Source organism: Megalodesulfovibrio paquesii (assembly GCF_054653055.1).
The window spans coordinates 1-55,765 of record NZ_BAAIGQ010000004.1; the positions used below are offsets into that span (position 1 = coordinate 1).

58 protein-coding genes, 1 other RNA gene and 5 pseudogenes (1 of these 64 cut by a window edge) are annotated in these 55,765 nt (G+C 57.7%); 9 read left to right on the top strand and 55 right to left on the bottom strand.

The genetic code is table 11. The features are described from left to right. The 12 genes and pseudogenes from ACYQ00_RS02640 to ACYQ00_RS02695 form a co-directional block, all read right to left on the bottom strand. Window positions 1-287 (bottom strand): phage portal protein family protein (locus ACYQ00_RS02640; protein ID WP_460030665.1); only part of this gene is annotated, 287 nt, incomplete at its 3' end. A 426-nt stretch (window positions 288-713) separates the two neighbouring features. Next, window positions 714-1,139: a phage terminase large subunit family protein gene (locus ACYQ00_RS02645; protein WP_460031311.1), complete on the bottom strand. Its 426-nt coding sequence runs from the start codon at window positions 1,137-1,139 to the stop codon at window positions 714-716. Between the two features lie 191 nt (window positions 1,140-1,330). After that, window positions 1,331-2,020: pseudogene (locus ACYQ00_RS02650) on the bottom strand (terminase large subunit domain-containing protein); the annotation flags it as partial. A 12-nt stretch (window positions 2,021-2,032) separates the two neighbouring features. Further along, window positions 2,033-2,584: a DUF3486 family protein gene (locus ACYQ00_RS02655; RefSeq protein WP_460030666.1), complete on the bottom strand. Its 552-nt coding sequence runs from the start codon at window positions 2,582-2,584 to the stop codon at window positions 2,033-2,035. 10 nt (window positions 2,585-2,594) lie between these two features. Then, a complete protein-coding gene (locus ACYQ00_RS02660) occupies window positions 2,595-2,903 on the bottom strand; it encodes a VpaChn25_0724 family phage protein (RefSeq protein ID WP_460030667.1) in 309 nt (102 codons plus the stop codon). Continuing rightward, window positions 2,900-3,250: a DUF2730 family protein gene (locus ACYQ00_RS02665; protein WP_460030180.1), complete on the bottom strand. Its 351-nt coding sequence runs from the start codon at window positions 3,248-3,250 to the stop codon at window positions 2,900-2,902. The genes ACYQ00_RS02660 and ACYQ00_RS02665 overlap by 4 nt, the downstream gene beginning before the upstream one ends. An 84-nt stretch (window positions 3,251-3,334) precedes the next feature. Continuing rightward, window positions 3,335-3,556: a TraR/DksA C4-type zinc finger protein gene (locus ACYQ00_RS02670; RefSeq protein ID WP_460030181.1), complete on the bottom strand. Its 222-nt coding sequence runs from the start codon at window positions 3,554-3,556 to the stop codon at window positions 3,335-3,337. 20 nt (window positions 3,557-3,576) lie between these two features. Next, window positions 3,577-3,795 (bottom strand): hypothetical protein, encoded by a 219-nt coding sequence (locus ACYQ00_RS02675; RefSeq protein ID WP_460030182.1) that lies wholly within the window; start codon window positions 3,793-3,795, stop codon window positions 3,577-3,579. A gap of 38 nt (window positions 3,796-3,833) precedes the next feature. Then, complete coding sequence (locus ACYQ00_RS02680; protein WP_460030668.1) at window positions 3,834-4,424, bottom strand: N-acetylmuramidase family protein; 591 nt, start codon at window positions 4,422-4,424, stop codon at window positions 3,834-3,836. Between the two features lie 126 nt (window positions 4,425-4,550). Then, complete coding sequence (locus ACYQ00_RS02685) at window positions 4,551-4,838, bottom strand: hypothetical protein (protein WP_460030185.1); 288 nt, start codon at window positions 4,836-4,838, stop codon at window positions 4,551-4,553. A gap of 76 nt (window positions 4,839-4,914) precedes the next feature. Beyond that, on the bottom strand, window positions 4,915-5,133 hold the full coding sequence (locus tag ACYQ00_RS02690) for a hypothetical protein (protein ID WP_460030186.1): 219 nt from the start codon (window positions 5,131-5,133) through the stop codon (window positions 4,915-4,917). Beyond that, window positions 5,130-5,780 carry a Rha family transcriptional regulator gene (locus ACYQ00_RS02695; RefSeq protein ID WP_460030187.1) on the bottom strand — a complete coding sequence of 217 codons (651 nt, stop codon included), beginning with the start codon at window positions 5,778-5,780 and terminating at the stop codon, window positions 5,130-5,132. Before ACYQ00_RS02695 ends, ACYQ00_RS02690 begins: the two co-directional genes overlap by 4 nt. Before the next feature lie 310 nt (window positions 5,781-6,090). Between ACYQ00_RS02695 and ACYQ00_RS02700 the strand changes: the two genes are divergently transcribed. Both ACYQ00_RS02700 and ACYQ00_RS02705 read left to right on the top strand, forming a co-directional pair. Then, window positions 6,091-6,324, top strand: coding sequence for an Ada metal-binding domain-containing protein (locus tag ACYQ00_RS02700; RefSeq protein ID WP_460030188.1), 234 nt, complete (start codon window positions 6,091-6,093; stop codon window positions 6,322-6,324). Next, on the top strand, window positions 6,303-6,788 hold the full coding sequence (locus ACYQ00_RS02705) for a thermonuclease family protein (protein WP_460030189.1): 486 nt from the start codon (window positions 6,303-6,305) through the stop codon (window positions 6,786-6,788). The genes ACYQ00_RS02700 and ACYQ00_RS02705 overlap by 22 nt, the downstream gene beginning before the upstream one ends. A 25-nt stretch (window positions 6,789-6,813) precedes the next feature. Here ACYQ00_RS02705 and ACYQ00_RS02710 read toward each other — a convergent pair whose 3' ends face one another. The 17 genes from ACYQ00_RS02710 to ACYQ00_RS02790 all read right to left on the bottom strand — a co-directional run bounded on the left by ACYQ00_RS02710 (window position 6,814) and on the right by ACYQ00_RS02790 (window position 14,645). Then, window positions 6,814-6,951, bottom strand: coding sequence for a hypothetical protein (locus ACYQ00_RS02710; protein WP_460030190.1), 138 nt, complete (start codon window positions 6,949-6,951; stop codon window positions 6,814-6,816). 95 nt (window positions 6,952-7,046) lie between these two features. Then, window positions 7,047-7,460 (bottom strand): hypothetical protein, encoded by a 414-nt coding sequence (locus ACYQ00_RS02715; protein WP_460030191.1) that lies wholly within the window; start codon window positions 7,458-7,460, stop codon window positions 7,047-7,049. Then, a complete protein-coding gene (locus ACYQ00_RS02720; RefSeq protein ID WP_460030192.1) occupies window positions 7,411-7,764 on the bottom strand; it encodes a hypothetical protein in 354 nt (117 codons plus the stop codon). Before ACYQ00_RS02720 ends, ACYQ00_RS02715 begins: the two co-directional genes overlap by 50 nt. Continuing rightward, on the bottom strand, window positions 7,754-8,194 hold the full coding sequence (locus tag ACYQ00_RS02725; RefSeq protein ID WP_460030193.1) for a helix-turn-helix domain-containing protein: 441 nt from the start codon (window positions 8,192-8,194) through the stop codon (window positions 7,754-7,756). Before ACYQ00_RS02725 ends, ACYQ00_RS02720 begins: the two co-directional genes overlap by 11 nt. Next, window positions 8,194-8,652: a gp16 family protein gene (locus ACYQ00_RS02730; protein WP_460030194.1), complete on the bottom strand. Its 459-nt coding sequence runs from the start codon at window positions 8,650-8,652 to the stop codon at window positions 8,194-8,196. Before ACYQ00_RS02730 ends, ACYQ00_RS02725 begins: the two co-directional genes overlap by 1 nt. Window positions 8,653-8,663: 11 nt before the next feature. Next, an RNA gene (locus ACYQ00_RS02735) (hammerhead ribozyme type II) lies at window positions 8,664-8,729 on the bottom strand. Next, entirely contained in the window at window positions 8,728-9,009 is a 282-nt protein-coding gene (locus tag ACYQ00_RS02740) for an HU family DNA-binding protein (RefSeq protein WP_460030195.1), read from the bottom strand. Before ACYQ00_RS02740 ends, ACYQ00_RS02735 begins: the two co-directional genes overlap by 2 nt. Before the next feature lie 26 nt (window positions 9,010-9,035). Next, window positions 9,036-9,677, bottom strand: a complete 642-nt coding sequence (locus ACYQ00_RS02745) for a DUF3164 family protein (protein WP_460030196.1) — start codon at window positions 9,675-9,677, stop codon at window positions 9,036-9,038. After that, the gene (locus tag ACYQ00_RS02750) at window positions 9,674-9,862 is read right to left on the bottom strand and encodes a hypothetical protein (RefSeq protein ID WP_460030197.1); all 189 of its coding nucleotides are present in this window, start codon (window positions 9,860-9,862) and stop codon (window positions 9,674-9,676) included. Before ACYQ00_RS02750 ends, ACYQ00_RS02745 begins: the two co-directional genes overlap by 4 nt. A gap of 12 nt (window positions 9,863-9,874) precedes the next feature. Continuing rightward, window positions 9,875-10,231, bottom strand: coding sequence for a hypothetical protein (locus ACYQ00_RS02755; protein ID WP_460030198.1), 357 nt, complete (start codon window positions 10,229-10,231; stop codon window positions 9,875-9,877). After that, window positions 10,228-10,791: a hypothetical protein gene (locus ACYQ00_RS02760; RefSeq protein WP_460030199.1), complete on the bottom strand. Its 564-nt coding sequence runs from the start codon at window positions 10,789-10,791 to the stop codon at window positions 10,228-10,230. Before ACYQ00_RS02760 ends, ACYQ00_RS02755 begins: the two co-directional genes overlap by 4 nt. Next, a complete protein-coding gene (locus ACYQ00_RS02765; protein ID WP_460030200.1) occupies window positions 10,791-11,522 on the bottom strand; it encodes an AAA family ATPase in 732 nt (243 codons plus the stop codon). Before ACYQ00_RS02765 ends, ACYQ00_RS02760 begins: the two co-directional genes overlap by 1 nt. 1 nt (window position 11,523) lies before the next feature. After that, entirely contained in the window at window positions 11,524-11,736 is a 213-nt protein-coding gene (locus ACYQ00_RS02770; protein ID WP_460030201.1) for a Mu transposase C-terminal domain-containing protein, read from the bottom strand. Between the two features lie 12 nt (window positions 11,737-11,748). Then, entirely contained in the window at window positions 11,749-13,776 is a 2,028-nt protein-coding gene (locus ACYQ00_RS02775) for a Mu transposase C-terminal domain-containing protein (protein ID WP_460030202.1), read from the bottom strand. Continuing rightward, entirely contained in the window at window positions 13,773-14,012 is a 240-nt protein-coding gene (locus ACYQ00_RS02780) for a helix-turn-helix domain-containing protein (RefSeq protein WP_460030203.1), read from the bottom strand. Before ACYQ00_RS02780 ends, ACYQ00_RS02775 begins: the two co-directional genes overlap by 4 nt. Before the next feature lie 29 nt (window positions 14,013-14,041). Further along, window positions 14,042-14,368, bottom strand: coding sequence for a hypothetical protein (locus ACYQ00_RS02785; protein ID WP_460030204.1), 327 nt, complete (start codon window positions 14,366-14,368; stop codon window positions 14,042-14,044). Window positions 14,369-14,420: 52 nt separating this feature from the next. Then, window positions 14,421-14,645, bottom strand: a complete 225-nt coding sequence (locus tag ACYQ00_RS02790; RefSeq protein ID WP_460030205.1) for a hypothetical protein — start codon at window positions 14,643-14,645, stop codon at window positions 14,421-14,423. Between ACYQ00_RS02790 and ACYQ00_RS02795 the strand changes: the two genes are divergently transcribed. Continuing rightward, window positions 14,639-15,355, top strand: a complete 717-nt coding sequence (locus ACYQ00_RS02795) for an XRE family transcriptional regulator (RefSeq protein WP_460030206.1) — start codon at window positions 14,639-14,641, stop codon at window positions 15,353-15,355. The genes ACYQ00_RS02790 and ACYQ00_RS02795 overlap by 7 nt on opposite strands. Before the next feature lie 343 nt (window positions 15,356-15,698). Here the strand turns inward: ACYQ00_RS02795 and ACYQ00_RS02800 are convergent, their stop codons facing one another. The 18 genes and pseudogenes from ACYQ00_RS02800 to ACYQ00_RS02885 form a co-directional block, all read right to left on the bottom strand. Beyond that, entirely contained in the window at window positions 15,699-17,255 is a 1,557-nt protein-coding gene (locus ACYQ00_RS02800; protein ID WP_460030669.1) for a tyrosine-type recombinase/integrase, read from the bottom strand. Window positions 17,256-17,281: 26 nt separating this feature from the next. Then, window positions 17,282-17,461: a helix-turn-helix domain-containing protein gene (locus ACYQ00_RS02805; protein ID WP_460030670.1), complete on the bottom strand. Its 180-nt coding sequence runs from the start codon at window positions 17,459-17,461 to the stop codon at window positions 17,282-17,284. Beyond that, on the bottom strand, window positions 17,458-18,519 hold the full coding sequence (locus ACYQ00_RS02810) for a hypothetical protein (protein ID WP_460030671.1): 1,062 nt from the start codon (window positions 18,517-18,519) through the stop codon (window positions 17,458-17,460). The genes ACYQ00_RS02805 and ACYQ00_RS02810 overlap by 4 nt, the downstream gene beginning before the upstream one ends. Before the next feature lie 304 nt (window positions 18,520-18,823). Beyond that, a complete protein-coding gene (locus ACYQ00_RS02815) occupies window positions 18,824-19,825 on the bottom strand; it encodes a hypothetical protein (protein ID WP_460030672.1) in 1,002 nt (333 codons plus the stop codon). A gap of 510 nt (window positions 19,826-20,335) precedes the next feature. After that, a complete protein-coding gene (locus tag ACYQ00_RS02820; protein ID WP_460030673.1) occupies window positions 20,336-21,565 on the bottom strand; it encodes a hypothetical protein in 1,230 nt (409 codons plus the stop codon). 739 nt (window positions 21,566-22,304) lie between these two features. Continuing rightward, window positions 22,305-22,535, bottom strand: a pseudogene (locus tag ACYQ00_RS02825) (integrase core domain-containing protein); the annotation flags it as partial. Window positions 22,536-22,825: 290 nt separating this feature from the next. Next, window positions 22,826-23,878: an IS5 family transposase gene (locus ACYQ00_RS02830; RefSeq protein WP_460030289.1), complete on the bottom strand. Its 1,053-nt coding sequence runs from the start codon at window positions 23,876-23,878 to the stop codon at window positions 22,826-22,828. Between the two features lie 1,144 nt (window positions 23,879-25,022). Then, a complete protein-coding gene (locus ACYQ00_RS02835; RefSeq protein ID WP_460030674.1) occupies window positions 25,023-25,703 on the bottom strand; it encodes a hypothetical protein in 681 nt (226 codons plus the stop codon). Between the two features lie 2 nt (window positions 25,704-25,705). Next, window positions 25,706-27,271 (bottom strand): RHS repeat domain-containing protein, encoded by a 1,566-nt coding sequence (locus ACYQ00_RS02840; protein WP_460030675.1) that lies wholly within the window; start codon window positions 27,269-27,271, stop codon window positions 25,706-25,708. Window positions 27,272-27,316: 45 nt separating this feature from the next. Continuing rightward, the gene (locus ACYQ00_RS02845) at window positions 27,317-27,787 is read right to left on the bottom strand and encodes a hypothetical protein (protein ID WP_460030676.1); all 471 of its coding nucleotides are present in this window, start codon (window positions 27,785-27,787) and stop codon (window positions 27,317-27,319) included. Between the two features lie 145 nt (window positions 27,788-27,932). After that, window positions 27,933-28,997 (bottom strand): RHS repeat domain-containing protein, encoded by a 1,065-nt coding sequence (locus tag ACYQ00_RS02850; RefSeq protein WP_460030677.1) that lies wholly within the window; start codon window positions 28,995-28,997, stop codon window positions 27,933-27,935. Between the two features lie 478 nt (window positions 28,998-29,475). Next, window positions 29,476-31,557 carry an RHS repeat domain-containing protein gene (locus ACYQ00_RS02855; RefSeq protein ID WP_460030678.1) on the bottom strand — a complete coding sequence of 694 codons (2,082 nt, stop codon included), beginning with the start codon at window positions 31,555-31,557 and terminating at the stop codon, window positions 29,476-29,478. Between the two features lie 853 nt (window positions 31,558-32,410). Beyond that, complete coding sequence (locus ACYQ00_RS02860; RefSeq protein WP_460030679.1) at window positions 32,411-33,463, bottom strand: IS5 family transposase; 1,053 nt, start codon at window positions 33,461-33,463, stop codon at window positions 32,411-32,413. Between the two features lie 82 nt (window positions 33,464-33,545). Next, window positions 33,546-33,911 carry an RHS repeat domain-containing protein gene (locus ACYQ00_RS02865; RefSeq protein ID WP_487247449.1) on the bottom strand — a complete coding sequence of 122 codons (366 nt, stop codon included), beginning with the start codon at window positions 33,909-33,911 and terminating at the stop codon, window positions 33,546-33,548. Between the two features lie 221 nt (window positions 33,912-34,132). Then, entirely contained in the window at window positions 34,133-34,990 is an 858-nt protein-coding gene (locus ACYQ00_RS02870) for an RHS repeat domain-containing protein (RefSeq protein WP_460030680.1), read from the bottom strand. Between the two features lie 151 nt (window positions 34,991-35,141). Then, entirely contained in the window at window positions 35,142-35,690 is a 549-nt protein-coding gene (locus ACYQ00_RS02875; protein WP_460030681.1) for a hypothetical protein, read from the bottom strand. A 49-nt stretch (window positions 35,691-35,739) separates the two neighbouring features. Further along, entirely contained in the window at window positions 35,740-36,540 is an 801-nt protein-coding gene (locus ACYQ00_RS02880) for an RHS repeat domain-containing protein (protein ID WP_487247451.1), read from the bottom strand. A 348-nt stretch (window positions 36,541-36,888) separates the two neighbouring features. Next, a complete protein-coding gene (locus tag ACYQ00_RS02885; protein ID WP_460031313.1) occupies window positions 36,889-37,356 on the bottom strand; it encodes an RHS repeat-associated core domain-containing protein in 468 nt (155 codons plus the stop codon). 141 nt (window positions 37,357-37,497) lie between these two features. On the opposite strand from ACYQ00_RS02885, the gene ACYQ00_RS02890 reads away from it, so the two are divergent. After that, the gene (locus tag ACYQ00_RS02890) at window positions 37,498-38,550 is read left to right on the top strand and encodes an IS5 family transposase (protein WP_460030289.1); all 1,053 of its coding nucleotides are present in this window, start codon (window positions 37,498-37,500) and stop codon (window positions 38,548-38,550) included. A gap of 553 nt (window positions 38,551-39,103) precedes the next feature. Here ACYQ00_RS02890 and ACYQ00_RS02895 read toward each other — a convergent pair. From ACYQ00_RS02895 to ACYQ00_RS02910, 4 genes are all read right to left on the bottom strand, one after another. After that, a complete protein-coding gene (locus ACYQ00_RS02895) occupies window positions 39,104-39,850 on the bottom strand; it encodes an RHS repeat domain-containing protein (RefSeq protein ID WP_460030683.1) in 747 nt (248 codons plus the stop codon). A gap of 305 nt (window positions 39,851-40,155) precedes the next feature. Then, a complete protein-coding gene (locus tag ACYQ00_RS02900) occupies window positions 40,156-40,893 on the bottom strand; it encodes an RHS repeat domain-containing protein (protein ID WP_487247450.1) in 738 nt (245 codons plus the stop codon). 11 nt (window positions 40,894-40,904) lie between these two features. Further along, window positions 40,905-41,165 (bottom strand): hypothetical protein, encoded by a 261-nt coding sequence (locus ACYQ00_RS02905; protein ID WP_460030685.1) that lies wholly within the window; start codon window positions 41,163-41,165, stop codon window positions 40,905-40,907. Window positions 41,166-41,183: 18 nt separating this feature from the next. Continuing rightward, window positions 41,184-45,431: an RHS repeat-associated core domain-containing protein gene (locus ACYQ00_RS02910; RefSeq protein ID WP_460030686.1), complete on the bottom strand. Its 4,248-nt coding sequence runs from the start codon at window positions 45,429-45,431 to the stop codon at window positions 41,184-41,186. 295 nt (window positions 45,432-45,726) lie between these two features. Here ACYQ00_RS02910 and ACYQ00_RS02915 point away from each other — a divergent pair, with 295 nt between their 5' ends. Beyond that, a complete protein-coding gene (locus ACYQ00_RS02915) occupies window positions 45,727-46,779 on the top strand; it encodes an IS5 family transposase (RefSeq protein ID WP_460030289.1) in 1,053 nt (350 codons plus the stop codon). On the opposite strand, the gene ACYQ00_RS02920 is transcribed toward ACYQ00_RS02915, so the two are convergent. After that, window positions 46,742-48,859: a carboxypeptidase-like regulatory domain-containing protein gene (locus ACYQ00_RS02920; RefSeq protein WP_460030687.1), complete on the bottom strand. Its 2,118-nt coding sequence runs from the start codon at window positions 48,857-48,859 to the stop codon at window positions 46,742-46,744. The two genes, ACYQ00_RS02915 and ACYQ00_RS02920, sit on opposite strands and share 38 nt — an antisense overlap. A gap of 698 nt (window positions 48,860-49,557) precedes the next feature. Then, window positions 49,558-50,019, bottom strand: a complete 462-nt coding sequence (gene gspG, locus ACYQ00_RS02925) for a type II secretion system major pseudopilin GspG (RefSeq protein WP_460031314.1) — start codon at window positions 50,017-50,019, stop codon at window positions 49,558-49,560. A 145-nt stretch (window positions 50,020-50,164) separates the two neighbouring features. Here gspG and ACYQ00_RS02930 point away from each other — a divergent pair, with 145 nt between their 5' ends. The 3 genes and pseudogenes from ACYQ00_RS02930 (at window position 50,165) to ACYQ00_RS02940 (ending at window position 53,573) form a co-directional block, all read left to right on the top strand. Continuing rightward, a complete protein-coding gene (locus ACYQ00_RS02930) occupies window positions 50,165-51,754 on the top strand; it encodes a GspE/PulE family protein (RefSeq protein ID WP_460030688.1) in 1,590 nt (529 codons plus the stop codon). Window positions 51,755-51,761: 7 nt separating this feature from the next. Beyond that, window positions 51,762-52,316: pseudogene (locus ACYQ00_RS02935) on the top strand (type II secretion system F family protein); the annotation flags it as partial. 171 nt (window positions 52,317-52,487) lie between these two features. Next, window positions 52,488-53,573 (top strand): annotated as a pseudogene (locus ACYQ00_RS02940) (IS3 family transposase). Window positions 53,574-53,592: 19 nt separating this feature from the next. On the opposite strand, the gene ACYQ00_RS02945 reads toward ACYQ00_RS02940, so the two are convergent. After that, window positions 53,593-54,519: a nucleotidyl transferase AbiEii/AbiGii toxin family protein gene (locus ACYQ00_RS02945; protein WP_460030689.1), complete on the bottom strand. Its 927-nt coding sequence runs from the start codon at window positions 54,517-54,519 to the stop codon at window positions 53,593-53,595. After that, window positions 54,519-55,367 (bottom strand): type IV toxin-antitoxin system AbiEi family antitoxin domain-containing protein, encoded by an 849-nt coding sequence (locus tag ACYQ00_RS02950; RefSeq protein WP_460030690.1) that lies wholly within the window; start codon window positions 55,365-55,367, stop codon window positions 54,519-54,521. Before ACYQ00_RS02950 ends, ACYQ00_RS02945 begins: the two co-directional genes overlap by 1 nt. A gap of 202 nt (window positions 55,368-55,569) precedes the next feature. On the opposite strand from ACYQ00_RS02950, the pseudogene ACYQ00_RS02955 reads away from it, so the two are divergent. Beyond that, window positions 55,570-55,765: pseudogene (locus ACYQ00_RS02955) on the top strand (IS6 family transposase); it runs 570 nt beyond the window's last position.

Below are 55,765 nucleotides of genomic sequence, written 5' to 3' on the forward strand. Positions count from 1 at the left end.
TCCAGCAGCCGCAGCTCCTCGCCGCTGTCCCGGTCAAAGATGAACCACCTGGGGTCGCGTCGTTTATACTCCCGCGGCGTCCAGCGCGGCCCGCGCTCCCAGCAGATTTCCACGGCGGCGAAGCCCTTGCCCAGGGCGTCCAGCAGGTCCATGACCAGCCAGGTCATCTGCGGCGTGGCCACCAATGCCCGCACGGCGTCGGCCAGCTCCTGATCCCGCGGCGCGTCCGAGGCCGCCTCCACCATGCGCGCCAGGCCGGCCACGGCCAGCTTGCGCGTGCCCAGCACGCCGGCATAGTGCCAGATCCCGCTCTTCCATCTCTTCGGCCAGGCCCAAAAACTCCCGGCAATCCCCCTGGCCGGCGTCCATGAGGATGCGCGCCACCCGGTCCGGAGTCAGGCGCGAGGCGATGAGGGCGTCCGGCCAGGGATTGCGCAGGCCCGTGAGCCTGGGCGCGGCCACTTCCCGCGTCAGTTCCGCCGGCCGCACCGGCCGGCCCAGATGATCGTACAGCATAGAGGCTCCTTGCGTGGGGCGCTGCCCCACACCCCGCCGGGGGAAAATGATTTCCCCCCTGTCCTACTGGCCCCCTCAGCGGGGTCCAGGGGGATCATCCCCCTGGCAGGGGGCTTGGGGACGGCGTCCCCCATTCTCCTTGTCAAAATCTACCGCGGCACCAGCCGGCGCCGGCCTTGACCAGGCGGCGCACGGCGTCAAGTGCTTGGTCGCTGGAGGCATGCGCCCCCTGGCGCACGGCTTGGTAGGCGAAGCGTTCGGCTGCGGTGCCGCCGGCATAAAGGGCCAGGGAAGAGCGCCCAGGCCCGGTCGGCGTGGGAATCGGCATCCCCCTGGGAGAGAAACCGCGGCGCGCCCAGGGGCGCCTGGATTTTCTTGAGGGAATGCAAGTCCCGCCGAAGGCCCGTGTCGCCCTGGGGGATGCGCAGCCGGCGGTCCTGAAAGGCTTCCTTGCCCAGGGTGGCCAGGTGCTGCTTGGCCGGCCCGGTAAAGAGCACGCCTTCCACGCGGTACTGGCCGTGGGCGTCCTTGGCGTCTTCCACGGGCTTTTCGCCCATGCCGGTCTGGTCCATGCAGCACCGGACCACGGTGTACTTGTCGAAGGCACGCGGCCAGCAGGGCATCCTGTTCCTTGAAGGTCGCCCGCTGCCGCGTGATGAGCTCGCGCGCCCAGAAGACGTCGCCCACCAGCTCCAGGACCCAGATGACGAACAGGTCCTTGCGCCCGGCCAATGTCCACGCCGATGTAACAGGGGCCGCCCTGGTAGTGGTCCGGCTCCCCGGCCGCGTCATGCTCCACGGAATTGATCAGGTCATAGGACAACCAGGCCGAGGCTTCGTCCAGCCACTTGAGTTCGTATTCTTGCGCCCAGGCGTCCTCGTCATCCAGACCTTCCCGGAGCTCGGCTATGTCCCGCGGCAGCCCGTCGGCCACCGCGCGGTGGATGTCCACCACATGGCGGGACCAGACCCGGCTTTCCCCGGTCATCAACTCATAGAATTTGTTGTCCTTGCCGTTGGGGGTGGAGGTGACGCGCAGCTTCAGACCGGGCTTGGAGATGACAGGGAATAGGGCCTTCCAGATAGCCTTGCTGTCTTGATGAAATCCGAATTCATCAAGGAAGACGTTGGCAGAAAAACCGCGGGCCGTGTTCGGGTTTGCCGGCAGAGCCGTGATGCGGCTGCCTCCGGGAAGCACAACCTCCAGGGCCTTGTAGGTGGCCTCGTCCTTCCATTCGTATTCCAGGGACTCGAAGGCCGCGCCATAGGCCTTGGCGTGAGGTTTGACCCCTTCATCAATAGCCTCCTTCGCCTGGCGCTCCCCGCGGGAGAGAATGACCCAGCGCTCCCGCCAGCCCTGGGACGCCGCTTCCAGGCAATCGTCCACGATCTCCAAGGTTGTCGTGAACGTCTTGCCCGTCTGGCGTGCAAGCATCCCGATCTTGAACCGGCTTTTGTCGCCGATCCATTGGCGTTGATAGGGGTAGAGCTCCAGGGCTGGCATGGATTACCCGGACTATCCGGACAGGCCGTAAACCTGTTCGCGGATCATGGCCAGCACCTCCGGCGAAAGGCCAGCCTTGTTCCCGGCCTGCTGCAGGGCCTCGGCCGCCCGCGTCCGTTCGCGTTCCAGGATGCGCGCCGCCCGCTTCTCGTTCTCGCTGGCCGCCCGCTCCAGTTTTTCCACGGCAATGGCCAGCTTCATGAGCAGGGCCGGCGTGGCCCCGCCTTCCTCTTCGGCCAGCCCCAGGGCGCAGTCAAAGGCCAGGGTCCTCAACACTTCATTGAGGAGGTTACCCACCTCGCCGGCCGGCTGGGAGCCCAGCTTGCCGATCCACATGGCCGCCACCTCGCGGCTTTGCTGCAGGCGTTCCCCCACCACGGCCATGCTCCGGGCATAGCGGTTCACCGCGCTCTTGGAGACGCGCTCGGCATGGCCTTCCTCTTCCAGGATGGCGTTGATGCGCGCCGTGGCCTCCAGCTGCGTCACCCGCGGATCCCGCAGCAGGGCCTGGAGCTGTTCCTTGATGTCCGGCGGCAGGCGGTCGATGGTCGAGGGCTGGGGCATGCTCTTTCCCCTATTCCCCGGGCAGGGGTCGGGCCACGCCCGGTACCTCGGCCAACCCGCGGGAAACGTCCAGGCCGCGGGGCGTCAGGGTGGCCACGGTCACTCCGGACACGCCGCCCACGGTCTCGCGATTGACCAGGCCAGTCTCGGCCAGCCAGGCCAGGGAGCCTTCGACCTGGTCCAGGGTGCTGGGCAAGCCGGCCTCGCAGCAGCAGGCCTGCAGCAGCGGGGCGTTCAGCCGGTAGCCGGGCTCCAGGGCCAGCAGGCGCAGCAGGTCCAAGCGGCGGCGCTGCTCCACAGTGGTGGCATAGGTGCTCATGCGTTGCGCTCCAAGAGGAAGGTATGCATGGTGGTGAGCAACTGGCGATTGGCCCGTGATTCGCCGGCCAGATCGTTCAAGGTGCTGTCAATGCGGTTCATGCGCTCATAGACTTTGGCCAGCTCCGTATGCAGCTGGGTCTGACTGGGCGTGGTACAGCACGTGGTCTCGACCTTGGCCAGGCGCGAGGCATGGTCGTTCAAACGCTCTTCAAGGGTGTCTTCCAGCTCCTTGATACGCTGGTTCGTGACCCGTTCGCGGTTGACCATGTAAATGTAGATGCCCAATGCGCCGGTAAAAAACGTCTGGGCCAAATCAATCCAGAATTTTGCGGTGGCGTAGTCCACGCATGCCTCCGGGGGGCCTGGCCCGCAGGCCGGTTGATGGTCGGTGGATGGTCAGGCATTGGCGGCGGCCCCTAATATGGCCTGTTATGGCCGCTCCGATTCATAGAGTTCCTGGCAGTCCCGGCAGCGGCGGCAGCCGGGCATGGCCTGCCGCCGCGCTGCGGGGATGGGGTCGCCACAATCGGTACAGTCGGGGCACAGCCCGTCAGCGTTGGCCAGCTCCGGCGCGCCCGCCCGACCCGCTTGGGCCAGGGCCTGCGCCAGAAAGGCGGCCTCCGCCCGTTGCGCCTGATCTGCTTCATCCATCTGCGCGTCGCCTGCCGGCCTTACTTCTTGATGGCCTTGGTGGCCACCACGCGGCCAACGACGGCCACAGCCCCGCCTACGGTCGCGGCCAGTCCCGCGCCCACTTCCACCAGCTGGGCCTGGTCTTCCGGGCTGATGGCGTAGCCGACCAGGCCCGCCAGGCCGGCCGCCAGGGCCACCAGCCCGCCCCAGACGGTCTTGGAGCCGAAGAACGTTTTGACGGTGTTCAGATCAGCCATGAGAATGCTCCTTTTTTTGGGGGACGTCGTGTTGTTGGTTACTGATCCCGGCGGCAGCGCCCGTAGGCCTCCGCCAGTTTGGTGTCGTACTTGTTTGCCTTGTAGCCCGGCCCGTTGTAGCGCCTGGCGAATTCGGACCAGTCCAGCCGCTGCAGGGGGGCGACCAGACCCGCGGAACGCAGGTAGGCGCAGAAGGCCTCCAGCTGCCTCGCCTCGCTTTCGCAGTGCGCAGCCACGAAGGCCTGCACGTCAGCGAACCCGCACAGCGGGTGATTGAAGCCCATGATCTGGAACAACCCCCAGGACGCCGCACACAGGGCCGCATCCTTGTGTATCAGGGCGGCGCTGTTCAGCCGCTCCCATTCACCAAGGGAGCCCCGGTACTGCGACCGGTCCCACTTGGGGTACACGAGGTTGGGGTACTTGCCGGCCAGGGGCGCGGGGTCGATATTTCGCGAGACCAGCTGACGCCAGAAGATATGGCCCTCAAACAGCACCCTCGGGCGGCCGTCGGGCAAAAATCCCTTGCCCAAGGATTCCACGGCCAGGACGGCCCGCACCGCGCAGGCTTCCACCCCCAGGGCGGCGGCTGCGGCGGCAATGTCGGCATCGGTCAAGGGAGCGCGCATGTGACCTCCAGGCAGATGAGATGCAGCAATGTGCAGACGCTACCCCTGGCGGGCCAAAAAAAACGGCCTGACAGGTGTCAGGCCGAAGCAGGCGGACATAGATGGGGAATGGGCGCGGAGGCGGGATCAGGGCTGCGGGGAGGCTCCGGGCAGCACGGCCGCAGGGTCCACGCGCCGGCCCTGGCGGTCCGTGGCGCGCACATCCCCGCCGGGCGTCTGTTCCATGCGCCCCAGCGTCCGGCCCTGGCGGTCCCGCAGGATCACGCCGTCCCCCTGGCGGGTGTACGTCCCAGTGGTCCGGCCCTGGCCGTCCACCATGTGGCCGGAGTCCGCGGCCTGGGCGGCCTTGGCGACCTGGGCGGCGGCAGGAAGGATGAGGAGCAAGGAGAGGATCAAGGCGAAGGTGGTACGCATGGCGACTATCCTATGTGGAGTTGGGCGGAAAGGGAAGGCCTCGACGCTTGCAGGCCAGGGCCTTCCCCTATATGCGCTATGCAGCCAGGCTGCCGGGCCGCCGGCACGGCGGCAGGCCCTTGGCCAGGGTCAGCGTTTCTTCCAGGGCCATCACCACGCACTGCAGCCCGTAGGCTTCATCCGGACTCAGGGGCTCCAGCGCCACCCGTTCCGCCATGGCCCCCAGAAAGGCCGCCACGCCGGCAGCCCGTTCCAGGGCATCCTGGCACGTGTCCGTCGGGCGCAGGTAGTTCATGCCGTAGCCTCCATGGAAAGCAGGGCCTGCGCCAACTGCGCCCCAAAGGGCTTTTCCTTCTCTGGCGGATAGTCTATCAGCCCCAGGCTGCGGGCGTCGGCAATGGCCCGCTCCAGCGTCCGCTCGGACACGCCCGTCAAGCGGCGGATTTCCCACCGGGCCAGCCCCAAACGCACATACCGCGCCGCGCGCAAGAGCAGCTGCCGCCGCTCGTCCGGCAGGGCCAGGAGCCGCGCCACCTCCTCCCGGTGCGTGGCCTCCAGGATCCGCGTCACGGCTTCCGCCCGCTCCAGGCGCTGCACCAGGGACTCTTTCACGGCCGCTTCAAGGGCATTGAAGGCGGCAATGTAGCCTTCCTTCCAGCGCATGGCCTCGGGGCCGGTGAACCCCATGACCAACATGGAAAATCCGTCGCGGGTCAGGTAGCACATAGGCAGAGTGCGGCCAATGGGATCGGTGTATGTATTGAACTCAAAATTGAGTCCAACAAATGATTCCGAACACTTGGTAGACAATTCGCGGATGTCGCGCAGAACGTTGCCGTGTTGCTTATCGAAACGCTCGGCAATGCGCAGGGAAGAGATCACAGGCGTGTCGCCGTGAAACTCCAGGTCGCGGGTCACATCAAGGGGGATCAGGTCAGACATGGCAGAGCTCCTTTGATTTTCTCATGAACAAAAAAAGCCGGGTGCTGAGAACCGCCAAAGGTAGCGGCAGGCTTATTTACCCCCGAAAGGGCTCTTGTATTAACCTACACCCGGCAAAACAATCTGGGCTCTTGCCTGCCGTCAGGAAGACGCAGGGCGCAAAAAAACCGCAAGTCTAACGGGTGCGGGTCCGACCTTTGAGGAGTTCTCAGGCTCCGTATGGAAAGAGTTGCACCCGATGCGGGAAAATGTCAAGAGCCATGCATGCTGGCTTGTCAATACCATCAACCGTGTAGCTATCGGAGGAGACATGCTTCCACTTCGCAACTTGGCCGTCTCGCTGGCCTTGTCCCTGGCCTTGGCTATGGGCGCTGCGGCCATGCTCCACGCCGCCGGAGCAACGTACCACGGCAATACTGAATCCGGCATCTTCCATATCCAGGGCTGCAAACACTTCAATTGCAAACGCTGCACAGCCGCCTTTGAATCCCGCGATGCAGCCATTGCTGCAGGATACCGCCCATGCAAGGTCTGCAAGCCATGACGCGGCTGCTCGTTTTCCTGCTGTTGCTTGTGCCGGCCTCTGCCTGGGGCTGGTCCGGCGTCGTCTCGTACATCCCCGATGGTGACACCATCCACGTCATCCTGAACAATGCCACGACGATCAAAGTGCGGTTGTACGGGATCGATTGCCCGGAATCTGCCCAGCCTGGAGGCTTCGAGGCGACGCAATTCGTCCGGGCCAAGGCATACAACGCGGTGGTTGAAGGAGAAACGGTTGATGTGGACCGGTATGGTCGGCAGGTTGCTTTGGTCTCCATCGGCGGAAAAAGCCTCAACGGAGAGATTGTAGAGGCCGGGCACGCCTGGGTTTACACGAAATATTGCACCATCACCGTCTGCAAGCAATGGGACGCGAGCGAGGCTGCCGCCAGAGCAGCCGGCCGCGGCCTTTGGGCAGAGGCCGATCCCACCCCGCCGTGGGAGTGGCGCAGGCGGAACAAGTGAACGAAGCCGGGGCAACCCGGCTTTTTTAACGCGGGGCATCGGCAGGGGCCTCGGCAGCGATCTTTTTGACATACCGGAACGGGCCAAGGACAAAGTGCAACTCCACTGTCGGCTCCCCATCCTCCACCGTCCGCACCGTGGAGGCGCGTAGGGATTCAAGCATCCCGTACATCCCTGCAGACACACCCAGAACAACCCCCAGGGCAAAGACAAGGGCGAGCGACACAACGGCAACGAGGCCGGGCAACAGCAGCGATTTCACTCCCGCACCTCCACTTTTTCCACCGGAAACAGCGCCACGCGCATCGGCCCGCCCGTGGCCACCAGCACATGCTGCCGGCCGGCCTGATCCTGCAGGGGGGCGGAACGGACAATGCCCATCTCGGCCCGTGGCACGCCGGCCAGTTCATAGAATACGGTCACACGGTCGCCGGGGGCGAAGGCGGCCGGCGGGGCTTCCTCTTCCGGTTCCGGCAGGATCCAGGTGCCGAAGACCAGCCCACGCAATGTTGCCACCACCCCGTCTGCAGCATGGTAAAAGGGCTGGCCCTTGACGGACACAAAGCGCCCATTCACCCGCAGGCGGTAGCCGGCTTGCCCGAAAAGCGCGCCGTCAAAAATTTCAATTTTGATGCTTATATTGCCCGGTTTTCTGAGCAAGAGCGTCGCCATGGGCTTGCGTTTTTCGGCCATTATCCATCCAACCTTCTGAAAAAAAATACACTTCCCCGCCGCACTCCATTTTCAGCCGGCCATCCTGGCTGATGGTAGCCACCACGGACTTGCGGCCGGAGCGAAGCCGGAAGACCAGGCCGGCGTCTGTCTCGGCCACGTCTTCAATCAGCAGATCCCGGGCTGCAGCGTGGCCGTACATAAAGACGTAGAGCCGGCCCGAGGGATCAAAGCGCAGCACGTCCTTGGAGCCGGGGGCTGCGCCCTGCCACACCCCATGCAGCCGGGCTGCCTCAAAAGTCATCGAACAGGCTCCCCTGCCGGGGACCGGCATCCCGTGCCCGGGCCAGCACCCGGCGCACCGTGCGTTCGGTCAGGCGCAGGTCCAGGGCCACATCCCGCGGCGAGGCTCCGGCGGCCACGCGCTCCACGATTTCGGCGTCTCGGGCCTTGCGCACGGCCTCGGTGCCCAGGGGCACGTTGCACAGGTAGTCGCCGCCATAGATTGCCGCCAGGCGCTTGGCCTCCGGCCAGCCCATGATCCGGGCGATGGGATGCCCCGGCCCGATGTGCCGCGGGATGTACAGCCGGGCCACTCCGCCGTAAGCCTCCATCAACCGCAGGCAGGCCTCGCCGCCGCCGGGGCCGAGCTCCTCGGCCAGCGCCCGCAGGGAGGCCGGCAGCCAGCGCGTACGGTGTGAGGGGTCGCCCAGCAGGGCAGACGGCCGCGGCATCAGGACTGCCTCCCACCGTGCCGCCGATTGTGCACCGAGAGTGCCGCCACCACCTTGCGCAAATCCTCAGGTGTGGCCCATGCCAGCTTCTCCACGCCGGTCATCTTTTTGAGCAGGCCCTCGGCATACGAGAGGGGCACAAAGCGTCCCTCATCCTGACCCTTGGCGGCCAGCAGGGCTTCGATTTTGCGCAGGAGTGGCCCTGTGCCGCGGCCCGTCTTCACATCCGCCGGCTTTTTGGACGGCTTGAATCCGAGCTGGCGGAACTGGTCCAGCAACAAACCCAGCTGCGCCGGGGTCAGGTCTTTGGCAGACCCGACACCGAACCTGTCCTGGAGCAGGTTGCGGTACACGTCGTCATCCAACCGCAGCTTCTGCTTGGCCACATGCACCATGGCCAGGGCCTTCTTGGTGTCCTGCGGCGTATGGGTGGGGGTTGCGTTGCGTGTGGGTTTCATGCGTCTTTCTCCGTTGGCTGCTCATCAGGGCCTGGCCACCGCGCCATGCCGACGGGAGGAGACCTCCCGTTTCGCTTACGGATTCACCGCCCCCTTCAGCGCTTGCGCCAGATTGAGCTTCACCGTGTTGCTGGCGGCAATCTCCAGCGGCGCGCCGGTCTTGGGATTGCGCCCCATGCGAGCGGCGCGCTGCTGCACTTCCAGCTTGCCCAGGCCCGGCAGGGGCACCCTCTCCCCACGGGCCAGGGTTTCAGTGGCCACCGCGGCCAGGGCGTCCAGCACTTGGCCGATGGCGGTCTTGGTGATATCTCCGGCGAACTTGTCCTTGATGGCGTCGATGAGCTGTGCTTCGGTCATGATGATTTCCTTCTTCTTCTCTTGGGTTATGCGTCACTCAACGTCAGGGGGATGTTGCGATAGCTGCCGTCTTCCTGACGTTCGAGGATCTTGAAGTGCGTTTTGCTGTCCACCACACGCAGGCTGTCCTTGATGGCCTCCATGGCCCGATTCCAGCGGTCATCTTCAAAGGTCAGGCGCAACAGGCTCAAGACCTTGGCCCGCGAGAGCATGCCGTTGCCATCGGCCTGGAAGGCCGCGTCAATGATGGTCTTCACCTGCGGGGACACGCCGGAGGTCCATTCCGTCAGGCAGTCCTGGACCAGGGCCTGCGCCGCCTTGATGCGTTCGTCGAACTCCACCCGCTCCTGAATGACGCGTTCGACTTTGTACCGGCCGTCAAAGGTCGGCAGGCTGACATTGCCTTTGCTACCACCGCGTTTGACGCCGTACTCCTCGAATGCCAGATCCACGAAGGCGGCCACATCGCCGGACACCCTGGCCTTGAAGTCCCGCAGGGCCTGGCGCAATGCCAGGGCATCTGGGATGATGGACCGGACCAGGTCATCGCGGGCCATGTCCAGGGGTTTGATGTTCTTCACGTGCACCAGATTGCCGCGGGCATCCTGGCGAAAATCGGCCATGTCGGTCTGGGGTGTCGCTCCGTAGGCCGCCTGTTCCTCGCTCATGCCGTCACCTCCTCTGCTTCCTTGTTGGCTCTGTCCGTCGTTTCCAGGGCATCCACATGCTTGGCCAGCTGCACCAGCCGTTCCGCAATATCCCTGGACTCGCGCATCAGGTTGGGGTCGCTGCTCCAGCCCTGCAGCCGCTGCACGGCAAAGGCCGTCTCCATGATTTCAATAGCGATTGACATTTCACGCCTCCTTCAACTGCCGTTCACGATGCGCTGCGGACAGGCCTGGCAGGCCCGATGCAGCCGCACGCGGAATCCGGATGTCGCGGCCAGGGGCCGCCGTTGATGTTCCAGACACGTGGCCCCTTCGATTTCCCCCAGCACCGGGCAGTTGACCACGTCCCCGCCGAGCACCCGCCAGACCTTCGCTTCCAGCCCGACCAGGTCGCCAGGGTATTTGCTCCGAAGCGCCGTGCTGACCTGGGCCGGGGAGACGCCCAACTGCTTGGCCACCGCCGCCTGGCTCTCCGCGTCGCAGGCCTTGGCCAGGGTCTCCACCCAGGGCGGCAGCGGGCTCCAGTGCTGCCTCGCCACCTGCAACGCACTCATGGCCGCGCCCCCTTCTGCGCCCCTTGCGGCCAGACCACGGCCTGGAGGTTGGGGTCATAGACCTGCTTCACCTTCTGGATCATCGGCGCCAGCGGCCCATGCTGGCGCACCAGGCGGTACTGGTCGCCCGATCTGGTGACATACCCGGCATGCGCCAGCATTTTCAGATAAGTGTAGGCGACGCTTTCCTTCACGGAGACGGCGGTGGCCAGGTCCACAGCCGTGCACGCCTTCATCATCCGCAACCCGCGCCACATGCGCTGTTGGTCCGTTTCCGGGAACGGCTTGCCTTCTTTGTCCAGATGCGGGGCTTGCGCCGGGCGTTGCGTCAATCGGTACGTCGTCATCGCCCCTATCCCCTGGCCAGGAGTGGCCGTGCACACCCCGGCCAGGCACAGCCGGCGCAGGTATTCCCGGATTTCGCCCTTGCCCCGCAGTACCTTGGCCCCCACGGCCGCCACAGTGATGTCCCTGCCCGCGTCGGCCAACTCCAGCATGGCCGTCCACACCGCGTCATTGCCGGCCAGGGGGTGGCGTTGATCAATAGGTTTCGGAGGCATCACGCAGCCCTCCGCACGGCCGGGGTCTCCCCTTTGAAGAATTCCCGCTTGCCCCAGTGTTGTTCGTCCGCCTGCTCCCAGCCCTCGGTCCGGGCCGCTTCCCGCACCCGTTCCAGATTGACGCAGATGCGCCGCAGCCGCCCGCCGCTGGCCTGGTGCAACCGGGCCAGCAAGCCGGGCGCAATGGCCACATCCGGGCAGTAGTGCCGGGCCAGCAGCTCGCAGTCCTGTACCGTGGCCGGCTGGGCCGGCAGCCAGTCCAGCATCCGGTTGTGGACGCGCTCATGCTGGGCCAGCTTGTCCGGCAGCCGCTCCTCGCCAATCAGGATGATGGGCGCGCCGCTGGCGTCGTGCAGCTCCCGCACCAGCTCGATCATGCCACGGGCCGCCAGATGGTCGGCCTCGTCGATGATCAATGGCGCATTGGCCACGGCCAGGGCTTCGACAACCTTTTCCACCATGTCCCCGATGGTCCCGCGGGGCGCGAGGCCCAGCTCGGTGGCAATGGCCGTGCACAGCTTTTTCTTGGTCCAGGATGACCCCACCTCCACGTACTTGGCCCGCGCCTTGTTGGCCGCGTGGATGGCGCTCCAGGTCTTGCCGTAGCCGCTGTGCCCGTGGAACGTGGCCATGCCCGGCAGGTGCGCCGGCCGGTTGCAGACCCGTTCCACCAGCTCGGCAAAGAGCCGCACGTTTGTCAGGGGCGCAATGCCCGTGCCTGCTGCCGTCATCTCAGGCTCCTTTCTTGGCAGGGCCAACGGTGGCCTGTTTGGCAACACACAGGGGGCGTGAACATTTGTCATAGACACACACACTGCCTAGATCAGTAGGATCAAAAGCCACCTTCACCTCGCCCCCATGCTGCAGGCACAATGCGGGGTGTTCGTAACTCGTGCCATGGATCACGATGCGACCTCGTTGGGGGACTCGTTGCAACACTCTCATCTGTTCCTCCTGTTATCCCAGGGCCACTTCCCCGAACTCTTCATAGAGCCGGGCCTGGCTGAGGTATTCTGGTGTGGTGACGTAATAATCCAGCCACTTGGCTTCATGCGGCGAGAGGGCCTCGCCTCCCGTGCGCCGGGCCTCCAGGGCCTGCGCTTTGAGGAAGCGCTCACGCTTGGGGTTCCCCGCCGGGGCGGGGGCAATGGAGGCAGCCTCCAGGGGGGAGAATCCCCCCTGCCCCCCCTGATCGAGTGGAATGGAGGGGGTTCGGGGGAACTCAGTTCCCCCGAGCACATATCCCTGCATCTCCACCACCTTGGCCTGCGCCCGCTTCAGCTGCGCCTTGCGGCGACCTTCGCGCGCGGCCTCAATGGTCGATTGCGGGAAATACGCCGCGGCGTGGCCGTCCTGCTTGGCAATGGCCAGCAGCTGGCCGTCCAGGTTGCGGACCCAGACCTTGGAAAAGTCGTGCAAATCGTAGGCAACCTGCACTTCCTGCCCGTGCATGGCCTCCAATTCCGGCGCGTAGTACTCCCGGTTGAACAGCGTCACGAGGCACCGCCGGCAGGTCCGGATCAGATGCGGCCGGAACAGCTCGGCGGCCTCTTCGGGCGTCGGGTGGAACAGCTCGCACAGGGGATCGCGGGCCAGCTCGGCCCAGCGTTCGTCCGGGGTCTGGTGACGGAGCTGGCCCGTCTGCGGATCTTGAATCCTGGGCAAGCCACGATGCGGCCGGGCGTTGTAGGCCCGCATCTGCTCGTCCATCCAGGCCAGGTATTGATCCCAGGTCGGATACAGGGGCGAAGTTCCGCGCTCCTTGATCTGCACCAGCGCCAGCTTGTGGATCTTCTTCTCGGCCTCATCATCCATGTCCCAGCCGCAGTAGCCGGGCAGCATCCGCGCGCTGCGGATCCAGTTCTTCTGAAATCCTTCGATCACCCCGCGGGCCTGGGAATTGTAGGGGATGCTGTGCTCAATGCGCACGCCCAGGCGCAGCAACAGCCCGTCGCCTTCGCGGCCAAGCATCTCATTCTTGAAGCCGCAGCCATTGTCCGCATAGAACAGGGCCGGGATGCCCGCCGTCTCCACGCTGTGCCGCAGGGCATCTGCCACCAGCCCGGCGGATTCATGCTCCCAGCTGCTCCAGCCCACGCACTTGCGCGAGGCAAGATCCAATACCGCCACCACCTCGGGCCGGAATGGCTGGCCATGATCCGGGTGCAGCACCTTCATGTCCTGCCGGTGGCCGTCGGACGTGTACACGTCGCCGGGCAAAAGCTCTTTGAAGGTGCGTTTAACGTAGGCTTGCAGATTCCGCAGCGCCCGCGGCCCCATGCGGCCCTTGTTGGCCTGCACCGCGCCCAGACGCTTGATGGTCCGTTCCACCGCGCTGATGGAAGGCAGCGTTAACCCCTGGGTAACGGCCACTTCATAGCACATGGCCAGGGTCGGCTTGCCAGGCCGGCGGTACAGCTTGAGGAACGGCCCCAGCCACGCCGGGGGCGCGTTGTCTGGCAATTTGGTGGGCTTCGGGGCCAGGGCATCCGGCCCCTGCCGGTCCAGCGTGGTGCGCCAGAGCCGCAGCGTCACGGCACTCACAGCCCGCTGTTCGCCCTTGCGGGCATTGGCCACCGCGGCCAACTCCGCCAGCCGGGGGGCCAACGTCCCCGCCGCGGCCATTGCTGCAAATGTGGCTTCAGCCTTGATGATCCCCACCCGCATGGTTTCGGCCAGCCCGCGGACGGCTTCCAGCACGCCCAATCGCGCGTCCCGCACCTCCGCCTGCCAGTCCCGCATGGGGGCCATCAGACAGGCCGGCACCTGCGCAGCTGGCGCGGGTCCGGTCAATGGGGCAGCCTGGTCCAGCACATGCGCAACAGCCCGCTCCCGTACCGCCGCCGGCAACCCCTCCAGCAGATACAGCCGTGCGCCGCGCGTGCCGGTGACGTAGGGCCAATCCTCATAGAGAGCACGTTTCCTCAGTCCCCGCTCGGTTACGCCAAGCGATGAGGCGATTACGCGGGCCGGCAGCGCTTTCACGCAGCCACCCCTACGCCGTCCGGCAGAGCCAGATAACGGCGCGGCACGCCCAGTTCAACCAGCCGCGTCAGCACCCGTTTGTTGTTTTTTCCGCCACGCACCGTGTGGCAGACCAGGCTGCGGGAGCACTCCAGATCCCTGGCGATGTCCGCCATGCTGATCCCTTTACGCACCAGGTACGCCCGGATCGCCCGCCCGTTGCGTGGGCTCTCCACGGAATCAATACGCCGCGCCATGGCCATAGGCCTTTTGCTACCCGTCATGCCTAGTCCTCCAACACAGCCCGCAACCGGGCCTTTTTCTTCTTCAGTTGCCGCTCGGCCTCTTCCAACTCCGCAAGCTGCAGCAGGGCAACCTGCTTCCGGTCGATGACCTTCGCCTCCAATGGAGCCGCCAGCGCCTGCAACGGCTCCAGCGTGTGCAAGGCTCGGCAGAAAGCCACCACCCCGCGCGTTGGCACCGGTCTGTCTGTTTCCATTGGGTTCAGCCATTTCGCCAAAGTCTCGACAGAAAGCCGCCCACCGCGCCCAGCCGAGAGTGTGAGCCCATGCTCCCCGGCTACCCCGTTCATCCGATCAACCACCTGATCCATACTCAGCCCCGTGGATTCATAAGCTCGCCGCATGGCCGCCTTGATCATTGGATCAACGTCCAACGATGCGGCGAAAAGAGACAGTGGGCGCGTCCGATGGGGCATTGTCCGTCCAATATCCGGGTTTTTCCGGGCGTTGTTTCCGGCCTGAACTGGTGTTATCCAGACTGGGGGCATGGTCTACATGGCGACCTTGCGAGACTTCTTCTAAACCGATTTTTCGGGTGTTGCAACCGAAAAATTGAGCAATGATCACCTGTTTTTTGAGTGATGCCATCAACACACTTTAACCATTGGATAAAAATGCAAAAAAATCATCCCAAAATGCCTGAGGAGGGAGGTAAAAATAAAGGTTTCGGCGAACGCTTGCGCAAGCTTAGGGACTCGAAAAGCCTTACACAGCGCGATGTTGCACAGGCGCTCGGAGTCGCGACCTCTTCACTGCAGCGCTATGAGGATGGTTGGCTACCGAAAGGCGACGCCATAATCAGTCTCGCCCGATTTTTCGGTTGTTCAACCGACTTTCTACTTCTCGGCCAAATAGACGCCGCGCCGCAGTTAGCATCCGAAAGCGGCATGATCTACATTAAGAAAGTCAACGCACGGCTGTCGGCTGGTAATGGCAGCTTGGAAACATCTGGAGATGTCCACGGGTGGTTCGCCTTCCGCGAAGAGTGGGTTATTGCGAGAGGTCGCCCATCTAGCATGGTGCTTATGGATGTTTATGGTGACTCTATGGAGCCTGACATTCATGGCGGCGACATGGTACTAATAGATGAAAGCAAAAAGGAACTAATTGCAGGCGCGATTTATGCGATTGCAATTGACCATGAAATACTAATTAAATGCATTGACAAGCTTCCAGGCAAGCTTGTGCTTAGGAGCAAAAATCCGTCATACGATCCTATCGAAATAGACCTTTCACTCGAAGGGCAATACATTCACATTATAGGGCGCGTCTTATGGTGGTGTAGAGAGGCAAGATAGGTATGCCAAACGTGTCATTGTATACATTGGCAGTATAGAATTATGGGTGAAATCTAGTTCCGAGTCGGACTCGGAACTAGATTGTCAAAACAACATCAACTTACTGATTTAAAATATGATTTTTTCTCAGTGTAAGTGTGCAGTTGGTTCCGGGTCAGCCAATCAACCGCGCGGGGGTCCTGATGTCGAAAGCTTGCAGCATCAAATAGTTACGTGAAAGCCGGTGATAAAAGCAGACGCGGCAAGACCTGGCCAGCAGGCCGCAAACCCCCAAAACTGATAAAAGCGCCCCAGCGGCTTTCAGACCCGCCAGGACGCTCCTAACAACGCGTTTTCCTTCCCACTATATCCCCTCAAATCCCACCATGTCCCGCCTCACTGCCTGATAAAAGCAGCCGCTGCCCTGCATGGGCGCCTCAACTCTCGAATCTGGCCTTCTTCGCCTGACTTTGCAGGATTTCTCCTGTGAAGGCTGGCTATTAGCGGCGGCCTTCTTTCCGGCCTGTGAAGGCTGGCTATTAGCGGCGGCCTTCTTTCCGGGTGGTTGCGCCGCCTGCTTCCCTTGCTGGCCGCCTTTGGAGGTCTCTTTTTGTGCTCCATGGTGCGCTTTTTTCGCCTGGGCTGGCGGTGCCGTGGGAGCTTTTGGAAGGCATTTTTTGTTTTTTTGGGGGTGTTTTTGGGGGGATTTTCGTGTGTCCGCCCGTGTGTCCGCCTGGATGTCCGCTTTTGTGTCCGCTCGCCTTGTTTTCCCTTCCGGCCCCTTTGGGGAGGCCGGGAGGCCCACACTACAACTGTAGTGTGCGGCCAGGCCGGCTTGCATGGGGTTGTCGCTGACGCCTTCGAGGTGGGAATAGCGATCCGTCATGCGCAAGGTCTTGTGTCCAATCATCTCTTTGGCATGCTTGAGGGTGCCGCCGGCCATGAGGATGTTGGAGCAGAAGGTATGCCGGTTGTCGTGAAAGTGGAAATCCTCCAGGCCCAGCGCCGCGCAGGTTTGTTTCCAGGCCTGCTTGAAATCGCCCATGCGGCTGCCGTCCAGGTGGCTCACCACATAGTCGCCTTTGACTGCAATGCGCCGGCTACGGCGGCGTTCCTGCAGGAAGGCCCAGCGTTGCAACAGCGCTTCCCGCGTCCGGGGCATGAGGCGTTGCACTCGCGTCACATTGGTCTTGGTGCGATGCAGGCGGATGATGCCTGTTTCGCCGTCGTCAAAGTCGATGTCCCGCCATTGCAGGTCTAGCAGCTCCTGGCGGCTGGCGCCGTGCTCCACGGCCAGGAGGATGACCAGGGGCAAGTAATGCCTTGCCCTGCCCTGTCCCGCCACGGCAAGAAGCTCTTCCAGCTGGGCCGGACGCATGTATTTCTTGCGCTCGTGCGCTGTTTCGCTCAGGTAGCGGATGCCGGCCACTTCATCCTTATTGATACTTCCGCTTTCCAGGGCCTTGGCAAAGACGCTCTTGAGGATGAACAACTGTCGGTTGGCGTACACCTTGGAGCTTTCTGCAGCCACATCGGCGCGATAGTTCAAGATGTGCTCGCGGTCGATGGTGGCCATCAACAGCGCCCCGAAGTGCTTGCGCAGGGGGCGCAGGAAGTTCTCATAGCCGGCGATGGTGGCCGGGCGCAGGCTGCCTTCCTTGCCTCGGCGGGTCCATTCGGCCTGGCACAGGTCTGCCACATCATTGAAGGTCTGGCCCGCCCGGCGCTTGCGGTCGCGCCGGGCTTCGGGCATTTCACCGGCATCCAGGAGGATGCGCAGCTTGTTGGCTTCCTGCTGGGCCATGTCCCGGCGGCGGAAGGTGGCATGGTGCCGCTTCTGGCCGATTTCCGGGTCAACATACTGAACTACATAACTTTTACCGTTCTCGCGCGAACGCGCCGCGATGGTGACTGTCGCCATGACGTCCTCCGCAGAGCATTCGCCCGTCACTCGCCTCTGTGGTTGTCAAGGAACGCGCGCAGGTCCACCCGCCGGACCAGCTTGCGGGAGCGTATCAGAACGCAGGGCAGCTCGCCAGAGCGGATCAGGCGCGAGACGGTGGCACGATGCACGCGCAGGATGGCGGCAGTTTCGTCGATGGTCAGGAGGGTAAGGGCGTCGCTCATGCCTGGCCCTCCCCTTGCGCACCTTCCGGCTTGGCAGAATCGAAGCCCAGGCGGGCGCGTTGGGCTTCGGCGTCCTGCAACTTGGCCTTGAGCCGGGCCTTGCGGGCGTGCTTTCTGGCCACGTCCTCTTGCACTTCGGCGTCGGTCTTGCCCAGGGCCTGCAGGGCCTCGTCAGCCATCTGCGGATAGGCCTCGCGCGTGGACGGGAGGTCTGCGCCGCCGTCCTGCTCCAGGGCAATGAGGCTGGAGCACAGGCCGGTGACCTGGCGGCGCAGGCGGGTCTTGTCGTTCTCAATGGCCTTGGCCCTGATGAGGGGTTCGCCCTCGCAGATTCCCAGGAAAGAGCCCTGGACGACCTTCCACCAGGGCTGCGTTTTCTGCTGCGTGTGGTGCTCGTGGGGGTTGATTTGGAATTTGAGCCAGCGTTGCGTGCAATAGGCCCAGAGATGCGGCAGGGCGTTCCAGAAGTCATCCAGGGTCTTGCAGCCCAGCTCGCGAAGCACAGGCCGCCGGAGCTGAAATTCCACGCGGATGATGTGGCAGTCATCCGGGACCGATTCCAGCCCCCACAAGTCATAAAACCAGGTCTTGCCCGACTGCTCAACGATTTCCCTCGCCTTGTCATAGAGGCGGGCTGACAGGTCACCGCCACGGCCAATGCTGAAGCCGGTGATGGTGCGCGAGCGGCGATGGATGCAATCGCCCTGGGCGCGGGTGACGGCACCGCCAAGGAGGCGGCTGTTCCAACGGTCCTTGGGAAACAGGAGGTCCATGCAGAGATCGGCGCGACTGGGCTTGACCGCCAACACCTTCGCGCCATTGTGCTGCAGGGCGTCCTGCAGGCGTTGCACCGCAGTGACAGGCCCCAGACGCCAGAGCAATTCAGACCGGTATTCCACCACAAGGCTTGGCCGGCTGGTTGGCGTGGCCCGGTCCATGATCAGCAGGCTGTAGTCCTGGCCTTGCAGAATCCAGGTATAGCCCTTTTTGCCATGCGGCTGCAGCATGAAGGAAATGACATAGCCGCCAGGCCCTTCAAGGCAAATGGGCTGCTCCATCTTGGTTTGCTTCGCCACCTCCATGCAGGCGCGGAGGCGTTCCAGAAGTTCAGGATGCACCCAGTAGAGATAGTACCCGACTACAAGCGTATCTACCCCAGACAAAAGACAAAAACCCTTGCGCATAGACTCCGCCTCTCACGTTAGCGGGGTGGCTGATAGACGTATGCCACCCCGCGGATTGCCGAGCCGACCCACCAACGGGCCGATGTCCCCGGCAACTACGGAGAGAGGAGGGAAACCGCCTGGACAGATTTTTCAATTCATTTTGTCCAGCACGCAACTTTCTGTTTCAACATGATATTCAGCTTGGATTTACGTAGAACGCCCAAAACTCTTTTTCACGCTGGATGGCCTTTGCAAAGGCTTCTGGTGACAGGTCGGCCAAATCAGGATCAACCGGGCCTTGCTTGGCGTCCATTGCATAGGCGTCAAACAGGGCCATAATCTCAGGAGCTGTGAGGGGCGGATACGGACTGCAGGTGCTTAAGCCTTGTGACATGAACGCGAGGAAACCGCCGAGACGCTTTTTAATCAACTCCCGCGTGAATTTCTTTTTCGGCGGCATGGTGGCCCATGACACTGCGGCTTTGTGCTTATCAGGTGCAGTCTGTCTCAGACGATGCATTTTCTTTGAGATTACTGGATCATGTATCGTTGAAGGATCAAGTTGAAAGAGCAACTGCATAGAATCAAGGTCGCCAAGCCGGGCTTTGCGTAATAGTTGTGAAGGAAATACACCATACAAAAGCACGCAGACAAGCCAAACGTTCGCGATAAAGTATGTCGGAGCCGTCACCGCATTATATGAAGATAAGCTCTTGTCTTGTAGTTTCTGCATTGTATCGATCAAATCTTTTCGTTGCTCTTCAAGCATCATATCGATATCGATTGCAGTACTTTTGACTAATCCACGTTTATGAATCTCTTTAGCAAGCCATATAATGAATTTTTGCTTTAATTGTTTGAAGAATCCAGGCTTGATACGTCTCTTTGCCAAGTATGCTTGTTTCCGAAGATGCATGCCGTAGTCTAACATCCCGACCAAAGCAGCATCTGCTGTTCCACCTTTTCGAATTTCGTCTCGAAGGTGGCGCATTAATGCCTTGCTGGAACGGTAGAACTCTAACCATTGCTGCAAAGAAACATCCTCAGGGCGTCCAACTTGCTGGCCTTCCTTTGCCCGCTCAAGTATCATGCACAATGGCTCGACAGCACTGAGCATTTCCAGGGCTTTAAGTGTGAGGAAAGGTGATTTCCCAGTGGCCCAGGCATCTAGAGAATCCAAACGGTATTGAGTATTCATCAGTTACTGAAATCAAAAATCATTCTCAAAATCAAGTATAAATATTGTCTTCTCCAGCGTCCTGTTCGCCGTGTTGCTGGCAACGGTGCCATGAGCGCGGGAACCTGCAAGGGAAAAATCCCGGCGTATCAGGGAGATGTTCGAGACAATGAAATAATGTGGCTTCGGATACGTCCAGGCGATGATTTTTCCCTTGCAGAACCCCGCTTACTCATGGCGTAATGGGGCCAGCGACGGCGACGGAGGCGCGACCCTTCCCGCTCCGGCTCGGGAGGCGGGAGGGGGGCTGGCAGCCAACGCCGATCCCGGCACCTCGCCTCGCGCAGGCCGTGGCCTCCCGGCCCCGCCCCGCGCTCGCTCGTCGCTGCGTGCCCTCGCTCCTCGCTCGCTTGGGGCGCGGGCGGTCGTTTACGTCAATGCCTAGCGCCTCAATTCTTCGCTAGCATAAAATGAGCGACGAAGAAACGAAACTCTTTGAAGTCCGAGTGAAGGTGATTGTTGGCCTTTGCATTATTTTTTAGGCGGAACATCATAAAGCTGTGTTGTTACGACTATTTCTTTTCCAGGATCCGACAACTTAACCAGTATGTAGCGAGAGTCCCCATCAGGGTTGTTACACTCAGTTTTTCTATGCTCAGGCAGTGACTCCATAACCTCATGCATTTTGGCCCTTACTGCGCTTGAGTCTTTAGTTTGATTGAAAATCATAAGTGCACATTTTGAATCCCGCCATGTCAAATACCCAAGAAGCTGTTTTATTGCATCGCTAAATGCCTTTTGCCCTTTCCAAAACTTACACTCAGCAATAAATACATTTTTGCTAGCTTCACGTATCAATATATCTGTCTTACCAGAGGCATTAAATGTCTCTCCAGTAGCCCCACCCTCGTAATGGCCATTTAATTGTATTAGAAAATGATCGCGGATTTGCTCTTCGTCTAACAACGCAAAAGATGTTGGACTACGCTCAATAACCAGCGACATATTACGCAATATTCCCAGAATATGTTGGTATTCTTTTTCTTCAAGAACTGGCTCCGGCATGTATTTTTCTGCTGAAACCTCTGGTCTTTTTATTGGCGTAGGCTTTCGCTTAGTCGGTATGGCAAATGTAGGCGGCGTGTGCAATCTATTAATTGGAATACCTAAAGCGGCAACGGCTCCTAATGATGATTGAGCAAGCTCTTTTTTTCTCTTTAGTGCCTGCCTAATTATATTTGGCGAAGAATTATTGTGATTATCTACATCATTCTTGAGTCTGCCCACCGCTTTAGATAATGACTGAATATTACTATCTATCAGCGAACTCAGTTGGCTTGGGTTAGCCGAATCATCTGGAAAGCAGACCCTAAACACTAATTCAGACTTATCAATTTTTATCTCTGGATATCCACTCAAACTATAGGAGGAAGCTCTTACGTCCCACAAACTAGGATCACCTTCAAAAGGAACGGCTATGTCAATAGCTGTTCCTTGAACTACAGCCCGCTCACCAGGAAAGATCACTCTTCTAAAGTCATTGCTGACATCCATCTGAGTGCCAGATCGATTCTTGAGATAAAGGCCATCTAAATGGAGTACTAACGGCTCAAGTCTCACTTTATCTATGAAGTATGCTTCGAGTTCCGCCGCAGAAGCTTTTATGACATACTCGTTATCCAGTGTTGATATTTCATTTTTAACGACAGACAAATGATGCTGAAATGCAGTTGAAGAATCTACCTTATTAAATGGCTTCATTGATACACCTTAAATGTTTTTGAAGACTAGGAAACGAAATTGCCAAATTATATTGACGGTGAGTAGTTTTCCCTGTATATTTATGCGCCAAATTTTACTTCACGGTTTCTTACTGGTGCAAGTCTCTAGCACCGGACGAGTATCCGCGATGAGGTAGTGGCATATAATGCCAGTTCGCATGACACTGCACGCCTGATATTTTTTGGGTATCTTGGGTTTGCTTAGAAGTAAACCAAAATTTCCCTCGTGTCCGCTATGTGTCCGCTCTCATATTTCACCCCTGCGCAACCTACTGAAATCATGCGCAGCGCAGCACGGCATGCACAAAGCGAATGTGCGGCGAGGTGACGGGGGAATGCTCGGAATGTCAGATGGTTAAGCGTTATTTTTTTGTTTGTTTTGGGGTGAATGGCATTCAAGAGGTCGTGGGTTCGATTCCCTCCAGCTCCACCAAATTTCTTGCGAATTGACATGGTTATCCTTCAAGATGACCGGGCCTTTTCTTTTCGGGGGGGGGAGTACCATGCCTAATTGCCCCCTTGCGTGATGAGACAAATATTGCACTGGTTGTTGAGAAAGAAATCATGTCCATCTGTCGTGAAACGCAGCCCCATTGAGCTGAAACTTTCGCAAGTATTATTAGAGGGTGGAAAACGCCAGAGCCAAGGATTGTCATAAATATCATGGACTGCCCGATGGTATTGCCCATCTGACCTGCCGGCCTTCTTCGGACCACTGATTACTCGAGAGTGGCGCTCCGATTTTGGCCCTTCGCGGCCGTTTCCCTGTAGGCCGCCGGGGTCATGTTGCCCAGACTGGAGCGGGGGCGCACGGTGTTGTAGTGCCGCCGCCACCCCTCAATGACTGCCTTGGCCTCAGCCCGGCTGCGAACCCACTCCATGGACTGGCATTCATCGCGAAACTTGCCGTTGAAGCTCTCGGCTGTGCCATTTTGCCACGGCGGCTCCGGCCATTCTCTGGGCCTGACCCGAGGAGGTGTTGGAACCGTTGATGATGCCGGCGCAGATGTCGGGGAGGGTCCAGACCAGGGCCAGGGACACGATGGCCACGCCGATTCAAGTGGATGATACGTTTGTCCTCTCATGCACCGAAATCGAGACCTCTGCACAACACCACCCGAACGACTCTTCGCCGAGGAAATGGCCCTCTCGGCCTCTGATTTTGGTCTAATCTGTCATCGTTTTCATCATTTTTCCCTCATTTTCATCATTCCTTCCAAATTTTGGACGCACCAGCCCCTCAAGTGCCCATCAACCGCACGGCTTTCTTCAAATTGAAGGCCATTCCCACCAGATACAGCTCGGCGCAGACCTTTTTCAGGCCCAGATAGCGCGCCCGGGCCAGGCCGTAGCCGCGTTTCCAGGTCCCGAACACCCGCTCCACGCCGCAGCGCACGCTGCTGATGAGCCGGTTGCGCAATCGTTCATAGGCCGTGAGCGGCGCGTGGCGGGTGGCCTTGTCCATGGTGGCGTCCTTGAGGCCGCGGGCCAGCAGCGCGTCGCGGTTGGCGCCGCTGGAATACCCCTTGTCGCCATAGACATAGGTCCCTGGAATAACATGGATTTCATCGAGCAGCGTTTCGAACTCGCGCATGTCTGACCGGTTGGCCGAGGTGGCGTGGCCGCCGAGGAAGAAGCCGTCGCGAGCATCGGTGGCGGCGTGGATTTTGTAGCCGTAATGACAGCGACGCCCCTTCTTGAGCCAGGCCGCGTCGGCATCGTCTGAAAAGCTGACCTTGACCGAACAGTCTGATTTCGCAGGGGATGCAGGTTGCTGTTCGGCCTCCTCCGCGCGATCCTCGGGCAGGATGTCGATGATTTTGCGCGGGCGGCGGGCAGATTCGACCACCGAGGCGTCGACCACGGTCCCCTCACGCACGAGCAGGCCCTTGGCTTCGAGCTGCTCGTTGAGGCGATCCAGAAGCTTATCGAGAATATTCAACTTGATCAGGCCGTTGCGAAATCGGCAGATGGTGGTTTCGTCGGGGACGTCACCCTCGAAGGACAGACCAACGAAGCGGATGAAGGAGAGGCGGTCGTAGAGGGCCTGCTCGGTGGCCGGGTCGCTGAGATTGTACCACCGTTGCAGGAGCAGAATCTTGAACATGGCCAGGGCCGGGTAGGCGGGGTTGCCCACGGCGTCGGCCTTGCGGGTAAGTTTCTTGTTCAAAAACGAACGGATAGGCCGCCAGTCGATGAGGGCGTCAATGTCGTCCAGGAAGGTGCGCTTGGTCTTGCGCCGGGCCATGAAGTAATCGCCAAGCAACGGGGCCTTGGGGCTGCGCTCTGCCATGTTATCCTCCTTGGGGTGAAGGAAGAATAGCAGATATCATGCTGGATTTGAAGAGAAAATATGCGGTGGCCGTGCAGAGGTCTCAAAACATCAACGCGACGGCAATGACTGTTAACCCTGAAGTTGCTGCGAAATAACGTGACAAGCTTGATGTTGATATTTCGACATTGCGTAAAAAACGCCTGAGGCTGAATAAAAAAAATACCAGCAAATATAGCGTATATAGCATGCTCCGCGGAGCCGGCACCGGCACCGCTTCCATTTAATTCTCTATATGTAGCAGATACTATAAAAACCAATGTTATGACACCCCAGTACAAGGATCCTATAAAACAAACCAACCTTCCACTGTTCATGCTTGCCTCCGTTGGTTGTGAGTATTGTGGCTCTCCCGGAGCCTATCCCCAAAAAATACATAGACAACAAAAACTCTTACGGTGCAATCGTGCATGAGCCGACACAACATATCCGATGACCTGTGGCAACGTCTCGCACCATTGGTCTGCCTGCCCCGCAAAGACCCGCGGGGCAGGCCCTCAAAAGACGCCCGCCTCATATTCAACGGCGTCTAGTAGATTATGCGCACCGGCACCCCCTGGTGCGAACTGCCCACAAAATTTAACCCGCGGCAGACCGCGTATGAGCACTCAAATCCTGGACCAAGCCACCGCCTTGGCAGGGTACCCTTGCTTCGCTTGCCCAGGATGCCGTCCTTGAATCCATCCTGTTTGATGGCTCCTAGGCCCGTGACGATCAGCATGCCGCCGGGAGCAACAAGCGGGGGGAGCGAAGCCCAGACCATCGGTCGCAGCCGTGGCAGCCAGACTCCCAAAACCCATACCTCAGTGGACGCATTGGGCAACCCCGTGCGGCTACTCCTCGTAGGTGGCAACACGCATAACAGCGTCCCGGCGCTTGAATTGATCCATGCCTTGAAAGCAACGCATCATTATGGCGAGTAAGCTCATGATTGTATTACGTTGATTGACTCCATTGAACAGCGCGGTGCGGTCGAGTGTTTTTTCTGTAAACTCAAAGAGTTTAGAAAAATCGCCACTCGCTACGAAAAACTCAAAGTCTCCTTTCAGGCCATGGTCACCATCGCTTCATGTCTTATTTGGCTGCGATGATATGGAAACAGGCCCTAGTCGCACTGGGAATATGCCCCGATAATATTACAATTCACGCATATGAAAAATAACATTTGGACATATGAGTTACCAGTAAACCCCCTTGGATCAAGGCAATAGTCAGAAACGCTTAGCAGAAAGTGCATTATGCAATTGCACTTGCAGCACCGCATGCCATTTGTTGGATGGTAAACTAAAAAAGGCTCACCGAAAATTTGATGCCTGGGATAATGGATTTCTGCGCCATAGCTGACGCCATAATCTTCAAGGTCGTCATCAGTAATAATATCCTCGTTGTAATTAATTATCATTTGTTGCGCCGTGAGAGTAAGTGGCATAAAGTCCATACCTGCTTGCGGGAAAAAGTCAGGATAATTACTGTATGGAAAATCAGAGGCTTGAAAGCCAGCTGCATATTTCAAGACTCGAACTCCGTCCGGTAGCAGCTTGTAATAAAAATCATACTGGGCGACGTTGCATCGCCAGCAGCTTAAAATATGTACCGATTTTATATTTTTTGAAACTATCCCCAGCAATGGGTCAAATGATTGGATTGAAAAAAATCTATACAGTGGTTTTCGGCAGTTAGGGCAAATCGCCCCATCGATACTGTGCGCGCCACAAAAGACATTGTGCCCCGGAAAGTCCCCGACTAAAATTAAGTATCCCTCGGATCTTAAGGGGTTTAAGCTCATTTCTATCTCCCGATATTAAAAAAATCATAAAGCAACTCTGTTGTGCCGGCAGGATCGGCGCGCATGGCCGCTCCTATTGAGCTGTTTTCAAAGGCATATTGTGCGATCTCAATTGCCTTTAGGAAGTCGCTAATCTCTTTGATGCTCGAATTTTTTATCAGTTCTAAGAGTTCACGCGCATCATTCGCAGTCATTTCGCAAGGGCGAATCCCTTTACGCTGAAGCCACTCCCTGAAAAGATCGCCAACAGCATCATTATATTTTCTGTGCAGCTCATTGAACCCTCTATGTATTGATGCGTCAGCAGGTATTGGTCCTGTTGTAGCATCCTTCAGAACCTTTTTAGCCTCACTACTCATATCTTTCATTAAGCTTTGAGGGAAAAAGTGGTGTCCCTTTGCAAGCCCAGATGGATCGACATAGGAAGCGGGGTTAGAGAAGCAATACACATATAACGCCGAATCCCCACTCCAAAACCCAATCGGATCCTTACTCGTCCACCTCCCCACCTCGGGATCATAATCCCGATACCCAAAGCGCACCAGTCCCGTCTCGCTATCCTGCAGTCCGCCAGCAAAACCGAACGGCACTTTCAGTTCGGGATTGCTGTCGCTGATCACCCTCCCGAACGAGTCATACAGGACGTTCTTGACGACATTCCCACTCGCATCAGTCACGGCCCGGAGGCTGCCGACCTGGTCGTAAGCCAAGTAGAACAACTCGCCGGCCTGCTCCATGGCCAGGGGCATGCGGCCCTCGGCGTACAGGAAGCGCTGCAATACATTGTCGTTGTTGTCAAAGATCGCCAGGAGTCGCGTGCGGCCGAGCCAGAGGTACTTTTCGGTCACCTCGCCGTTGACGAGGCGGGCGGCGGGGCGGCCGAGGACGTCGTGGCGATATTCTACGACAGTCCCGTTGCCCAGGTCCACCGTTTTCGTCTCGCCGCGGGAGGAGTATGTGTATTCGACGGTGGCGTTGGCCGTGATCTTCTTGGTCAGGAAGCCGTCGGCATTGTATTCATATTGCGTGTCGCCGGCACGCAGCAGGCGGTCTTCTGCATCATACGCGAAGGTGCGGTTGCCGATGTCGAACCACAGACTGTACTGTGTCAGGCGCTCGCCCTGCTTGCCGTAGGTGTAGGCCTCCAGCAGCGTGCCGTTGCCGTCCACCACGCGCGTCAGCCGGCCCATGCTGTCGTATTCGTAGTCGTAGATCTGCGTGGCTGCGGAAATGGTCTCGGTCTTGCGCGTGATGTGGCCGATGGTGTTGCGTTCCAGGCGGACTTCGCCGACTGGCGCTCCGGCCACGGCCAGGGCCTCGGTCTCCACCTCGCCGTAGCCGTTGAAGCTGCGCGAAAGGATAGCCGTGCCATCGGAGACGGCCAGGGGCAGGCCGTTCTGGGCGTCGCGGGCAATGGCGAAGTCGCCAACCTTGGTGGTCAACTCGTCGAGATCATAGGTAAAGGCGATGGTCTCGCCGGCATAGGTCAAGCCGGCCAGCTCGCCGGTGTCGTCGTACTGGAAGCCGATCGTGGCATCCAGCTCGCCGGACTGTGACAGCGAGGTCATGAGCGAGCCGTCGTAGAGAGCAACGAACGATGTTGCTAGCGGTGGCTAGTGCCAAATCCAAACCCCGCATGGTACAAAGGGCGCATGCCAAGGCATTCGAGAAGAAAAATAAATTGATGCATGAATACATTTTTCCTGTATATCAAGTAAACCGAAATCATTAAACGACAATGACAAGTTGGTTTCAATCTGCTGAGCTTCTTGCTCACCCCAGGGATGGCCATAAAATGCACTGCTTATTGTGCGGATATCAGCAGAGTCATACCCGGCAAAATTCCACTTTGGGTTGTTTGTCACATCCATATTTAGTGGATGGATTCCAAATGTACTGCTTAAGAAATTGGCATAACTGAGTGGGATATCATAAGCCACCAATGTGCTTTTGGTAGAAGTAACTACAGCGAACAAGTCCGTATCACTATAATTAAACAAGCCAAAGCCGTTTTCTGGAATTTTTACAATTTGTTTACTGTCACTATATGGCCAAGCCTGTTCGTCTATTGTGACAGGAAGCATCTGGTATCTCTTCATGTATTGGTAATAGAATGAACTGCCAAGGCAATACTCCTCATTTGGAAATGACCGCAATGATCTAAGATCAAAACCAATTAAGCATCGCTCATAACCCAGTACTGTATGGATGCTCTCATAGGGTAACATATTATTTGCGTCCAACAAAACCAGCGAAAGAGGAACACGGAGACATATTTGTCGGTTGGTAACTAAACGTCCCTTTGTCCATTTTTCCCCCTAAATAGCGCCATCGACATTCACAAGTGGCAGGAATCTGTTGCATTTCATATACATGCCAATGCGGGTCATGGCCGTTATGAGGCCCATATTCCTTAACCCAACAACGTGTACCCTTTGGCGGATCACACGGCGGGCATTCTTTGGGACATGAGTCTACCAAGTCACTGAGGGCAGCTACCGCGACCATGACAGCCGCCACCGCATCCATCGGCCCGGGCACTGGCGTGTCCATCATCGCCACTGCTGCTGCGATTGGCCCAACGACGGCCATTGCACTTTGGCCATTGGCATCAACGTAGCGCACTGGGTTTGCAGAACAATACGCATAGATATTGGCGTCGTCGCTATCAAACCCAATCGGATCCTTACTCGTCCACCGCCCCGTCTCCGGATCATAATCCCGGTACCCGAACCGCACCAGACCCGTATCGCTATCCTGCAGCCCTCCTGCGAAGCCAAAGGGCACCTTCAGTTCAGGATTGCTGTCGCTGATCACCCGCCCGAACGAGTCATACAGGACGTTCTTGACGACATTCCCACTCGCATCAGTCACGGCCCGGAGGCTGCCGACCTGATCGTAGGCCAAGTAGAACGTCTCGCCGGCCTGCTCCATGGCCAGGGGCATGCGGCCATCGGCGTACAGGAAGCGCTGCAATACATTGTCGTTGTTGTCAAAGATCGCCAGGAGCCGCGTGCGGCCGAGCCAGAGGTACTTTTCGGTCACCTCGCCGTTGACCAGGCGGGCGGCGGGGCGGCCGAGGACGTCGTGGCGATATTCTACGACAGTCCCGTTGCCCAGGTCCACCGTTTTCGTCTCGCCGCGGGAGGAGTATGTGTATGCAACGGTGGCGTTGGTAGTAATCTTCTTAGTCAGGAAGCCGTCGGCATTGTATTCATACTGCGTGTCGCCGGAACGGAGCAGGCGGTCTTCTGCATCATACTCGAAAGTGCGGTTGCCGATGTCGAACCACACGCTTTATCAGATTTAACAATTTAATATTTGAACATATTTTTTAGATAAGAAAAAAAAGTCTCAGTTTGATCGTCAGCCGTAACAGTGCAGTTGGAGTCAAAAAATATGAGAATACGGCCAGAATAACCTTCCTCCATGTATAAATTTAGATTTTTCTCGCACCGATTGTTCCCTTGGTCGAAGAATAACTTTAATGAAGACTCTCCTGATGGTCGAATCTTTGACGTTTGGGTTTGACCTGCCTCAATCCGCGGAACTACCAATTTTCCATTAGAATACTCAATCTGTAGATTATAAATGGCTGAACAATTGGAAAAATTTGTCAACTCAATGCAGATGACTGGCACTGTCGAATAGAAGACATATAAGATGGCAAAAAACGCTACTGCCACCATAAATAATTTGTATCCCTTAGCACCATTTGCAATTCTATGATGGAAATACATGCGCATAGTAGTCCCAACGCAAGTGTTGCTATTCAGCGTGAGAACATCAAGGGACTATTTTCACCTTTCTTAATTGCGTCAAGGCATTTTGTTTTACAATCATCTGGACACGTTCCCGATTCTGCGAGCTCTCGGCCAACTGCATTGTTATGCTCATCCATTTTTCGGTCGTTATCGGTCGAGATATTCCATTTTTCATGATTATCCCCAACTTTTTTGGAAACCTCTTCTCCCATCTCTTGAGCCATCCTGCAACTCCAATAACAATGGCGAAATGCATCTTGTGCTCCGCCGAGAGCACCATCGAGCCCTGTTTCTCTCGAGACAGATATGGCTTCTTCAGAAAGATCCGCGCCTCTTTTTGCATTTGCAGTACCCACTTCAGCAGCCGCCTCAAGCCCTTCACGAATCGTTTTGAAAAACAAGCCATTGGAATCTATTAAATTTATTGGATCGTTTTGTGAGTAGACAAATATGTCGGTTTCAAAAATAGAAAACCCAATCGGATCTTTACTCGTCCACCTCCCCACCTCCGGATCATAGTCCCGATATCCAAAGCGCACCAGTCCCGTATCGCTATCCTGCAGTCCGCCGGCAAAGCCAAAGGGCACCTTCAGTCCAGGATTGCTGTCGCTGATCACCCGCCCGAACGAGTCATACAGGACAGACTTTTGCACCACGCCATTTTCATCAGTCACGGCCCGCAGGCTGCCGACCTGATCGTAGGCGAAGTAGAAGAGTTCGCCACTCTGCTCCATGGCCACAGGCATCCGACCATCCGCATACATGAAGCGCTGCTTAACTGTATCATCGGCGTTGTAGACGGCCAGGAGCCGCGTGCGGCCGAGCCAGAGGTACTTTTCGGTCACCTCGCCGTTGACGAGGCGGGCGGCGGGGCGGCCGAGGACGTCGTGACGATATTCTACGACAGTCCCGTTGCCCAGGTCCACCGTTTTCGTTTCGCCGCGGGAGGAGTATGTGTATGCAACGGTGGCGTTGGCCGTGATCTTCTTTGTCAAGAAGCCGTCGGCATTGTATTCATACTGCGTGTCGCCGGCACGCAGCAGGCGGTCTTCTGCATCATACTCGAAAGTGCGGTTGCCGATGTCGAACCACAGACTGTACTGCGTCAGGCGCTCGCCCTGCTTGCCGTAGGTGTAGGCCTCCAGCAGCGTGCCGTTGCCATCCACCACGCGCGTCAGCCGGCCCATGCTGTCGTATTCGTAGTCGTAAACCTGTGTGGCTGCGTCAATGGTCTCGGTCTTGCGCGTGATGTGGCCGATGGTGTTGCGTTCCAGGCGGACTTCGCCGACCTGCGCCCCGGCCACGGCCAGGGTCTCGGTCTCCACCTCGCCGTAGCCGTTGAAGCTGCGGGAGAGGGTGGCCGTGCCATCGGAGACGGCCAGGGGCAGGCCGTTCTGGGCGTCTCGGGCAATGGCGAAGTCGCCAACCTTGGTGGTCAACTCGTCGAGATCATAGGTAAAGGCGATGGTCTCGCCGGCATAGGTCAAGCCGGCCAGCTCGCCGGTGTCGTCGTACTGGAAGCCGATCGTGGCATCCAGCTCGCCGGACTGTGACAGCGAGGTCATGAGCGAGCCGTCGTAGGCAAAAGTCAGCGACTCGTCACCCATGACCATGCTGGTGACCTTGGAGCCGCAGGCATAGTCATAGATGATCTGGCCTTCGGGCGTAGTCACGGACCGCAACAGGCCGTCCACATAGTGATTGTCGATGCTTCTGCCGCCGGGGAAGATGGTCTTCACCAACCGGCGGTCCTTGTCATAGAGATATTGATACGAGCCCGAGAGCGGCGTTTCGTATTCGGTGTTCAGGTCCACCTTGTTGTAGTCAAAGGCATGGTCCACGTCCGTGGGCACGGTGAGCACGCGCATGTTGCCGTTCTGGTCGTACACAAAGCGGACGGTGGTGGCGTCCGGCCGCTCAATGGCCGTGACCCGGCCCGCGGCGTCGTGACTGTAGGCCACGGTGCGGTTGTCCGACCCGGTGACCGTGGCAAGGTTGCCCTGGGCATCGTAGGTGTACGCGGTTGTCCGGTTGCCGGTGGCCTGGCGGGTCAGCCGGCCTTTGTCGTCGTGCTCGAAGGTGGTGTCCAACAGCCCCGGCGTGCTACTGCAGCATACACACTGATGTCAATTTTGCTACAGATTTAAATGGAACGATAAATAAATCCAAATATGATAATAGCTGAAGACAATGCTATTAAAAAATAGCCAATGAAAGATTTGCTCCTGGAAAAATGGAGCAAGAACAAAGGCAAGGATAGGGCTACCAAGAGATCAACGATCCACTCGAAAATGGAAACTTTATTATAGAGGAAAATTAAGCGCGCCAGTCCGCCAACAGCACTTAATGCGGCGAGAGCCTGTAAAATAAATGTATAGTACATACTTAGTTGCTCGGGGCTGCCAAAGCATCTGCATATCGTTCGGAGCAGTCGTTATCACAACTATTCAAAAAATCCTCATCTGCGTTAGCTCGGCATTCTAACGTACATTGCAGAAACGCAGCAGGCACAAAAACGGAATCAACTTGCCACTTACTATGGCACCCACGATTCTTGATCCAACATAAGCTCCACCACGAACAATACGCTCGGATGACGAGGTGGCGGAATCTCTCCACCCTCTGCTTTTCGAGTATAGTTGATCCATATATGCAGAAGTTGTATCTAAATCGTCCCCAAATTGTTTCACACAATTGTCTAAGTAGTCGAGATACTTATCGTATGCATCGTTGCATGTTAACCCAACAGTCAAGCCGCTCGGATCGATAAAGCGTATGAGGTTCAGTCTTGCATAGCAGGAGACCTCTGCACAACACCACCCGAACGACTCTTCGCCGAGGAAATGGCCCTCTTGGCCTCTGATTTTGGTCTAATCTGTCATCGCTTTCATCATTTTTCCCTCATTTTCATCATTCCTTCCAAATTTTGGACGCACCAGCCCCTCAAGTGCCCATCAACCGCACGGCTTTCTTCAAATTGAAGGCCATCCCCACCAGATACAGCTCGGCGCAGACCTTTTTCAGGCCCAGATAGCGCGCCCGGGCCAGGCCGTAGCCGCGTTTCCAGGTCCCGAACACCCGCTCCACGCCGCAGCGCACGCTGCTGATGAGCCGGTTGCGCAATCGTTCATAGGCCGTGAGCGGCGCGTGGCGGGTGGCCTTGTCCATGGTGGCGTCCTTGAGGCCGCGGGCCAGCAGCGCGTCGCGGTTGGCGCCGCTGGAATACCCCTTGTCGCCATAGACATAGGTCCCTGGAATAACATGGATTTCATCGAGCAGCGTTTCGAACTCGCGCATGTCTGACCGGTTGGCCGAGGTGGCGTGGCCGCCGAGGAAGAAGCCGTCGCGAGCATCGGTGGCGGCGTGGATTTTGTAGCCGTAATGACAGCGACGCTCCTTCTTGAGCCAGGCCGCGTCGGCATCGTCTGAAAAGCTGACCTTGACCGAACAGTCTGATTTCGCAGGGGATGCAGGTTGCTGTTCGGCCTCCTCCGCGCGATCCTCGGGCAGGATGTCGATGATTTTGCGCGGGCGGCGGGCAGATTCGACCACCGAGGCGTCGACCACCGTCCCCTCGCGGACGAGCAGGCCCTTGGCTTCGAGCTGCTCGTTGAGGCGATCCAGAAGCTTATCGAGAATATTCAACTTGATCAGGCCATTGCGAAATCTGCAGATGGTGGTTTCGTCGGGGACGTCACCCTCGAAGGACAGACCAACGAAGCGGATGAAGGAGAGGCGGTCGTAGAGGGCCTGCTCGGTGGCCGGGTCGCTGAGATTGTACCACCGTTGCAGGAGCAGAATCTTGAACATGGCCAGGGCCGGGTAGGCGGGGTTGCCCACGGCGTCGGCCTTGCGGGTAAGTTTCTTGTTCAAAAACGAACGGATAGGCCGCCAGTCGATGAGTGCGTCAATGTCGTCCAGGAAGGTGCGCTTGGTCTTGCGCCGGGCCATGAAGTAATCGCCAAGCAACGGGGCCTTGGGGCTGCGCTCTGCCATGTTTTCCTCCTTGGGGTGAAGGAAGAATAGCAGATATCATGATGGATTTAAAGAGAAAATATGCGGTGGCCGTGCAGAGGTCTCAGCAGAATAACCCGAGCGATCCCCCCTCAAACCCAATTGGATCCTTACTTGTCCACCTCCCCACCTCCGGATCATAGTCCCGGTACCCAAAGCGCACCAGTCCCGTATCGCTATCCTGCAGTCCGCCAGCAAACCCGAATGGTACTTTCAACTCAGGATTGCTGTCGCTGAGCACCCTCCCGAATGCGTCATACAGGACGTTCTTGATGACATGCCCGCTCGCATCAGTCACGGCCCGGAGGCTGCCGACCTGATCGTAGGCGAAGTAGAACAGCTCGCCGGCCTGCTCCATGGCCAGGGGCAAGCGGCCATCGGCGTACAGAAAGCGCTGCAATACATTGCCGTTGTTGTCAAAGATCGCCAAGAGTCGCGTGCGGCCGAGCAGTCCTGCGTACTAAAGCTTGAAGATGCGTCTTATGAACTTGTCAATTCCTGAAACTATATGCGCTACATACAATACTTGATATAAAAATATTGTTGCGGCAGCCATCCATAGTGAATCTGGGTCGACTAACACTCCATACACAAAAAAAAGGAAAGCCAATAATAAAAATATCAAAGCAGCCTTTATCTTTAGCACCCTCGCTACCTCACCAAATCTGCAAATGAAATACATTTCTTCTTGATTTCGCAGTCCGATCCATAAACGCACGCTCCTATCCCTATTGAAGGCTTAATACCAACTCCAAGGCTCGACCCACCTTTTGTCGCGGTGACACTTCCTCCGTATCCATCCCCAAAAGCAGCTTCAGCGCCTATTGTCATCGCATCTTGTCTTGAAGAGCCCGAACTGCTTGTACCCGAAATCCCTCCACCCACACTTACGCCAGCACCCATATACCACCCATACCCCCGGTTTCGGATGCAAACCGTGTAAGATATGCATATCACACCGGACGGAATATTAAATTCAACTCCTCCTGAGGCGCTGGCACCCTCTTCTCCAACCATCAGGGATGCTTCCACTGACCCTCCTCCCGATACGTCAAATGGAAACTTTCCAGTACTATCGATGAATCTGACCGGGTTGCCCCAGGCATATTTGTAGGTGGGTGCCAAGCGAAGCATAAGCCCCATTGGATCCTTACTGGTCCACCGCCCCGTCTCCGGATCATAATCCCGATACCCAAAGCGCACCAGTCCCGTCTCGCTATCCTGCAGTCCGCCGGCAAAGCCAAAGGGCACCTTCAGTTCAGGATTGCTGTCGCTGATCACCCGCCCGAACGAGTCATACAGGACGTTCTTGATGACATGCCCGCTTGCATCAGTCACGGCCCGGAGGCTGCCGACCTGATCGTAGGCGAAATAGTACGTCTCGCCGGCCTGCTCCATGGCCAGGGGCATGCGGCCATCAGCGTACAGGAAGCGCTGCAACACGGTGTTGTTGTTGTCAAAGATCGCCAGGAGTCGCGTGCGGCCGAGCCAGAGGTACTTTTCGGTCACCTCGCCGTTGACCAGGCGGGAGGGCGATAGAGGCCACCCGCATAAACCTCAAGGGAGCATCCTGGCTATGGCCACCACCATCGCTTCATGTTTTATTTGGTTGCGATGATTTGGAAACATGCTTTAGTGTATAATTATATAAAGAAATACTTTACAAGTTTTTATACAGAAAATTTATTATCTGACATTTCTTAGAGTTAAAGTCGATAGCCAGAATTTCTGAGTGCTTTACCGTTACGAGAGAATCGACGCGCCCATAGTCGTCCACGATTTGGACTGTGACCCATTCAGAATTGAATTCTTTAACAAAGCCAATTATAGAATCATTGTCGTCTGTGGTCCAGAACACCCCGATTGCATTGTTAGCAACTAATGCTTGGAGAATCTCTCCGACCAAGTTGTCATTAGACTTAATGGTGGGGATTTCTACGTGGCACCGAAATTCCAGATGGTGTTTGCTCAAGAATTCAATCTTGGATTCATATACTCCTTGCATATCAACTCTAAAAAGGTCATTTGTTCTTCGAATTTCATATCCATCGTCAGATCCATCTGGAGCATAAGACTTCAAAATGTACCAATACTCGTCAACATAGTGCACATAGCCGACAGAGCAAGAGGACTGATCCGCTGGGTTGATATGTGTGGCAACCATCGTTCCATCTTTTTTCGCTTTTGCTAATACATCAATAATTGACATATGCTTTCTCCTATTAAACGCCGTTTTCTTGATCACAGTTACCTGCGGTTCATTTGCGGTAAGGCATTCTTTTGTCTTTCTTTTCGCCGCCTTGGTCCTTCCCCCTCCTCTTGTCACCTCGCTCATGCTTTTCTTTACTGCTTGGCCGCTTGTTGTTTGAATGTCCTCCTTTAGGTTCAGTCCCGTCCTTATTCGCCATTTCCACATATTGCTTTGCGCACTCAGGGCAAGTAGAAATCTCTTCAGGCAAGGTTGCATCACCAGCCTCGTCTGGGGTGGCGAGGACAATGAGAATCGCCAGCCCAGCGATTACAGGATTTCCGCACGCACCTGCCGAAATTCCAAGTCTTGCTGCCGCTGCTGCAATCTCCGCAGCCATCTTACCCAACGCGACTCCCGCCGGTGCCGGAGCTGCTGCAGCAGTTTGCCCTAGAGGATCATTCAAATTAACTGGATCAGCAAAGCAGTATCGGAAGATGTTGGCGTCGTCGCTATCAAACCCAATAGGGTCCTTACTCGTCCACCTCCCTACCTCAGGACCATAATCCCGATACCCAAAGCGCACCAGTCCCGAATCATTATCCTGCAATCCGCCAGCAAAACCGAACGGCACTTTCAGTTCGGGATTGCTGTCGCTGATCACCCGCCCGAACGAGTCATACAACACAGACTTCTGCACCACGCCATGTGAATCACTCACGGCCCGGAGGCTGCCGACCTGATCGTAGGCGAAGTAGAACAGCTCGCCGGCCTGCTCCATGGCCAGGGGCATCCGGCCATCCGCATACTGGAAGCGCTGCAACACGGTGTTGTTGTTGTCAAAGATCGCCAGCAGGTAGATGAATAGTATTCAAAAAAGCTCGGAGCATTGTTGGTTGTCGCCCTTGAAGCGACAGCAACATGCCAAACCATGTGTTACTTGCGAAAATATTTACATAGCAAACCTGAAATTACTGACAGTATCAATGAATAAAGGAATGCAATTAGCACTCCTATAGGTAAGAGTGGATGGCCTTGCTCGAATAGAATATCGTGGCCAGCCAGTCCCGCAGGGATGATAACGATCGAAAGCAAGACCCCCATCCAAAAGCGGTGAACCACAAGATGCAGTATAAGCGAAGCAATAAAAATAGCAAATATTGGAATTAAGTAATACATATTAGTTGGTTATTGAGCTTTAACATTATTGACCGCATTCTCAACCCATGTTGCCGCCGCCGCGAGTACGCGTATCCCCAAAAAAGTTTCCGCCCACAAGGTCCACGACATTCGCTCCAGCATTCGCAGCGGATTTGCATGCATTCCGACGCCACCCATGCTCCTTTCCGCAAACATCTTCATTCATGCAACGCCTGAATTCATTATTGCATTCCTGAAGAGTTGGAGAGCATGAAGAAAAATCTTCGAAACATTCGTCATGGTCCTGACAGCATTCGCTAAAGTCAAACCCAAAAGGGTTGTCAATGAGTAGCTTATCAGCACCCCCTGCTCCACACCATCCCCACCTATCCTCGTAAGATCCAACTCCAAAACTATCTGTTAATAAAATCGGATTCTGAAAAATATACGTATAAAGAGAAAGTTCTCCCCCCTCAAACCCAATCGGATCCTTACTCGTCCACCGCCCCACCTCGGGACCATGGTCCCGATACCCAAAGGCACCAATCCAGTAGCTCTATCTTGTGGCCCACTGGCATCGCCAAGCAGCTAATTAGGTTGAATAGAGACCTCTGCACGGCCACCGCATATTTTCTCTTTAAATCCATCATGATATCTGCTATTCTTCCTTCACCCCAAGGAGGAAAACATGGCAGAGCGCAGCCCCAAGGCCCCGTTGCTTGGCGATTACTTCATGGCCCGGCGCAAGACCAAGCGCACCTTCCTGGACGACATTGACGCCCTCATCGACTGGCGGCCTATCCGTTCGTTTTTGAACAAGAAACTTACCCGCAAGGCCGACGCCGTGGGCAACCCCGCCTACCCGGCCCTGGCCATGTTCAAGATTCTGCTCCTGCAACGGTGGTACAATCTCAGCGACCCGGCCACCGAGCAGGCCCTCTACGACCGCCTCTCCTTCATCCGCTTCGTTGGTCTGTCCTTCGAGGGTGACGTCCCCGACGAAACCACCATCTGCCGATTTCGCAACGGCCTGATCAAGTTGAATATTCTCGATAAGCTTCTGGATCGCCTCAACGAGCAGCTCGAAGCCAAGGGCCTGCTCGTGCGTGAGGGGACCGTGGTCGACGCCTCGGTGGTCGAATCTGCCCGCCGCCCGCGCAAAATCATCGACATCCTGCCCGAGGATCGCGCGGAGGAGGCCGAACAGCAACCTGCATCCCCTGCGAAATCAGACTGTTCGGTCAAGGTCAGCTTTTCAGACGATGCCGACGCGGCCTGGCTCAAGAAGGGGCGTCGCTGTCATTACGGCTACAAAATCCACGCCGCCACCGATGCTCGCGACGGCTTCTTCCTCGGCGGCCACGCCACCTCGGCCAACCGGTCAGACATGCGCGAGTTCGAAACGCTGCTCGATGAAATCCATGTTATTCCAGGGACCTATGTCTATGGCGACAAGGGGTATTCCAGCGGCGCCAACCGCGACGCGCTGCTGGCCCGCGGCCTCAAGGACGCCACCATGGACAAGGCCACCCGCCACGCGCCGCTCACGGCCTATGAACGATTGCGCAACCGGCTCATCAGCAGCGTGCGCTGCGGCGTGGAGCGGGTGTTCGGGACCTGGAAACGCGGCTACGGCCTGGCCCGGGCGCGCTATCTGGGCCTGAAAAAGGTCTGCGCCGAGCTGTATCTGGTGGGGATGGCCTTCAATTTGAAGAAAGCCGTGCGGTTGATGGGCACTTGAGGGGCTGGTGCGTCCAAAATTTGGAAGGAATGATGAAAATGAGGGAAAAATGATGAAAGCGATGACAGATTAGACCAAAATCAGAGGCCAAGAGGGCCATTTCCTCGGCGAAGAGTCGTTCGGGTGGTGTTGTGCAGAGGTCTCGAATAGCTCAAGACCCTTTTCTTTCCTTTTTTGATTTCTGTATGATCAAAAATATACCGCGGTGTATGCAAAACAATACGGGAAATAAAACCAATATGTACAATATAAAAAGTCTACCTGAATCAAGGCTAATAATTAAGATGCTTGCCCAAAAAATTGATATTGGTACTGTGCAAATTGCTATAACATAAGCATTTGAACTAATGACAACTGCTATTGCAGAAATCACCAACAAAATAAGCAAAAATGAAATATGACTAGGTGCAACGGGAAGCGCTTTGCTATTATGAAAAAGAGAGCTCAGCATCATTACTAAAGTAACAATCGCGGCAGCTTTCACAACAGCCGTAGCCAGGGATATTCGCAACGGTCGTAACACATAGCCTCCAAAGTTAATGCCAAAGGTGGCTTAGTGGTAAACGTAGAGACAATAAACAATACAAGAGCCATAATATGCCTGATGGATGCTCATCTCTGCATCGTAACTCAGGTCAACAATTTTTTTAGATATAACATGCTCAAACTCGTCAATATATCGATAGGGTTTGTTTCTTGGGACGTCACTCATTAGTTTATCCAGATAATCATGCGCTTCATTCGCCCTCTTCGAGGCAGCAGCACATGCTTCAGTAAATTTATCGTGACAACTTGTTGTGCACTCTTGCAAACTATTTCCACCTGGGATCAATGAGTGGCCTTGCTTGCGCGCTCTCCCGCTTTCGTCTATAAATTCAACAGGGTTGGAGCCAACATAGTCATATAAAACTACACTGTTCCCTTTAAACCCAATCGGATCCTTACTCGTCCACCGCCCCGTCTCCGGATCATAATCCCGGTACCCGAACCGCACCAGACCCGTCTCGCTATCCTGCAGTCCGCCAGCAAAGCCGAACGGCACTTTCAACTCAGGATTGCTGTCGCTGATCACCCGCCCGAACGAGTCATACAGGACGTTCTTGACGACATTGCCGCTTGCATCAGTCACGGCCCTGAGGCTGCCGACCTGGTCGTAGGCGAAGTAGTACGTCTCTCCGGCCTGCTCCATGGCCATGGGCATGCGGCCATCGGCGTACAGGAAGCGCTGCAACAGTGCGTCATGCTTGTCAAAGATCGCCAGGAGCCGCGTGCGGCCGAGCCAGAGGTACTTTTCGGTCACCTCGCCGTTGACCAGGCGGGGGGACGAAAGAGGCCACCTGCATAAACTTCAAGGCAACATCCTGGCGATGGCCCACCTCGCTTCATGTCTCATCTGACTGCGATGATTCTAATAAGGACTCCAGTCGAGATTGATTATTTATTTTTTGGCCGCATAGCGCGCAAAGATTATTCTTTTTCAAGGATACTCGCTGTTTTTGTCTGCAAACATCGCAAATGATAATTCCACAAAATTTGCAAAGGCCAAAGTGGAAAAATAAATGCGTACGACCGCAGATTTTACATTTAATCTCAGTGGTTGTCATGTTAATAACTGCATTGGTCCATTGCACAACTAAGCATGCATCCATATGAAGCGCCAGATAAAAACGATAAATATGAAGCTGACGCTGCAATTACTCCATCCGCAAGCAATCCCGCAGCAGCTGCAATCGCTGGAGAGCTTGCCGCAAGTAGACCATCGCCATAATAGAGCGTAACAACAACATCTCTATAACGTATGGTTGTGGACCTACCTGCTATTCCTGAAAGAACATTCCCAGCAAGGTTTGACATCGTAAAAACATCAACAATCCCCAGTATATCAAAATACTTTATGCAATTCGTGAAACACTGTGTCCAACTTTGGGTGCAAGGACAGCTAGAAATAAGTCCAGAGGGGTCGACAAGCGCAATTGGATTTGACCCAGCATAGTAATATAATGAAGATTCTCCCCCCTCAAACCCAATGGGATCCTTACTCGTCCACCGTCCCACTTCCGGATCATAGTCCCGGTACCCAAAGCGCACCAGTCCCGTCTCGCTATCCTGCAGTCCTCCAGCAAAGCCAAAGGGCACCTTCAGTTCAGGATTGTTGTCGCTGATCACTCTTCCGAATGAGTCATACAACACAGACTTCTGCACCACGCCATTTGTATCACTCACGGCCCGGAGGCTGCCGACCTGGTCGTAGGCCAAGTAGAACAGCTCGCCGGCCTGCTCCATGGCCAGTGGCATGCGACCATCGGCGTACAGGAAGCGCTGCCCAAGCCCTCTACAACTCAATCTTCAAAAGCTCATTCGTTGAACATTAATACTTCGATAGCAATTATTATTAGCTTCGCAATATAATAGACAATAAAAACCAAGCCGACCACTGCGTTTATTAAAAAAATAACTTCAACAACCTTCTTCAAAACAGCATTGCCAAAGTAACCAACCAACAGACAAGTTGCAGGAATAAGGATCCCTTGTCGCACAAAAAACCGCATGAACATAACACCAAGGGGTTTATACTTTGCCTGAAATAACTTTCCTTTTGCCTTCCAATTGCACATATGCCATCCTGCTATTATTTAATTGTTGCGCCATATTGGAATGCAAACCTTGTCATCCTTGCAGCATGAAGAATACACCGCAAAGCCGTAACCCACCCCTCGAGTGCCTTTCACGATCCCAACGCTCCCCTCAGAGCCTTCCCCCCAGCTTACTGATCCCCCGCCACCATATTTCGCTCCTGCGCTTACCCCAATGCCACTGGAAGTTGAGGGGTTATCACCAGATACAGGAGAAGAATTTCCTGCAGAGAATGGTATAATATCTAAACCTGCCCCTCCGTAAAGCCCTAACCCTGTGAGGTCACAATTACTGATCTGAAAACATAAATACATAGTTCCAGTTTCAAAATCATATGCTATTGAGCCGCCTATGTAGTAATTTTTTCCTGTAACTCCACCCACAAGGGTTGCACTCGCACCCCCACCAACTTCGACACTAAACAACCCTGATGGATCTTGCCTGTTTGTTGGGCGTTGCCCACAATATCGATATGATAAAACGAAAGATTCGTCAGGAAATGGATCTTTCGCCGTCCACCTCCCCACCTCGGGGTCATAGTCCCGGTACCCGAAGCGCACCAACCCAGTATCCCGATCCTGCAGTCCGCCAGCAAAGCCGAACGGCACTTTCAGAGTCGGATTGCTGTCGCTGATCACTCTTCCAAACGAGTCATACAGGACGTTCTTGACGACATTCCCGCTCGCATCAGTCACGGCCCGGAGGCTGCCGACCTGGTCGTAAGCCAAGTAGAACAACTCGCCGGCCTGCTCCATGGCCAGGGGCATGCGGCCATCGGCGTACAGGAAGCGCTGCAACACATTGTCGTTGTTGTCAAAGATCGCCAGGAGTCGCGTGCGGCCGAGCCAGAGGTACTTTTCGGTCACCTCGCCGTTGACAGACTTGCTCGCCGGCCGGCCCAGGACGTCATGCGTGTAGGTTACCACGGTGCCGTTGCCCAAGTCCACTTCCTTGGTCTCGCCGCGGGAGGAGTATGTGTATGCAACGGTGGCGTTGGCCGTGATCTTCCTGGTCAGGAAGCCGTCGGCATTGTATTCATATTGCGTGTCGCCGGCACGCAGCAGGCGGTCTTCTGCATCATACTCGAAAGTGCGGTTGCCGATGTCGAACCACAGACTGTACTGTGTCAGGCGCTCGCCCTGCTTGCCGTAGGTGTAGGCCTCCAGCAGCGTGCCGTTGCCGTCCACCACGCGCGTCAGCCGGCCCATGCTGTCGTATTCGTAGTCGTAGATCTGCGTGGCTGCGGAAATGGTCTCGGTCTTGCGCGTGATGTGGCCGATGGTGTTGCGTTCCAGGCGGATTTCGCCGACAGGCGCCCCGGCCACGGCCAGGGTCTCGGTCTCCACCTCGCCATAGCCGTTGAAGCTGCGCGAGAGGGTGGCCGTGCCATCGGAGACGGCCAGGGGCAGGCCGTTCTGGGCGTCCCGGGCAATGGCGAAGTCGCCGACCTTGGTGGTCAAGTCATCAAGATCATAGGTAAAGGCGATGGTCTCGCCGGCATAGGTCAAGCCGGTCAGCTCGCCGGTGTCGTCGTACTGGAAGCCGATCGTGACATCCAGCTCGCCGGACTGTGACAGCGAAGTCATGAGCGAGCCGTCATAGGCAAAAGTCAGCGATTCGTCACCCATGACCATGCTAGTGACCTTGGAGCCGCAGGCATAGTCATAGATGATCTGGCCTTCGGGCGTGGTCACGGACCGCAACAGGCCGTCCACGTAGTGATTTTCGATGCTTCGGCCGCCGGGGAAGATGGTCTTCACCAACCGGCGGTCCTTGTCATAGAGATACTGGTACGAGCCCGAGAGCGGCGTTTCGTATTCGGTGTTCAGGTCCACCTTGTTGTAGTCAAAGGCATGGTCCACGTCCGTGGGCACGGTGAGCACGCGCATGTTGCCGTTCTGGTCGTACACAAAGCGGACGGTGGTGGCGTCCGGCCGCTCGATGGCCGTGACCCGGCCCGCGGCGTCGTGACTGTAGGCCACGGTGCGGTTGTCCGACCCGGTGACCGTGGCCAGGTTGCCCTGGGCATCGTACGTGTACGCGGTGGTCCGGTTGCCGGTGGCCTGGCGGGTCAACCGGCCCTTGTCGTCGTGCTCGAAGGTGGTGTCCAACAGGCCGGCCGTGCTACTGCGGGTGGGCAGTAAGGTGGCGGGATTATAGAACTGCTGTGTGATACGGCCCATGGGCGAGGTCACCGAGGTCAGGCCCTGGGCAAAGTCGTCCTCCAGCAGGGTCTCCTTGTCGTTCTCGTACACCCGCTTCCGCATGATGTCGGCGATGCCATTGCCATCCATGTCGTCATAGTCAATGGACAAGGTGGTGGTGGTCGACTTGCCGGGCGCCAGGGTGCGGCGGACCTCCCGGGGGATCATGTGCCCGAAACGAGGATCAAGGCCCATGGTGGCGTTGATGGTCGTGCCGCAAGCCAGCTGCTTGTCGATGCGTATACCATTGGGATCGCGGAAATACTGCGTCACGTCGCCCGAGGGGCTGGTGATGGTGGAATAGAAACCGGTGGCGTTATTGATGTCATGATAGACGGTGGTGTCGCCTTCCGCCGTGAGGTTGATGGAGACGCTGGCGTTGTCGCTGGAATCGAAGTCCTTGGCAAAGGACCAGCGACCGCCCAGTTCGTCTTCCACGGTACTTACGTAGCCGGCGACGTCGTAGAGGTAAGAGAACCGATTGCCTTCTGGCTTGACGGTGGCGAGCATGCGGCCCCAGTCGTCATACTCAAAGCGAGTGACGGCGCCATCGGGAGCGGTGACGGCCACGAGGCGGTCATTGTCGTCCAGAGTCAAGGCCGTGCGCAGTCCGTCGGGCGAGACGAAGGCCGTGGCGCGGCCGTTGGCATCGCGTTCAAGACTTGTCGTGCGGTTGAAGCTATCCGTGACGGCGCTCAGGCGGCCCTGGTCGTCATAGGTGAATGACTCCAGGGTGCGCATGGGAAACAGACTGATGGTGCGCACGTGCTGGTCATCGGGGTTGAAGACATACCCAAGCCCTTCGTGGGGAAGCACTTTATCTGTGGGGCTGAGGGGGTAGGGGAAGAGGGGAATGGCTTCGAATTTGTACAGCCACCCATTGTCAGTATAGTACAACTGTCCATCTGGCGAGGCCAGCAGCCGATCCGCATTGTTGATGACAGGCGCATCAGGGAATTCACCCGTGATAGTTGAAATATAGCCGTCTGGATCAAGCCTGCGGGCTGGGCCATACGCGCTATTGATCAGCAGGTTTCCGTTGGCATCGAAGGCGATGTCACTGACGTAAATCTCGGCATCCAACGCCGGCACACGGGCCGACGCCGGCAAATTACCCACCCGGATGTTGCCACCGCCGGCCACGGTGACGATGTTGCCGCCGGCATCGAGCTTGCGGATGCGCTCGGTGCCGTACCACTGCTGCGCATCAACAAAATACAAGTCACCATCAGGTCCGATCAAAATGTTTCGCGGGTAAAGAGACTGCGTTGACGCATGGCCGTCGCTGGTTTCAGTGCCACCGCCGGCCATGATGCGCGGGCTGCCCTCGACGTCAATCATGCGGATGAGACGATCCCTGGAGTCGGAGAAGAAGATGTTCCCATGCGTGTCTGATGTGACGCTGCGGAATTGGTCCTCTCCAGAGGGCATGCCGTTTGAATATCGCGCCAAGTCGATGGAGTAAATATGGTGCACGGTTTTGTCGCGCGCATCAATGCGGTACAGGCTGTTGTCCTCTGCATTGGCAATCGTGAACAGTACGTATCCTTGCGGGTTGACATGCAGATTGCTGAGCCCAGAAGTGCATATGTTCGCCGCAGGTGTGCCGTCAGGAATGGGGTAGACGGGCGAGCCGCCATTGCAGTCTGGCGCCTGCCCGGCAACGGCTGCAAGGGTACCGTTGCGAGCCATGCTGAGAATAGATCGATGGTTATAATACTCATCGCTTTGGTAATAGTATCCGTCACTGAAGTAGAAGGTGCCATCTGGACCTATGGTAAGATCACTGAAGGAGAGGGACACATCCTGCCCGTTTGCGCCTTCCACATCTTCGGGATGTTTTGTTCCATTGCCGGCGATAACTCGTGCCTGCCTGATGGGCACCAGCACATCCATGCCATTGCCCTGACGGATGGCCTTGGCGCCGTCCGGTGTTGTTGCCACACCCTGTACTGCCGAAAGCGTCCAGCCGTGGGCAATGTCGAAGGCCGTCTTGGGCATTGGTGGCAGGTCGGAAAGCCAAATGGTTTCATACCGCTTCACAGGGCGGCGGCGCCGGGATCGAACGTCAGAAGGCTCGGATAATATCTTGGCAAAAAGGGCTTCGCGAGTTTCCTCATTGAGGTACTCCAGCCGTTCTGCCCTGGTATATCGCCCGAGATAATAGAATGTTGTTGTAACGCTTATGCTTCTCTCCCTGGCGATTTTGCCTTGCGCATCAAGCCCATCCCAATCAAAGTCGATAAACTGATTTGAGACCTCTGCACGGCCACCGCATATTTTCTCTTCAAATCCAGCATGATATCTGCTATTCTTCCTTCACCCCAAGGAGGATAACATGGCAGAGCGCAGCCCCAAGGCCCCGTTGCTTGGCGATTACTTCATGGCCCGGCGCAAGACCAAGCGCACCTTCCTGGACGACATTGACGCCCTCATCGACTGGCGGCCTATCCGTTCGTTTTTGAACAAGAAACTTACCCGCAAGGCCGACGCCGTGGGCAACCCCGCCTACCCGGCCCTGGCCATGTTCAAGATTCTGCTCCTGCAACGGTGGTACAATCTCAGCGACCCGGCCACCGAGCAGGCCCTCTACGACCGCCTCTCCTTCATCCGCTTCGTTGGTCTGTCCTTCGAGGGTGACGTCCCCGACGAAACCACCATCTGCCGATTTCGCAACGGCCTGATCAAGTTGAATATTCTCGATAAGCTTCTGGATCGCCTCAACGAGCAGCTCGAAGCCAAGGGCCTGCTCGTGCGTGAGGGGACCGTGGTCGACGCCTCGGTGGTCGAATCTGCCCGCCGCCCGCGCAAAATCATCGACATCCTGCCCGAGGATCGCGCGGAGGAGGCCGAACAGCAACCTGCATCCCCTGCGAAATCAGACTGTTCGGTCAAGGTCAGCTTTTCAGACGATGCCGACGCGGCCTGGCTCAAGAAGGGGCGTCGCTGTCATTACGGCTACAAAATCCACGCCGCCACCGATGCTCGCGACGGCTTCTTCCTCGGCGGCCACGCCACCTCGGCCAACCGGTCAGACATGCGCGAGTTCGAAACGCTGCTCGATGAAATCCATGTTATTCCAGGGACCTATGTCTATGGCGACAAGGGGTATTCCAGCGGCGCCAACCGCGACGCGCTGCTGGCCCGCGGCCTCAAGGACGCCACCATGGACAAGGCCACCCGCCACGCGCCGCTCACGGCCTATGAACGATTGCGCAACCGGCTCATCAGCAGCGTGCGCTGCGGCGTGGAGCGGGTGTTCGGGACCTGGAAACGCGGCTACGGCCTGGCCCGGGCGCGCTATCTGGGCCTGAAAAAGGTCTGCGCCGAGCTGTATCTGGTGGGAATGGCCTTCAATTTGAAGAAAGCCGTGCGGTTGATGGGCACTTGAGGGGCTGGTGCGTCCAAAATTTGGAAGGAATGATGAAAATGAGGGAAAAATGATGAAAACGATGACAGATTAGACCAAAATCAGAGGCCGAGAGGGCCATTTCCTCGGCGAAGAGTCGTTCGGGTGGTGTTGTGCAGAGGTCTCGATTTGGTTCATACGGCAATTTGTAGGCAAATTTTCTTCCTGCTACAGAAATAAGCACATCAATATCAGGCTCAAATGCACTTGAAATTGTATCGCCAGTAATCGAAATACGGTATGAGTACCCAAAGGGAGCCGCCCGCGTACTTGCATAGTTAAGGGTCAGCCCTGTTCCAGCAATGGCGACATCCTGATGCAACTCGCGAGTGCGGTTGGTGACGGAAGACCCCTTCGATATTTTGCACTTGTCTTTTTTCGGTTTGTTCTTGTCTTGGTCCTGGGGGCTCTTTGGGGCTTCCGGTGCCGGTACAGACCAGTTAAAATCACACGGCGAAAAATGCCTGACCTCCACGCGCCAATACGTGTTGCCGATGCCTTGCAGCTGTTCGGCGGTGAGGCCGGTGAGTTCGTCGGTGACGCTGCCGTCTTCGTTCAGGTCCTCGGGCTCGTTATCGCCGGTGGCATCCACGCCGTCGGCAATGCCGTCGCCGTTCGTGTCCACCAACTTGACCACCACGCCGTTTTCGCTGGCGATCCAGGCACCTTCCTTGCGGTCGTAGAAGCCCACGGGCACCATGGTGCCGGCCTCGAAGCCCAGGAAGTTGTCCAGCCAGACGGTCACCGGCTTGGTGAACTGCACCGGCTTGTCCAAGGCCTCGTCCAGGCTGAATTCCGCGCACCAGGTGAAGGCCGAGGTGGGCGGCAGGATGGCTGGCATGGATTCGGGCGTGGTGTACTCCGTGGCCCGCACCGTGAAGGATGGCAGCTCGGTTTCCGTGCCGTTGTCTTCGATGCGGAAGGCCTTGATATCGCCAGGGAAGCCCATGGTCACGCCGCGGGTCCCGTCCTCATCGGTGATGACCGTGGACTGGTGCACAAAGACGTGGGCCGGGTTGCCGTCGGGCGCAATGACCGTGGACTTCTCGTCGTAGCGCACCAAGGCGGCGTCTTCAAAGGTCGTCCAGTTGTTCCACTCGGTCATGGCGCTACGCTGGGCTTCGGCGTAGCCGTCCTTGGTGAAGCGCAGGGTGATCAGGCCGCCGCCCTCCACGGGCAGGGTGTAGTTGCCGTCGGCATCGGTGTAGGCGGTGCCATAGTCGCCTTCGGCACGCAGCACGCGCACGGCCACGCCGGACAAGGGCTGCCCCTGGATATCGAAAATGCGGCCGTTGACCATGGCGAAGCGGTCGGGATCATAGACCGCCTTGCCGGCGTCAGCTGGAATCAAATCTTCATACAATTCACCATACGAGGCGCGAGGCTGGGGCTGCACGCCGGAGCGGACCGCTACTGCGGCCTGGACCGTGGCCGTGCCGCCGGGGCCGGTGGCGGTCAGCGTGTAGGTGGTGCTGGCGCTCGGGCTGATTTCCAGCGATCCTGAGGTCGCCACGGCGCCGATGCCCGGCTCGATGGCCACGGAATCCGCATGGGTGCTGGACCAGGTCAGCGTGGCCTGCTCGCCGTGCCGCAGCTCCTGGGGTGAGACGGTCAGCGTCGCTTCGGGTGCAGGCGGAGGCGCATCGTCCTTCTTCAAAATCTCCAGCTTGAGCTTGGCCTTGGGGTCGCCGCGCAGGTACATCCAGGCGAGCATGTTGGCGTCGATGGTCACCTCGGCTTCCATGACGGTCTCGTCGCCGCGCAGGAAAGGCCGGATGGTCAGCTGCTGCTGATTGAGCCGCAAGGTACCACCGCGAATTTCTTTATTATCGCTCAGCTTGGTCAGGCGAACCACGGCCTGCTGCGGCGCAAGGCCCTTGATATAGGAGACGTCCAGCAGCAGATGCAGCGCGGAAATCGTATACGTCTTGCTGTAGAGCACGGTGGCGTTGGCACTCTGCTGCGCCGTGGAGTTGCCCACACTGAGCAACGACCAGCCCATAAGGCCAAGGCACAGAAAGAGTATGAATCCTACGCTGAATCGCTTTGCTTTCGCAGACATGACACGCGCTCGCCTTTGCTGAGGATAATCGTGGCAGCGTGCACTTTATCAAAAGACTTTTATTTGACCAGAAAAAATTAATGGCATCAAGAGATTGTTTAGACGAATCATCTCGATAGTTGCGATCAGAAAATCAACTCTGATCTCCCTGTATAAATCAATCAGAGTATGGACAGATTGTCACAAATCTCCAGAGTGGTCTGAACAATTGTGTCAGTCACCTCCAGAAACTTTTCCCGCTTTTTTGTCAGGGAAATCAGGGTACAGCGCCACGACCGTGACATTTTCGCCCTGCCGCAGCACAACATGACTTCTCTCGACTTTCTCTAATATCCAATCAAGATACGCACAGCCTTCTGCGACCCATAATTCCGTAACTTCATTTGGTTTTTGTGAACGCCCCCCCGGAGGGGAGGGAGCGCGCCATGCGTTTCCGGGGGGCGGCGCCAGCAGGGCCTGGCGTGGAGTACCGTGCATGGCGACCCCGAGCAGGAGGGGCGGAGGCTGTGCGGGACGCGCGGTCTTGGACGCGGCAGAGGGCGGAGAAGCCGGCGCAGGATCATTGCGCCTAGGGCTGCGGGAGGCATCAAAAAGATTACCTTCCACAATGATTGTACTGGGTTCTCCAGCGGAGACCACACCAGGACAAACGGACATGGCCAAAAAACAAGCAACCGTGATTGTCCAGGCCGGCCAGTTCATTCCCAGCTCACCACGTCGGCCTCCTCTCCGGAACCGCCCTCACGCCCATCCGCGCCAAAGGAAACCAGATCGTAGCCGCCATGCTGGCCCGGGCTGGTGTATTGATAGGGCCTATTCCAGGGGTCCTGGGGAATGGTTTTTTTCCGCAAATATGGGCCCTGCCAGTTGTTCGTCCCGGCTGGCGCGTCATTCAAGGCCGCAAGCCCCTCTTCCGTGGTCGGGTACCGGCCGACGTCCAGACGGAAGGAGTCCAGTGCGGCGCCAAGCTGCTCGATTTGGGTCCTGGCGGTGGCCTGGCGGGCTTTTTCCACCTTGCCAAACAGGTTCGGGCCCACGATTCCAGCCAGCAGGCCGAGTATGACAACGACGATAAGCAGCTCCATCAAGGTGAAACCGTTTCGATTTACTGAATATTGCTCCTTGCAACGCAATGCACAGGAATGATATTTGACAGCCACATTATTGCCGCATATCCCCTGACGAAGTATGCCAACCATCCAAACGCGACAGCACATAATGAATGACTCCTTTTCCCTGGATGCCATACGGCCGAACGCCATGCATGGCAACGTGTCATTGCGTGACATGTTTGCGACAGACCATATGCGCAACCAGCGACAGGACGAAAAGTCTGACACCTTTGATCGTAACACGCTCCAGCGCCTGGGAGCGTTGCTGGGCTGGCCGTTCCTCCAGCGCGAGGCCTTCCCTCCCCTGCCTGTCGAAGCCAGCTTCTTGAATGATCTTTCCAAGGACTACCTGCGCGCCCGGCGCTGCCTGCCGGCTGCCCAGGCCAATGGGGACGTACTGTTCATCCTCAGCGATCCGTTTGATCTGCCCCTGCTGGCCGCCCTGCGGCAGACGTTCGGAGCGTCCCTTGCGTGCCGGCTGGCCCTGGCCGAAGAGATCGCCATGGCCTTTGATCATCTGTATCTACAGGAGGATGCCGAGTCCGAGCCCCAGCCGGAAGAGACCGGTCAGGCCGATGAAGTCGATCCTGCTCGCTTGCGCGATCTGGCTCGCGAAGCTTCGGTGGTGCGCAAAGTGGATTGGTGCATCAACGCGGCCCTGGACGCCCGGGCCTCGGACATCCATTTCGAACCCGCGGATGAGGCCGTGCTGGTTCGGTTTCGAATCGACGGCCGCTTGCATGTTCGGGACACCTTGCCCAAGACCGTGCAACCGGCGCTCATCAGCCGGCTCAAGCTCATGGCCAATCTGGACATTGCCGAGCGCAGGTTGCCGCAAGATGGCCAGATTGTATGGAAATCACTGGGCAGGACCGTGGATGTGCGCGTCTCTACCACGCCGGCCCTGCATGGCGAAAGCGTGGTCTTGCGGTTGTTGACCAAGGAGCGTGCGGCCCGAACGCTGCAGGGGCTGGGATTGGGCCCCGAACAGGCTGCCCTGTTGGAATCCCTGGGCCGCAAGACGCATGGCATGGTGCTGGTGGTCGGCCCCACGGGCTCCGGCAAGACCACCACCCTGCACGCCCTGCTCTGCGCCGTACGCGATGAAACCCGCAAGATCATGACCGTGGAAGACCCGGTGGAGTATCACATCGAAGGCGTGAGTCAGGTCCAGGTCAACCCGCGCATCGATCTTACCTTTGCCAGCGCCCTGCGCTCCTTTCTGCGGCAGGATCCGGATGTGCTGCTGGTGGGGGAAATCCGGGATCCGGAAACGGCGCGAATCGCCGTGCAGGCCGCGTTGACCGGGCATTTGATGCTCTCCACCCTGCATACGAAAGATGCGCCCGCCGCGCTGCCCCGGCTGCGGGATCTGGGCGTGGAACCATATTTGTTGGCCGACTGCCTGCTGGCCGTGTTGGCGCAACGTCTGGTGCGGGTGCTGTGCCCTGCCTGCCGCACCCCGCGGCCGGCCCTGCCCGAAGAGATGCTGAGCATGGCCGAGGCCGGCCTGGAGCTCCCCTCGCCGTGCATGGTGTATGACCCTGGAACCGGCTGCGCGGCCTGCGGCGGGACCGGCTGGAGCGGTCGGGAAGGGATCTATGAACTGCTCTTGATTGACGACGCCTTGCGCCGGGCGGTCATGGCTGGGGAAGACGCCGGCACCCTGGCTGCCCTGGGGCGGGTGAATGGGTACGCGCCCATGGCCACGGCGGGCATGCGCAAGGTCCTGGCTGGCCAGACCACCCTGGCGGAACTCTTGCGCGTCATCAACCTGGAATGACCCGGCCATGGCGCGCTTCCAGTATGTGGCCCGTTCGCAGCAGGGCGTCAAACGCCGCGGGGCCCTGGAAGCCGTCAGCCTGGACGCTGCCCGTCGCGCACTCAATGCACAGGGCCTGTTGCCAGAATCCATCACGGCCACCGGTACTCGAGGTGCGCGTCCCCGGCTTGGCGGTGGTGTTCGGGAGGCAGAGGCCACGGCCTTTCTGGAAGATTTGGCCGGCTTGCTGCAGACGGGCGTGACCGTGGACCGGGCGCTTTCCCTGGTTGCCTCGCAAACCGAGGCGGCCCGTCTGGCCGAGGCAGCGCGCGATATGGCCACCATGGTGCACAAGGGCCGCTCCCTGGCTGAGGCCCTGGAGGGGTACAAAGATTATCTGGGCCGGCTCACCCCCACGCTGGTCAAAGCGGCCGAGGCTGGCGGCGCGGCGGCCTCGGCCCTGGCGGATATCGTCCGCCAGCGCAAGGAACAGGCCCGCTTCCGACGGGCCTTGCTGGGCGCCTTGTTCTATCCTGGCCTGCTGGTCTGCATGTCCATGATTTGTCTCGGCGTGCTGACCAATTACGTCGCACCGCAGTTTGTGCTGGTCTTTGAGGAATTCGACAAGCCCTTGCCGACGACGCTCCTTCTGCTGCTGCGCGTGGGGAGCCTGGGCCAAGGGTACTCCCCCCGAAAAGAAATGCTTCTGAGAAGTAGAATTTTCTCGTACTCCAAGACGAAGAGGAGATTCTGCATGAAGACGTCCCGATTCACCGACTCCCAGATTTTGGGCATCTTGAAGCAGGCGCAAAACGGCGTTCCCGTAGCCCAGCTTTGCCGCGAGCATGGCATGAGCAGTGCCACGTTCTACAAGTGGCGCGCCAAGTTCGGCGGCATGGACGCCTCCCTCATGGCCCGCATGAAAGAGCTTGAGCGGGAGAACCGCCTGCTCAAGCGCATGTACGCCGAGGAGAAGATGAAGGCCGAGGTCGTCGCCGAGGCGCTGGCAAAAAACGCCTGAAGCCATCTCGTCGCCGCGAGATGGCCAAAGAAGCCGTTGAGGCCGGAAAACTGAATATCCGGCAGGCCTGTGCTGCGTTTCGCATCAGCCAGACCTGTTATCGCCATGCGGCGGCACGTTCGACCGAGAACCAGAAGATCGCGGATTGGCTGGTGCGGTTGACGGCCACCCAGCGCAACTGGGGATTTGGGTTGTGCTTTCTTTTCTTGCGTAATGTCAAAGGGTTTGGCTGGAACCATAAGCGGGTGTACCGGATTTACCGCGAGCTGGAGCTCAACTTGCGTATCAAGCCCAAAAGACGCCTCGTGCGCGAAAAGCCGGAATCGCTGGCCCAGCCGACAGCGATCAACCAAGCGTGGTCCATGGATTTCATGCATGACCAGCTGCAGGATGGCCGCAACTACCGGCTGCTGAACGTGATCGATGACTGCAACCGGGAAGGCCTCGCCATCGAGGTGGATTTCTCCCTCTCGGCAGAACGAGTCGTGCGCGTGTTGGAACAGATCATTGAATGGCGCGGGGCGCCGAAGGCGATACGATGCGACAACGGGCCGGAATATATCAGTAACCGACTGAAAACATGGGCCGAGAAAAAGGCATCCGGCTGGACTACATCCAGCCAGGCAAGCCGCAGCAAAACGCCTATGTGGAACGCTACAACCGGACGGTGCGCTACGACTGGTTGAACCAGCATCTGCTTGAAAGCATAGACGAAGTGCAGGACCACGCCACGCGATGGCTCTGGACCTACACAACGAACGGCCGCATACCGCCCTGGGAGGATACCCACCCAGGGCCACGCTGGCCAGGGTGGCATAGGCTCTACTTGTCAGGGCACTTAGAAAGGGGAGGAGTTCCTAAGGACCTGCTCAAGCTGGTGCACCAACGCCGACCGCTTTGCCTGGCTGATGCGGGAAAGGTTTTGCTGACGCCATTGCACCGCGGGCAGGGCTGCGGCGGCCTCGAGACCCAATGCTGACCAGACGGGCTCGCCGCGTTCAAACGCCAGCAGGAATGCCCGGTGCGCGTCGGGCATGGCCCCGAGGATCTCGCTTAGGAGCGATTCCCGCGTGGCCAGGAGCGCTTCCAGGGCCACGGGTTCTCGAGTCATGCCAACGAAACCACGGCTGAATTCCGTAGTCAGATCCTTGGGGCGGGCCGCCAGCACTTCAGCCATGGGCCGATCATGACTGATGAGGTAGATGAGGAATGCCCGCCGGAGTGCTTCCGAAATGCCTTCATTCGATAGCAGGTCGCGAATGTCGAAGAGGTCCCTCGGGTGCTGTCGATCCAGGGCCGCGACGATCTTGCCGGCGTACAGATCGGCAAAGGAAACGACCCGCATCTCGGCAAATCCGAAAGCGTCCTCAACGCCCGGAGAGACCTGGCGCAGTTCCGGCGCATACACACAGCCACGCAGGACAGGCGTGACCTCAATTTTGATCTGCACCGCGTCTTGTCGCACAATAAGCTTGGTGACCTTGCCTTCGCGCGAGCGAGACGGGGTCACATGCGCACCGGGCACGGCACGCGCGATGCCCTCGCCGATGCGCACCAGGGCCGTGTCGATGGCGGCGAGGGAGCTCGGCCGGTCATGGATGGGCAGGTACGTGAGGTCGATATCCACAGAGAGACGCGGCAGGTCGCGCACGAAAAGATTGATGGCCGTACCACCCTTCAACGCGAAACAGTCTTCCTCCACGACCGCCGGCAGCGTGCGGAGGAGCAATGCGACCTGGCGGCGATAGGATTCAGCAAAGGGCATCAACGCGACTCCAGCAGCTCGTGTGGTACGGTAATTTGATAGACCGGATCAAGCCCGCCCCCTTTGGCCAGCATGCGCTTGCCCGAACCCAGGGGGATCGCCCCACGGTCAAGGTGCTTGCGCCAGGCATGCTGGTGGCGGTCCGCGAAAAAAAAGAACAACCGCTTGACTTTCACGCTTCGGCAACGGCCAAGCAAGGCCTGCAGACGGCGTGGGGCGAGGTCGCTCAGGCCCTCCATCAGCATGTCAACCTGATGAAAGCTTTCGCGGTCGGGCAATTCGTCGAGAAGTTCGAGAAAGGCCCGTTCAGGGGCAGAGACCGTGAGTGGCCAGTCCCACTGCCCCCATGGCAGCACCCGCAACCCAACATCCTGCAGAGATAGCGAAACCTGCGACTGCTTTTGATCATCTTGGGCCAGGGAGGGGAAGGTGACGGTCTCGAGGTCCGCTGCAAAAAGGGTCCGGCTATTGTGCGTGACGAATCGCTCCGCAAGGGGCAACGTCATGAGCCAGGAGGGCAGCTTCACCGGGCCGTGTAGGTGGATTTCCGCCACACGCTCGGCAAGATGGTGGGCATAGCCCTGCAGCTCCAGCGCGGTCCTGCCACCAACGACAAGGCGATGGCCAAGAAGCCCTTGCAGAGAAATGATCACCTGCTGCCACCGCACGCGGCCACGCCCTCGCCAGTAGACGCGCCGCGCTGGCTGCTCCAGCCACCCAGCGGCTACATACTTGGCCCGCAAAGAGGAGGAATACCCTGCAGCCGAAAGCCAAGCCGAATCCACAAGCAGCCCTTCCGGGAGCAGCCGTTCAAGCTGGTTTAATTTTCCTTCATTTCGCGTCGCCATACTATGGTATTTAGCATGAATTCGAACTGAACGCTAGTTCATAAAATAGTAAACTAGGATACTTTAACGATGCATAATTCAGTTTTCTCGAACTGAAGAAGGCCCCCCGCGGGCAACTTGATCTTGTGGCCATTGAGCGCCTGCTTCGGTGATTCTCGCACCTCAATCAGAAAGTATACGATACAAGACGCAGGAGCTCCCCATGAACGACTTCAACTGGAGGCACTTCCAAGGGGAAATCATCCTGTGGGCAGTACGATGGTACTGCAAGTATGGCATTAGCGACCGCGAGCTGGAGGAAATGCTGGCCGAACGTGGCGTCAGGGTTGACCACAGCACCATCTACCGCTGGGTACAGGCCTATGCGCCCCTTCTCGACAAGCGGCTGCGGTGGCATC

What these genes read in the sequence shown, in the direction of transcription:
- ACYQ00_RS02645 (WP_460031311.1), bottom strand. Translation starts at nt 1,139, where the DNA reads ATGCCCTGCTGGCCGCGTGCCTTCGACAAGTACACCGTGGTCCGGTGC.
- ACYQ00_RS02655 (WP_460030666.1), bottom strand. Translation starts at nt 2,584, where the DNA reads ATGCCCCAGCCCTCGACCATCGACCGCCTGCCGCCGGACATCAAGGAA.
- ACYQ00_RS02660 (WP_460030667.1), bottom strand. Translation starts at nt 2,903, where the DNA reads ATGAGCACCTATGCCACCACTGTGGAGCAGCGCCGCCGCTTGGACCTG.
- ACYQ00_RS02670 (WP_460030181.1), bottom strand. Translation starts at nt 3,556, where the DNA reads ATGGATGAAGCAGATCAGGCGCAACGGGCGGAGGCCGCCTTTCTGGCG.
- ACYQ00_RS02675 (WP_460030182.1), bottom strand. Translation starts at nt 3,795, where the DNA reads ATGGCTGATCTGAACACCGTCAAAACGTTCTTCGGCTCCAAGACCGTC.
- ACYQ00_RS02680 (WP_460030668.1), bottom strand. Translation starts at nt 4,424, where the DNA reads ATGCGCGCTCCCTTGACCGATGCCGACATTGCCGCCGCAGCCGCCGCC.
- ACYQ00_RS02685 (WP_460030185.1), bottom strand. Translation starts at nt 4,838, where the DNA reads ATGCGTACCACCTTCGCCTTGATCCTCTCCTTGCTCCTCATCCTTCCT.
- ACYQ00_RS02690 (WP_460030186.1), bottom strand. Translation starts at nt 5,133, where the DNA reads ATGAACTACCTGCGCCCGACGGACACGTGCCAGGATGCCCTGGAACGG.
- ACYQ00_RS02695 (WP_460030187.1), bottom strand. Translation starts at nt 5,780, where the DNA reads ATGTCTGACCTGATCCCCCTTGATGTGACCCGCGACCTGGAGTTTCAC.
- ACYQ00_RS02700 (WP_460030188.1), top strand. Translation starts at nt 6,091, where the DNA reads ATGCTTCCACTTCGCAACTTGGCCGTCTCGCTGGCCTTGTCCCTGGCC.
- ACYQ00_RS02705 (WP_460030189.1), top strand. Translation starts at nt 6,303, where the DNA reads ATGCAAGGTCTGCAAGCCATGACGCGGCTGCTCGTTTTCCTGCTGTTG.
- ACYQ00_RS02710 (WP_460030190.1), bottom strand. Translation starts at nt 6,951, where the DNA reads ATGCTTGAATCCCTACGCGCCTCCACGGTGCGGACGGTGGAGGATGGG.
- ACYQ00_RS02715 (WP_460030191.1), bottom strand. Translation starts at nt 7,460, where the DNA reads ATGGCGACGCTCTTGCTCAGAAAACCGGGCAATATAAGCATCAAAATT.
- ACYQ00_RS02720 (WP_460030192.1), bottom strand. Translation starts at nt 7,764, where the DNA reads ATGACTTTTGAGGCAGCCCGGCTGCATGGGGTGTGGCAGGGCGCAGCC.
- ACYQ00_RS02725 (WP_460030193.1), bottom strand. Translation starts at nt 8,194, where the DNA reads ATGCCGCGGCCGTCTGCCCTGCTGGGCGACCCCTCACACCGTACGCGC.
- ACYQ00_RS02730 (WP_460030194.1), bottom strand. Translation starts at nt 8,652, where the DNA reads ATGAAACCCACACGCAACGCAACCCCCACCCATACGCCGCAGGACACC.
- ACYQ00_RS02740 (WP_460030195.1), bottom strand. Translation starts at nt 9,009, where the DNA reads ATGACCGAAGCACAGCTCATCGACGCCATCAAGGACAAGTTCGCCGGA.
- ACYQ00_RS02745 (WP_460030196.1), bottom strand. Translation starts at nt 9,677, where the DNA reads ATGAGCGAGGAACAGGCGGCCTACGGAGCGACACCCCAGACCGACATG.
- ACYQ00_RS02750 (WP_460030197.1), bottom strand. Translation starts at nt 9,862, where the DNA reads ATGTCAATCGCTATTGAAATCATGGAGACGGCCTTTGCCGTGCAGCGG.
- ACYQ00_RS02755 (WP_460030198.1), bottom strand. Translation starts at nt 10,231, where the DNA reads ATGAGTGCGTTGCAGGTGGCGAGGCAGCACTGGAGCCCGCTGCCGCCC.
- ACYQ00_RS02760 (WP_460030199.1), bottom strand. Translation starts at nt 10,791, where the DNA reads ATGCCTCCGAAACCTATTGATCAACGCCACCCCCTGGCCGGCAATGAC.
- ACYQ00_RS02765 (WP_460030200.1), bottom strand. Translation starts at nt 11,522, where the DNA reads ATGACGGCAGCAGGCACGGGCATTGCGCCCCTGACAAACGTGCGGCTC.
- ACYQ00_RS02770 (WP_460030201.1), bottom strand. Translation starts at nt 11,736, where the DNA reads ATGAGAGTGTTGCAACGAGTCCCCCAACGAGGTCGCATCGTGATCCAT.
- ACYQ00_RS02780 (WP_460030203.1), bottom strand. Translation starts at nt 14,012, where the DNA reads ATGGCGCGGCGTATTGATTCCGTGGAGAGCCCACGCAACGGGCGGGCG.
- ACYQ00_RS02785 (WP_460030204.1), bottom strand. Translation starts at nt 14,368, where the DNA reads ATGGATCAGGTGGTTGATCGGATGAACGGGGTAGCCGGGGAGCATGGG.
- ACYQ00_RS02795 (WP_460030206.1), top strand. Translation starts at nt 14,639, where the DNA reads ATGCCATCAACACACTTTAACCATTGGATAAAAATGCAAAAAAATCAT.
- ACYQ00_RS02790 (WP_460030205.1), bottom strand. Translation starts at nt 14,645, where the DNA reads ATGGCATCACTCAAAAAACAGGTGATCATTGCTCAATTTTTCGGTTGC.
- ACYQ00_RS02800 (WP_460030669.1), bottom strand. Translation starts at nt 17,255, where the DNA reads ATGGCGACAGTCACCATCGCGGCGCGTTCGCGCGAGAACGGTAAAAGT.
- ACYQ00_RS02805 (WP_460030670.1), bottom strand. Translation starts at nt 17,461, where the DNA reads ATGAGCGACGCCCTTACCCTCCTGACCATCGACGAAACTGCCGCCATC.
- ACYQ00_RS02810 (WP_460030671.1), bottom strand. Translation starts at nt 18,519, where the DNA reads ATGGAGCAGCCCATTTGCCTTGAAGGGCCTGGCGGCTATGTCATTTCC.
- ACYQ00_RS02815 (WP_460030672.1), bottom strand. Translation starts at nt 19,825, where the DNA reads ATGAATACTCAATACCGTTTGGATTCTCTAGATGCCTGGGCCACTGGG.
- ACYQ00_RS02820 (WP_460030673.1), bottom strand. Translation starts at nt 21,565, where the DNA reads ATGAAGCCATTTAATAAGGTAGATTCTTCAACTGCATTTCAGCATCAT.
- ACYQ00_RS02830 (WP_460030289.1), bottom strand. Translation starts at nt 23,878, where the DNA reads ATGGCAGAGCGCAGCCCCAAGGCCCCGTTGCTTGGCGATTACTTCATG.
- ACYQ00_RS02835 (WP_460030674.1), bottom strand. Translation starts at nt 25,703, where the DNA reads ATGAGCTTAAACCCCTTAAGATCCGAGGGATACTTAATTTTAGTCGGG.
- ACYQ00_RS02840 (WP_460030675.1), bottom strand. Translation starts at nt 27,271, where the DNA reads ATGACCTCGCTGTCACAGTCCGGCGAGCTGGATGCCACGATCGGCTTC.
- ACYQ00_RS02845 (WP_460030676.1), bottom strand. Translation starts at nt 27,787, where the DNA reads ATGCTTCCTGTCACAATAGACGAACAGGCTTGGCCATATAGTGACAGT.
- ACYQ00_RS02860 (WP_460030679.1), bottom strand. Translation starts at nt 33,463, where the DNA reads ATGGCAGAGCGCAGCCCCAAGGCCCCGTTGCTTGGCGATTACTTCATG.
- ACYQ00_RS02875 (WP_460030681.1), bottom strand. Translation starts at nt 35,690, where the DNA reads ATGTCAATTATTGATGTATTAGCAAAAGCGAAAAAAGATGGAACGATG.
- ACYQ00_RS02890 (WP_460030289.1), top strand. Translation starts at nt 37,498, where the DNA reads ATGGCAGAGCGCAGCCCCAAGGCCCCGTTGCTTGGCGATTACTTCATG.
- ACYQ00_RS02905 (WP_460030685.1), bottom strand. Translation starts at nt 41,165, where the DNA reads ATGTGCAATTGGAAGGCAAAAGGAAAGTTATTTCAGGCAAAGTATAAA.
- ACYQ00_RS02915 (WP_460030289.1), top strand. Translation starts at nt 45,727, where the DNA reads ATGGCAGAGCGCAGCCCCAAGGCCCCGTTGCTTGGCGATTACTTCATG.
- ACYQ00_RS02920 (WP_460030687.1), bottom strand. Translation starts at nt 48,859, where the DNA reads ATGTCTGCGAAAGCAAAGCGATTCAGCGTAGGATTCATACTCTTTCTG.
- ACYQ00_RS02930 (WP_460030688.1), top strand. Translation starts at nt 50,165, where the DNA reads ATGCGCAACCAGCGACAGGACGAAAAGTCTGACACCTTTGATCGTAAC.
- ACYQ00_RS02945 (WP_460030689.1), bottom strand. Translation starts at nt 54,519, where the DNA reads ATGCCCTTTGCTGAATCCTATCGCCGCCAGGTCGCATTGCTCCTCCGC.
- ACYQ00_RS02950 (WP_460030690.1), bottom strand. Translation starts at nt 55,367, where the DNA reads ATGGCGACGCGAAATGAAGGAAAATTAAACCAGCTTGAACGGCTGCTC.